The organism is Sinorhizobium prairiense (assembly GCF_029201645.2).
Lineage (GTDB): Bacteria > Pseudomonadota > Alphaproteobacteria > Rhizobiales > Rhizobiaceae > Sinorhizobium > Sinorhizobium meliloti_A.
Window position 1 is genome coordinate 630,837 of sequence record NZ_CP104132.1, and the last position, 55,605, is coordinate 686,441.

52 protein-coding genes and 9 pseudogenes (2 of these 61 running past the window's edge) are annotated in these 55,605 nt (G+C 61.1%); 36 read left to right on the top strand and 25 right to left on the bottom strand.

Annotated features, from left to right (window positions below; all coding sequences use genetic code 11):
- Positions 1 to 79, top strand: the 3' portion of a protein-coding gene (locus N0Q91_RS22640) for an SDR family NAD(P)-dependent oxidoreductase (protein ID WP_275598307.1). 680 nt of this gene lie to the left of the window's left edge; only the last 79 of its 759 coding nucleotides appear in the window; the start codon falls outside the window, past its left edge; it ends in the stop codon at positions 77 to 79.
- A 113-nt stretch (positions 80 to 192) separates the two neighbouring features.
- Here the strand turns inward: N0Q91_RS22640 and N0Q91_RS22645 are convergent, their stop codons facing one another.
- Entirely contained in the window at positions 193 to 1,125 is a 933-nt protein-coding gene (locus tag N0Q91_RS22645; RefSeq protein ID WP_275598308.1) for an arginase family protein, read from the bottom strand.
- A 327-nt stretch (positions 1,126 to 1,452) separates the two neighbouring features.
- Here N0Q91_RS22645 and N0Q91_RS22650 point away from each other — a divergent pair, with 327 nt between their 5' ends.
- On the top strand, positions 1,453 to 2,013 hold the full coding sequence (locus N0Q91_RS22650) for a GNAT family N-acetyltransferase (protein ID WP_275598309.1): 561 nt from the start codon (positions 1,453 to 1,455) through the stop codon (positions 2,011 to 2,013).
- 243 nt (positions 2,014 to 2,256) lie between these two features.
- Here the strand turns inward: N0Q91_RS22650 and N0Q91_RS22655 are convergent, their stop codons facing one another.
- Together N0Q91_RS22655 and N0Q91_RS22660 are read right to left on the bottom strand one after the other, a co-directional pair.
- Positions 2,257 to 3,042, bottom strand: coding sequence for an alpha/beta fold hydrolase (locus N0Q91_RS22655; RefSeq protein ID WP_275598310.1), 786 nt, complete (start codon positions 3,040 to 3,042; stop codon positions 2,257 to 2,259).
- Positions 3,043 to 3,365: 323 nt separating this feature from the next.
- Entirely contained in the window at positions 3,366 to 4,628 is a 1,263-nt protein-coding gene (locus N0Q91_RS22660; protein WP_375341893.1) for an epoxide hydrolase family protein, read from the bottom strand.
- Between the two features lie 674 nt (positions 4,629 to 5,302).
- On the opposite strand from N0Q91_RS22660, the pseudogene N0Q91_RS22665 reads away from it, so the two are divergent.
- The 5 genes and pseudogenes from N0Q91_RS22665 to N0Q91_RS22685 all read left to right on the top strand — a co-directional run.
- Positions 5,303 to 5,454 (top strand): annotated as a pseudogene (locus N0Q91_RS22665) (P-type conjugative transfer ATPase TrbB); the annotation flags it as partial.
- Between the two features lie 70 nt (positions 5,455 to 5,524).
- On the top strand, positions 5,525 to 6,397 hold the full coding sequence (locus N0Q91_RS22670) for a formate dehydrogenase accessory sulfurtransferase FdhD (RefSeq protein WP_275598312.1): 873 nt from the start codon (positions 5,525 to 5,527) through the stop codon (positions 6,395 to 6,397).
- A 40-nt stretch (positions 6,398 to 6,437) separates the two neighbouring features.
- Complete coding sequence (gene mobA, locus N0Q91_RS22675) at positions 6,438 to 7,013, top strand: molybdenum cofactor guanylyltransferase MobA (RefSeq protein ID WP_234841294.1); 576 nt, start codon at positions 6,438 to 6,440, stop codon at positions 7,011 to 7,013.
- A gap of 82 nt (positions 7,014 to 7,095) precedes the next feature.
- The gene (locus N0Q91_RS22680) at positions 7,096 to 8,373 is read left to right on the top strand and encodes a molybdopterin-binding protein (RefSeq protein ID WP_275598694.1); all 1,278 of its coding nucleotides are present in this window, start codon (positions 7,096 to 7,098) and stop codon (positions 8,371 to 8,373) included.
- 170 nt (positions 8,374 to 8,543) lie between these two features.
- A complete protein-coding gene (locus N0Q91_RS22685) occupies positions 8,544 to 9,233 on the top strand; it encodes a hypothetical protein (protein ID WP_275598313.1) in 690 nt (229 codons plus the stop codon).
- Positions 9,234 to 9,760: 527 nt separating this feature from the next.
- On the opposite strand, the pseudogene N0Q91_RS22690 reads toward N0Q91_RS22685, so the two are convergent.
- The 10 genes and pseudogenes from N0Q91_RS22690 to N0Q91_RS22735 all read right to left on the bottom strand — a co-directional run bounded on the left by N0Q91_RS22690 (position 9,761) and on the right by N0Q91_RS22735 (position 19,123).
- Positions 9,761 to 10,785, bottom strand: a pseudogene (locus N0Q91_RS22690) (formate dehydrogenase subunit gamma).
- Between the two features lie 222 nt (positions 10,786 to 11,007).
- Positions 11,008 to 11,604, bottom strand: a complete 597-nt coding sequence (fdh3B, locus tag N0Q91_RS22695; protein ID WP_018099290.1) for a formate dehydrogenase FDH3 subunit beta — start codon at positions 11,602 to 11,604, stop codon at positions 11,008 to 11,010.
- 13 nt (positions 11,605 to 11,617) lie between these two features.
- Positions 11,618 to 14,537, bottom strand: a pseudogene (locus N0Q91_RS22700) (formate dehydrogenase subunit alpha).
- Between the two features lie 7 nt (positions 14,538 to 14,544).
- Positions 14,545 to 14,754, bottom strand: a complete 210-nt coding sequence (locus tag N0Q91_RS22705) for a formate dehydrogenase (protein ID WP_018099292.1) — start codon at positions 14,752 to 14,754, stop codon at positions 14,545 to 14,547.
- Between the two features lie 44 nt (positions 14,755 to 14,798).
- Positions 14,799 to 15,557 (bottom strand): TorD/DmsD family molecular chaperone, encoded by a 759-nt coding sequence (locus N0Q91_RS22710; RefSeq protein WP_275598314.1) that lies wholly within the window; start codon positions 15,555 to 15,557, stop codon positions 14,799 to 14,801.
- 23 nt (positions 15,558 to 15,580) lie between these two features.
- Positions 15,581 to 16,309 carry a DUF3306 domain-containing protein gene (locus tag N0Q91_RS22715; RefSeq protein ID WP_275598315.1) on the bottom strand — a complete coding sequence of 243 codons (729 nt, stop codon included), beginning with the start codon at positions 16,307 to 16,309 and terminating at the stop codon, positions 15,581 to 15,583.
- Entirely contained in the window at positions 16,302 to 16,820 is a 519-nt protein-coding gene (locus tag N0Q91_RS22720) for a DUF3305 domain-containing protein (protein ID WP_275598316.1), read from the bottom strand. Before N0Q91_RS22720 ends, N0Q91_RS22715 begins: the two co-directional genes overlap by 8 nt.
- 10 nt (positions 16,821 to 16,830) lie before the next feature.
- Complete coding sequence (locus N0Q91_RS22725) at positions 16,831 to 17,847, bottom strand: DUF6352 family protein (protein WP_275598317.1); 1,017 nt, start codon at positions 17,845 to 17,847, stop codon at positions 16,831 to 16,833.
- Positions 17,844 to 18,386: a DUF6505 family protein gene (locus N0Q91_RS22730; protein WP_275598318.1), complete on the bottom strand. Its 543-nt coding sequence runs from the start codon at positions 18,384 to 18,386 to the stop codon at positions 17,844 to 17,846. Before N0Q91_RS22730 ends, N0Q91_RS22725 begins: the two co-directional genes overlap by 4 nt.
- On the bottom strand, positions 18,377 to 19,123 hold the full coding sequence (locus tag N0Q91_RS22735) for a biotin/lipoate--protein ligase family protein (protein ID WP_275598319.1): 747 nt from the start codon (positions 19,121 to 19,123) through the stop codon (positions 18,377 to 18,379). The genes N0Q91_RS22730 and N0Q91_RS22735 overlap by 10 nt, the downstream gene beginning before the upstream one ends.
- Positions 19,124 to 19,228: 105 nt before the next feature.
- Between N0Q91_RS22735 and N0Q91_RS22740 the strand changes: the two genes are divergently transcribed.
- A complete protein-coding gene (locus tag N0Q91_RS22740) occupies positions 19,229 to 21,334 on the top strand; it encodes a 4Fe-4S binding protein (RefSeq protein ID WP_275598320.1) in 2,106 nt (701 codons plus the stop codon).
- Here the strand turns inward: N0Q91_RS22740 and N0Q91_RS22745 are convergent.
- Positions 21,305 to 22,564 (bottom strand): WD40 repeat domain-containing c-type cytochrome, encoded by a 1,260-nt coding sequence (locus N0Q91_RS22745; protein ID WP_345774922.1) that lies wholly within the window; start codon positions 22,562 to 22,564, stop codon positions 21,305 to 21,307. The genes N0Q91_RS22740 and N0Q91_RS22745 overlap by 30 nt on opposite strands.
- A 100-nt stretch (positions 22,565 to 22,664) precedes the next feature.
- Between N0Q91_RS22745 and N0Q91_RS22750 the strand changes: the two genes are divergently transcribed.
- Entirely contained in the window at positions 22,665 to 22,871 is a 207-nt protein-coding gene (locus tag N0Q91_RS22750) for a DUF6494 family protein (RefSeq protein WP_018099301.1), read from the top strand.
- Between the two features lie 117 nt (positions 22,872 to 22,988).
- Here N0Q91_RS22750 and N0Q91_RS22755 read toward each other — a convergent pair whose 3' ends face one another.
- Positions 22,989 to 23,864, bottom strand: coding sequence for a substrate-binding domain-containing protein (locus tag N0Q91_RS22755; RefSeq protein WP_275598321.1), 876 nt, complete (start codon positions 23,862 to 23,864; stop codon positions 22,989 to 22,991).
- An 89-nt stretch (positions 23,865 to 23,953) separates the two neighbouring features.
- Here N0Q91_RS22755 and N0Q91_RS22760 point away from each other — a divergent pair, with 89 nt between their 5' ends.
- From N0Q91_RS22760 to N0Q91_RS22785, 6 genes are all read left to right on the top strand, one after another.
- Positions 23,954 to 24,646 carry a TupB family ABC transporter permease gene (locus N0Q91_RS22760; protein ID WP_275598322.1) on the top strand — a complete coding sequence of 231 codons (693 nt, stop codon included), beginning with the start codon at positions 23,954 to 23,956 and terminating at the stop codon, positions 24,644 to 24,646.
- Between the two features lies 1 nt (position 24,647).
- Complete coding sequence (locus N0Q91_RS22765; RefSeq protein ID WP_018099304.1) at positions 24,648 to 25,370, top strand: ATP-binding cassette domain-containing protein; 723 nt, start codon at positions 24,648 to 24,650, stop codon at positions 25,368 to 25,370.
- 21 nt (positions 25,371 to 25,391) lie between these two features.
- Positions 25,392 to 26,222, top strand: coding sequence for an ABC transporter substrate-binding protein (locus N0Q91_RS22770; RefSeq protein WP_275598323.1), 831 nt, complete (start codon positions 25,392 to 25,394; stop codon positions 26,220 to 26,222).
- Between the two features lie 117 nt (positions 26,223 to 26,339).
- On the top strand, positions 26,340 to 26,807 hold the full coding sequence (locus tag N0Q91_RS22775; RefSeq protein WP_345774929.1) for a hypothetical protein: 468 nt from the start codon (positions 26,340 to 26,342) through the stop codon (positions 26,805 to 26,807).
- A 34-nt stretch (positions 26,808 to 26,841) separates the two neighbouring features.
- Positions 26,842 to 27,396 (top strand): molybdopterin-binding protein, encoded by a 555-nt coding sequence (locus N0Q91_RS22780; RefSeq protein ID WP_345774975.1) that lies wholly within the window; start codon positions 26,842 to 26,844, stop codon positions 27,394 to 27,396.
- Between the two features lie 9 nt (positions 27,397 to 27,405).
- The gene (locus N0Q91_RS22785) at positions 27,406 to 29,355 is read left to right on the top strand and encodes a molybdopterin biosynthesis protein (protein WP_275598324.1); all 1,950 of its coding nucleotides are present in this window, start codon (positions 27,406 to 27,408) and stop codon (positions 29,353 to 29,355) included.
- A gap of 61 nt (positions 29,356 to 29,416) precedes the next feature.
- On the opposite strand, the gene N0Q91_RS22790 is transcribed toward N0Q91_RS22785, so the two are convergent.
- Positions 29,417 to 29,560, bottom strand: coding sequence for a hypothetical protein (locus N0Q91_RS22790; RefSeq protein ID WP_275598325.1), 144 nt, complete (start codon positions 29,558 to 29,560; stop codon positions 29,417 to 29,419).
- Between the two features lie 1,121 nt (positions 29,561 to 30,681).
- A complete protein-coding gene (locus N0Q91_RS22795; RefSeq protein ID WP_275598326.1) occupies positions 30,682 to 31,398 on the bottom strand; it encodes a Crp/Fnr family transcriptional regulator in 717 nt (238 codons plus the stop codon).
- 276 nt (positions 31,399 to 31,674) lie between these two features.
- Between N0Q91_RS22795 and N0Q91_RS22800 the strand changes: the two genes are divergently transcribed.
- From N0Q91_RS22800 to N0Q91_RS22810, 3 genes and pseudogenes are all read left to right on the top strand, one after another.
- A complete protein-coding gene (locus N0Q91_RS22800) occupies positions 31,675 to 31,881 on the top strand; it encodes a hypothetical protein (RefSeq protein WP_275598327.1) in 207 nt (68 codons plus the stop codon).
- A 174-nt stretch (positions 31,882 to 32,055) separates the two neighbouring features.
- A pseudogene (locus N0Q91_RS22805) lies at positions 32,056 to 32,443 on the top strand (VOC family protein).
- Positions 32,440 to 32,661, top strand: coding sequence for a nuclear transport factor 2 family protein (locus tag N0Q91_RS22810; RefSeq protein WP_275598328.1), 222 nt, complete (start codon positions 32,440 to 32,442; stop codon positions 32,659 to 32,661). The pseudogene N0Q91_RS22805 and the gene N0Q91_RS22810 overlap by 4 nt, the downstream one beginning before the upstream one ends.
- A gap of 237 nt (positions 32,662 to 32,898) precedes the next feature.
- On the opposite strand, the gene N0Q91_RS22815 is transcribed toward N0Q91_RS22810, so the two are convergent.
- The gene (locus N0Q91_RS22815; RefSeq protein ID WP_275598329.1) at positions 32,899 to 33,462 is read right to left on the bottom strand and encodes a DUF308 domain-containing protein; all 564 of its coding nucleotides are present in this window, start codon (positions 33,460 to 33,462) and stop codon (positions 32,899 to 32,901) included.
- A gap of 114 nt (positions 33,463 to 33,576) precedes the next feature.
- On the opposite strand from N0Q91_RS22815, the gene N0Q91_RS22820 reads away from it, so the two are divergent.
- The 12 genes and pseudogenes from N0Q91_RS22820 to N0Q91_RS22875 all read left to right on the top strand — a co-directional run.
- On the top strand, positions 33,577 to 34,149 hold the full coding sequence (locus N0Q91_RS22820) for a TetR/AcrR family transcriptional regulator (RefSeq protein WP_275598330.1): 573 nt from the start codon (positions 33,577 to 33,579) through the stop codon (positions 34,147 to 34,149).
- Positions 34,150 to 35,206: 1,057 nt separating this feature from the next.
- Positions 35,207 to 35,458: a type II toxin-antitoxin system VapB family antitoxin gene (locus tag N0Q91_RS22825; protein WP_275598331.1), complete on the top strand. Its 252-nt coding sequence runs from the start codon at positions 35,207 to 35,209 to the stop codon at positions 35,456 to 35,458.
- On the top strand, positions 35,455 to 35,850 hold the full coding sequence (locus N0Q91_RS22830) for a type II toxin-antitoxin system VapC family toxin (RefSeq protein ID WP_345774924.1): 396 nt from the start codon (positions 35,455 to 35,457) through the stop codon (positions 35,848 to 35,850). The genes N0Q91_RS22825 and N0Q91_RS22830 overlap by 4 nt, the downstream gene beginning before the upstream one ends.
- A complete protein-coding gene (locus N0Q91_RS22835; protein WP_275598333.1) occupies positions 35,841 to 36,419 on the top strand; it encodes a recombinase family protein in 579 nt (192 codons plus the stop codon). The genes N0Q91_RS22830 and N0Q91_RS22835 overlap by 10 nt, the downstream gene beginning before the upstream one ends.
- Before the next feature lie 336 nt (positions 36,420 to 36,755).
- Positions 36,756 to 37,021: pseudogene (locus N0Q91_RS22840) on the top strand (helix-turn-helix transcriptional regulator); the annotation flags it as partial.
- 531 nt (positions 37,022 to 37,552) lie between these two features.
- Positions 37,553 to 38,239 (top strand): ABC transporter substrate-binding protein, encoded by a 687-nt coding sequence (locus N0Q91_RS22845; RefSeq protein WP_275598334.1) that lies wholly within the window; start codon positions 37,553 to 37,555, stop codon positions 38,237 to 38,239.
- Positions 38,239 to 38,823, top strand: a complete 585-nt coding sequence (locus tag N0Q91_RS22850) for an ABC transporter substrate-binding protein (protein ID WP_275598335.1) — start codon at positions 38,239 to 38,241, stop codon at positions 38,821 to 38,823. Before N0Q91_RS22845 ends, N0Q91_RS22850 begins: the two co-directional genes overlap by 1 nt.
- A gap of 181 nt (positions 38,824 to 39,004) precedes the next feature.
- On the top strand, positions 39,005 to 39,877 hold the full coding sequence (locus N0Q91_RS22855; protein WP_275598336.1) for a branched-chain amino acid ABC transporter permease: 873 nt from the start codon (positions 39,005 to 39,007) through the stop codon (positions 39,875 to 39,877).
- A 13-nt stretch (positions 39,878 to 39,890) separates the two neighbouring features.
- Positions 39,891 to 40,877, top strand: a complete 987-nt coding sequence (locus N0Q91_RS22860) for a branched-chain amino acid ABC transporter permease (protein WP_275598337.1) — start codon at positions 39,891 to 39,893, stop codon at positions 40,875 to 40,877.
- A gap of 2 nt (positions 40,878 to 40,879) precedes the next feature.
- A complete protein-coding gene (locus tag N0Q91_RS22865; RefSeq protein ID WP_275598695.1) occupies positions 40,880 to 41,620 on the top strand; it encodes an ABC transporter ATP-binding protein in 741 nt (246 codons plus the stop codon).
- Positions 41,617 to 42,330 carry an ABC transporter ATP-binding protein gene (locus N0Q91_RS22870; RefSeq protein ID WP_275598338.1) on the top strand — a complete coding sequence of 238 codons (714 nt, stop codon included), beginning with the start codon at positions 41,617 to 41,619 and terminating at the stop codon, positions 42,328 to 42,330. The genes N0Q91_RS22865 and N0Q91_RS22870 overlap by 4 nt, the downstream gene beginning before the upstream one ends.
- A gap of 698 nt (positions 42,331 to 43,028) precedes the next feature.
- Positions 43,029 to 43,332: pseudogene (locus N0Q91_RS22875) on the top strand (TIGR02186 family protein); the annotation flags it as partial.
- A gap of 125 nt (positions 43,333 to 43,457) precedes the next feature.
- Here N0Q91_RS22875 and N0Q91_RS22880 read toward each other — a convergent pair.
- The 7 genes and pseudogenes from N0Q91_RS22880 to N0Q91_RS22910 all read right to left on the bottom strand — a co-directional run bounded on the left by N0Q91_RS22880 (position 43,458) and on the right by N0Q91_RS22910 (position 50,293).
- Positions 43,458 to 45,053, bottom strand: a complete 1,596-nt coding sequence (locus N0Q91_RS22880; RefSeq protein WP_275598339.1) for a BCCT family transporter — start codon at positions 45,051 to 45,053, stop codon at positions 43,458 to 43,460.
- A gap of 56 nt (positions 45,054 to 45,109) precedes the next feature.
- A pseudogene (locus tag N0Q91_RS22885) lies at positions 45,110 to 45,213 on the bottom strand (D-glycerate dehydrogenase); the annotation flags it as partial.
- A 12-nt stretch (positions 45,214 to 45,225) separates the two neighbouring features.
- The gene (gene sucD / locus N0Q91_RS22890) at positions 45,226 to 46,125 is read right to left on the bottom strand and encodes a succinate--CoA ligase subunit alpha (RefSeq protein WP_275598340.1); all 900 of its coding nucleotides are present in this window, start codon (positions 46,123 to 46,125) and stop codon (positions 45,226 to 45,228) included.
- Between the two features lie 11 nt (positions 46,126 to 46,136).
- Complete coding sequence (locus N0Q91_RS22895; RefSeq protein ID WP_275598341.1) at positions 46,137 to 47,321, bottom strand: malate--CoA ligase subunit beta; 1,185 nt, start codon at positions 47,319 to 47,321, stop codon at positions 46,137 to 46,139.
- Between the two features lie 11 nt (positions 47,322 to 47,332).
- Positions 47,333 to 48,274 (bottom strand): HpcH/HpaI aldolase/citrate lyase family protein, encoded by a 942-nt coding sequence (locus tag N0Q91_RS22900; RefSeq protein WP_102763158.1) that lies wholly within the window; start codon positions 48,272 to 48,274, stop codon positions 47,333 to 47,335.
- A gap of 22 nt (positions 48,275 to 48,296) precedes the next feature.
- A pseudogene (locus N0Q91_RS22905) lies at positions 48,297 to 49,486 on the bottom strand (aminotransferase class V-fold PLP-dependent enzyme).
- Positions 49,487 to 49,663: 177 nt separating this feature from the next.
- The gene (locus tag N0Q91_RS22910; RefSeq protein ID WP_275598342.1) at positions 49,664 to 50,293 is read right to left on the bottom strand and encodes a response regulator transcription factor; all 630 of its coding nucleotides are present in this window, start codon (positions 50,291 to 50,293) and stop codon (positions 49,664 to 49,666) included.
- Between the two features lie 903 nt (positions 50,294 to 51,196).
- Between N0Q91_RS22910 and napE the strand changes: the two genes are divergently transcribed.
- The 6 genes and pseudogenes from napE to N0Q91_RS22940 all read left to right on the top strand — a co-directional run.
- Positions 51,197 to 51,382, top strand: a complete 186-nt coding sequence (napE, locus tag N0Q91_RS22915; protein WP_275598343.1) for a periplasmic nitrate reductase, NapE protein — start codon at positions 51,197 to 51,199, stop codon at positions 51,380 to 51,382.
- Between the two features lie 7 nt (positions 51,383 to 51,389).
- A pseudogene (locus N0Q91_RS22920) lies at positions 51,390 to 51,889 on the top strand (ferredoxin-type protein NapF).
- Positions 51,882 to 52,169 (top strand): chaperone NapD, encoded by a 288-nt coding sequence (locus N0Q91_RS22925; protein WP_275598344.1) that lies wholly within the window; start codon positions 51,882 to 51,884, stop codon positions 52,167 to 52,169. The pseudogene N0Q91_RS22920 and the gene N0Q91_RS22925 overlap by 8 nt, the downstream one beginning before the upstream one ends.
- Entirely contained in the window at positions 52,144 to 54,648 is a 2,505-nt protein-coding gene (gene napA / locus N0Q91_RS22930; RefSeq protein WP_275598697.1) for a periplasmic nitrate reductase subunit alpha, read from the top strand. The genes N0Q91_RS22925 and napA overlap by 26 nt, the downstream gene beginning before the upstream one ends.
- Complete coding sequence (locus tag N0Q91_RS22935; protein ID WP_275598345.1) at positions 54,618 to 55,115, top strand: nitrate reductase cytochrome c-type subunit; 498 nt, start codon at positions 54,618 to 54,620, stop codon at positions 55,113 to 55,115. The genes napA and N0Q91_RS22935 overlap by 31 nt, the downstream gene beginning before the upstream one ends.
- 3 nt (positions 55,116 to 55,118) lie before the next feature.
- On the top strand, positions 55,119 to 55,605 hold the 5' portion of the coding sequence (locus tag N0Q91_RS22940; protein WP_275598346.1) for a cytochrome c3 family protein. The gene runs 215 nt beyond the window's last position; only the first 487 of its 702 coding nucleotides appear in the window; the start codon lies at positions 55,119 to 55,121; its stop codon lies off the right edge, out of view.

Below are 55,605 nucleotides of genomic sequence, written 5' to 3' on the forward strand. Positions count from 1 at the left end.
CGCCTTCCTTCTGTCACCCGGAGCACGCCATATCACAGGGCAGGTCATGCATGTGGACGGCGGACTGCTGCTGGCATAAGTTGCGTGGACAGCCGAAGTTCGACCCTCGGGGGCGGCCTGCTTCGGGCGACACCGAGCCACTCATCGTCCGGATGGCGCTGGTCTGCAACAGGGCCGGTTGCGGAAAGTCTCCTACAGGGTAAATTTATCGAAGTTCCGCCCCTGGGCAACCGAGGGTGCTGCTGTTCCGAGCGCTGCGGCTAGTACGTCGGCCAGGCCGCGTCCGGCGCTGCCGTCCTCATCAAGGCGCGGATTGTAGATGGTAATCTCGATGCCGACTGCCTTGCCGCTCGCCAAGGCAACCCGCAGCGCGGTCCCCAGCTCGTCCCACGACAACCCGCCGGGCATGCGGAAATCGACAGCCGGCATGACGACATCGTCGAGGCAATCGGCGTCGAGATGGATGAAGAAGCCATCCAGCTCCTCTCGCGTCAGGTGGTGAACCGCTTCGCGCGCGGCGGCCTCGACGCCCATCGCGCGCACGGCGGGAAGGTCAATCGCCTTGAGCTCTTTGGGGAGCGGTTGGCTTCCGTACTCCTCCTGGTCCTTATGATCGCGATACGCGAACGCGACAGCGTTTTCGGGAGGGACCAGAGGACCGCGACCTTCAATGTCAGCCAGTTTCGACGGGCCGTAGCCGGTGACCAGGGCAAGGTCCATTGAAGCGCCCTCACCATTGGGCTCCGCCTCGGGCTGGAAAAAATCGGCGTTGCCGTCGATGAAGAACAGGCCGTAGCTGCCGCGCCGTCGAAACGCGAGCATCGAGCCCAGCACGATCGTGCAATCGCCGCCGAGTACTACCGGAAATTCGCCCGCGTCAAGCACCGCTTCCACCGCGTCGGCGAGCTTGGGCGACCACGCCGCAATTGCACTGGCATTCAGGATGCCGGTCTCGGGATCAGGCGTAGGGTCCTTCGGAAGCACCGTCAGCCGCTCGGCGCGGCGCGCATGGATGCGCTCCGCGAGACCGAGGCTCAAGAGCTGGTCGGGCAAGTGCTCCACACCGTCGGTCGCGAGGCCCAGCGTAGAGGGGGCTTCGAGAATTGCGTAGGGCAGAGTCGGCATGGGCGCCTCCGTTGGCGGCTACTTTGCGGAGTAGGCATCGTAGAAGCGCTTCGAACGCCCGACATCATTCGTCCCTACCGAGACATAGTGGATCACAACTACCTCCGCTCCAGCTTTGTCCCCCTAACAGCCGCTTCTGGTCATTGTTCCGTCAAAGCCGACTGTCGTTTGTGGCCAGAATGGACCGAAGCGAATACGGAACCGCTGAGCCGGCAGCAACCGGTATCGCTTCCACGCCATCCGGGTTACGATGCGTAGCTGAGAACGGGCGTCTCGTCGGACCACCTGCGTCAGGAGGGCAGTGTGAAATCGCCAACGGTGAGAGTTATGGCCGCGGCCGAGGAAGATCTGGCGATCGAAACGGTCATGCTGGCGTTTGCAGCGGATCCCATGGCGCGATGGACCTGGCCGCATGCACACCAGTACCTTGCGGCCATGCCACGAATGATCCGGGCGTTCGGGAGCAGCGCATTCGCTAACGGAACCGCCTTTTGCACCGACGGCCACGCCGGGGCGGCGCTGTGGCTATCGCCCGGGGTGCATTCCGACGAGGAGGGGCTTGGTGCGGTGCTCGAGAGCACGGTTGCGCGCTCTCTTGCCCCCGAAACCACGGCCATATTCGAGCAGATGGCCACGTACCACCCGACCGAACCCCATTGGTACCTGCCCCTGATCGGCGTCGACCCGGCGCATCAAGGCGAAGGTCACGGCGACGCCTTGATGGCGTACGCACTCGCACGGTGCGATCGCGATCACGCGCCAGCCTATTTGGAATCCTCGAACCCGCGCAACATTCCGTTCTATCGACGCTACGGCTTCGAACCGCTCGGCGCGATCCAGGCCGGTTCGTCGCCGACGCTCGTCCCGATGCTGCGGCCGCCGCGTTGAGCTTCAATCGGTCGGAGAGTCGCCCGTCCCTTGCCAGAAGTGCCGTTTCCGGTGGTCTGCGGCACGATCCGCGACGACTTCGAAGCCACTGCTGCTTCGCAAGGGGCGTCTTTCCTGCCTGCGCCGCTGTCTTCCCTACTACCAGGGCGTAGGGCGGGCGCCGGCTGACCATTTTGATGAACCGTACTAAGATAGTGGGGTGTATTCTCCCGACGCGCGATAATGTCGTCGGGAGCTTTGCGACTACTTCTCGGCCGACGCTGCGGCCTTCTCGATAAGGTGGGAGACAGCTTCCGGATGGGAAACCATGAGGACGTGCGAAGCGCCCTTGACGACCACGGTCTCTTTGGATTTTGCGCGCTCAGCCATCCAAGACATCGCGGCAGGCGGAATGTTCTTGTCAGCGTCGCCATAAACAAACCAGGACGGGATTTTCTTCCAGGCAGGCGCGCCAGCCGGCTCCTTCAACGCGGCTTCGGCGACAGGGCGTTGTCCCGCTGCCATGAGCCTGGCTTCAACGAGCGGAACGTCTGCGGCGAACTGATCGGGAAACTTGTTCTGGTCGATGTACAGATCATGACCTCCATTCGGCAGGGTGACCGGCGGGGCGAGGGTAGGGCCCAGGGTACTGCCGGGGAACTTTCCGGTGAGATCGATGGCGGTTTCTCCCGCTTCCGGCGCAAACGCCGCGACGAAGACCAGAGCCTTGACGTTCTCATGACCGTTCGCGGCGCTGGAGATGACGCTGCCGCCGTAGGAATGGCCGACAAGAACAATCGGCCCCTTGATCCCGGAGAGAATGGCCGAAACATAATCAGCATCGCCCTTGACGCTTCTGAGCGGATTGGCGGCCCCTACGACAGGATAGCCGTCTTTTTCCAGCTCCCGCACGACACCGTTCCAGCTGTTCGATTCTGCGAACGCACCATGGACGAGTACGACAGTAGGCTTCTGACCGGCAAAAGCCGGCCCAGCAAGGGCCAGAGCACTCGCTGCCAGGGCCGCGAGGATATGCGTGTAGCGGGACATGTGATCTCCTTTCGCTTGAAGTGACCCGCGAATAAGAGCTTTCGGGTGTATCCGCGATATGTTCGAAACGCGAGGCGGTGTAACGAAGTTTGTCGTGAGAACGCAGCGTACATCTGCTTACAAATTTCATATGGAGAGCGTCGCCGCAGAAGGGGCGCGGACGCTGGCAAATCGATCCCCGCGGCGATGCCGGAGCCGGCGAGAAGCGCGGGGATGAGGCTATAGCATATATGCTATGGGCATCATCGCTGAAGGGCAGGACGAAGCCCGCAAAACGAAGATGCGGCTTCCGGAAGGAAGCCGCACTGATGTGGAATTGGAGTCTAACGCATCGACTTAAATGCGGCCCGCAGTTCCTCGGCAAACAGCTGCGGCTGTTCCCAGGCAGCGAAATGGCCACCCTTTTCGACCTGGTTGTAGTAGACCAGAGATGGGTATGCCTGCTTGCTCCAGCTTTCCGGTGCCTTGTAGATTTCCTTTGGGAACACCGTGATTGCCACGGGCACCTTGATGTCTTTGGTCTGCTGGGCGTCGGAGCTGAAGTTGTTGTTGTTGTTCTCCCAGTAGAAGCGCGACGACGACGCACCGACGTTCGTCAGCCAATAGAGGGTGATGTCGTTGAGCATCTCATCCCGGGAGAGGACATTTTCAGGCACGCCGTTGCTATCGCTCCATTGAACGAATTTCTCATAGATCCACGCCGCTAGACCGGATGGCGAGTCCGCTAGCGAGTAGCCGATGGTCTGCGGGCGGGTCACCATCATTGCGCCATAGGCGGCGTTCCTGCCGAAGAAGGTGCTAAGCGACCTATAGGCTTCCCTTTCGGGCTGCGATAAGTTCACCGGTGCCGGATCGCCTGCATTGATGCCCCTCATCAGCTCCCCTGGAACAGTCGCGGGCATGTTGAGGTGAATGCCGAGCAAGCCCTTCGGAGCTTGCCGCGCCAGCGCATCAGAGATCACCGAACCGTGGTCGCCACCTTGGGAAACATAGGTCGAATATCCCAGACGTTTCATGAGCACGTCCCAAGCTTTCGCGACCCGCTCCGGTCCCCATCCGAGTTCGGTAGGCTTGCCGGAGAATCCATGACCGGGAATCGACGGGATCACGACGTCGAACGCATCTTCCGCGCGACCACCGTAGGCGGTTGGATCGGTAAGTGGACCAATCGTCTTGATGAACTCGAACTGCGATCCCGGCCAGCCGTGCGTTAAAATGACGGGGAGGGCGTTTGGGTGACGCGACCGGACGTGGATGAACTGGATATCGACCCCGTCAATCGTGGTAATGAATTCCGGCAGGGCATTCAGTTCCTGCTCGGCCTTACGCCAATCATACTCGCTTCCCCAGTAGCGAATCAGTTCCTGAACACGTTGGAGCTGGATGCCCTGGGAGATATCGCCGACAGTCTCCTTATCCGGCCAACGCGTGTTCGCGATCCGCTTGCGAAGATCGTCGAGCTGAGACTGCGGGACATGAATTTCAAACGGGCGAATGCTTTCATCCGCCTGCTGGTTCTTGGAACTGACTAAGGTGGTGTCAGCGGCGCTTACCTCTCGCAGGGCTGTGACCGGCAGCAGCATCATGGACCCAATAGCAAGCGCGATGGCGCGGTCAGCAATATGATTCCGGCGGGACAATGTGTCGATAGCAGTCATGTGGCCTCTCCTTGTCTGTGTCGATTGACGACAATCAGTGCGGAGCGGGATCTACGAACCTGACGTATTTGCCCTGTTTCAGGATTTTATCCAGTTGTATCAAAGCGTTTACTGAGCGGCTTTGACACGATTCCATACGAAGAATTCCGGAGTTAAGGGGGCGCGTCGCCCGAATCGGGCTGTCGATAACCCCGAGCAAAGGTGTTGACCATCAACTAAGACCTGGCAGTTGAATACGCCGCATCCGGATCGGGCGTGTCCTGCTAGATGGCTTTTCGCATAATGCCGAACAGCGTTACCATCGAGATTTCTTTCAGCACCGTCCGGGCCGGAATCGGTTGACTAGGCCATTCTTTGTTGCGTTTGCGCCGCATTATTACTACGTAAAATCAATTACTTAGTCTACAGTTGTTAATGTACGCGTCTCACCGGCTGACAAGGAATATAGAGTCGCCCGCCTACTTCCTGCTCTTGGTCCTCGCCGACACCAGCACATTCAAGAAGCTCCGGCCCGCCAACTATCGCGCTCAAATCGCTGGCCACCGTAATGAAGCAGCTTAAAGGAGACGTCCGCGACAAAGCTTCGATCCCATCCTCGACTCGTGCGCAAGCTTCAAGAAGCGCTTGGCGATCAGCTCTGCGTTGCATTGGATGATCCGAGCGTCACCGAGATCATGCTGAACCCGGACGGAAAACTGTTCATTGAACGCTTGGCCACGGCGTCGCACCGGCAGGCGAGATGTCGTCGGCTGCTTGACGGACATCACCTGCTACTGCACTTTATTTACAGACCCATAACGGCAACCCTCTTTTGATGGTGACCAATGGCGGCTGACTACATCATAGGACCGAACACAGAGAATCCACGGCTGACGCGATCTGTCATGGGCGTGGACCATCTTGGCGAAAAGCTCGAACTTTCGGTTATCGAGGAGCGGCCCCTCACCATCTTCCTCAACTCGCAGGAGATCGTCACGGCTATGACGATCGGCGACTACCCGGAATACCTCGCGCTCGGGTTCCTGCGTAATCAGGGGATGCTAGATCCTGCAGAAACAGTTACCGATGTTGAATATGATGAGGAACTTGACGTGGTTGTCGTCCGGACCGAGAGCCGCACGACGTACGAAGAAAAGGTCAAGAAGAAGACCCGCACGAGTGGCTGTGCTGTAGGTACGGTGTTTGGCGATATGATGGAGGGCCTGGTGGGGCTGACCTTGCCGGCCGCGCCAATGCGGACGTCGTGGCTCTACACGCTGGCCCGCACGATCAACACTACGCCGAGCCTGTATCTTGAAGCTGGCGCGATCCATGGAACGGTGCTGTGCAAGGAGGACCGACCGCTGGTCTATATGGAAGATGTCGGTCGTCACAACGCGGTCGACAAGATCGCCGGCTGGATGCTCTTCGAGAAAGTGAGAGCTGAAGACAAGATTCTCTACACCACCGGACGGCTTACGTCCGAAATGGTTATCAAGACCGCCATGATGGGGATTCCGGTGCTCGCGTCGCGCTCAGGCTTCACAGCCTGGGGCGTGGAGATTGCGCGCCAGGTAGGGCTGACACTGATTGGACGCATGCGTGGTAAACGCTTCGTCTGTCTGACGGGAGAGGAGAGGCTGATCTGGGATGCTGATCCCGAAACCGTACCTGAGGATGAGAAACATCACCGCCGCAAAGGCGCACTAATTGACTAAAATTATGGGTGTCATACTGGCCGGAGGCCGTTCCACTCGTATGGGTGGCGGCGACAAGGGCTTGCTGCGGCTCGGCGATGTAACGCTGCTCGGTCATGTACATGCACGGCTTGCGCCGCAATGCGCGCAGCTTGCGATCAACGCCAATGGGGATCCAGCGCGCTTTTCAGACTTCGGGCTTCCTGTACTTGCCGATACGCTGCCGGATTATCTTGGGCCCCTGGCGGGTGTTCTCGCGGGCCTCGAGTGGGCGGCCGAAGAGGGCGCGGATGCGATCGTGACTGCGGCGGCCGATACGCCTTTCCTCCCCCGTGACCTAGTGGCCAGGCTCAGCGACGCGGCGGCACAGAAGAAGGTTCCAATAGCGCTGGCCGCCTCTCCGGACGAGGCGGGATCGCTGCGCCACCATCCCACCTTCGGTTTGTGGCCTGTCGGTTTGCGCGAGGACCTCCACGCCGAACTTTCAGGCGGGCTTCGCAAGATCATGCTTTGGGCCGAACGGCATGGCACCGCGACTGCGCTGTTTGCGTCGGCGCCGTTCGATCCGTTTTTCAATGTCAACACGCCGCAGGACATGGTGCGCGCCAATGCGATTCTGCACGGAGATTTGACATGACCTTCTACGACGCGGTCGACTGTGCCAGCACACGAAAGATCGGCGCCGTCGGTCTCGTTTTTCATTGGGCTTGCTGATGTCGATGACGCCTCCTCCGCTTACGCCACCACGCTTGAAGAACGATTGTTTCGCCCTGCCGCCGGGCGTCGATTGGACCCCTGTGGATACTGCGCTCGGCCTGCTACGGGCAAACCTGTCTCCTGTTGTGGATATCCAGGAACTCGACGTCGCTGATGCGCTCGGCCGCGTTTTGGCGCACCATGCAGTTGCACGTCGCTCCAATCCGCCCGCCGCCAACTCAGCCGTCGATGGATACGGTTTTGCTCATGCGGCTACCGGCGAGGGACTCCAGACGCTGCCGCTGATCGAAGGCCGTGCGGCGGCGGGTGTGCCATTTTCAGGCCCTGTGCCGGAGGGAATGGCGGTCCGCATCCTGACCGGAGCAATTCTTCCCGTAGGGGTCGACACGGTGGTTCTGGAGGAGGATACCGCCACCGATGGCCACCGCATAGCCTTCCACGGTCCGATCAAGATGCGAGCAAATACCCGTAAGGCCGGCGAGGACGTGATCGCCGGCGATGTCGCATTGCCGGCCGGGCATCGCCTGCGCCCGCCAGATCTGGCGCTGCTGTCTGCCGTTGGCGCGACAAGGGTTTCGGTTTTCCGTCCGCTGCGCTTGGGTGTGCTGTCCACCGGTGACGAGATCGCCGCGGATGCTGGCGGAGCCCTTCTGGAAGTCGGCCGCATCTATGACGCCAATCGGCCGATGCTTCTGGCAATGGCTCGGCGCTGGGACCATGTGCCTGTAGACCTTGGTCATGTCGGCGATGACCGAGCAGCACTGGCCGCCCGGCTTGACCGAGGGGCAACAGAGGCAGATGTAATCTTCACCTCCGGCGGGGCCTCGGCGGGAGACGAGGATCATGTCTCGGCGCTGTTACAGGAGGCCGGTGTGATGCAAAGCTGGCGTATCGCCGTCAAGCCGGGCCGGCCGTTGGCGCTTGGCTTGTGGAGGGGTGTTCCGGTGTTCGGCCTGCCGGGAAATCCGGTCGCGGCCTTCATCTGCGCTCTAATATTCGGCCGCCCGGCCGTCTCCGTGTTGGCCGGCGAGGGATGGGAGGAGCCAATGAGTTTCACGGTTCCGGCCGCTTTCGAAAAGAACAAGCACGCAGGCCGGCGCGAGTATCTGCGGGCGCGATTGACGCCGGAAGGTCACGCTGAGGTTTTCCGGTCGGAAGGTTCGGGGCGGGTCAGCGGGCTTTCCTGGGCCACCGGACTTGTCGAACTTGCCGATGGCGCCCGTCGGGTCGCACCGGGCGATCCCGTTCGGTTCCTTCCCTACTGCTCTTTTGGATTGTAGTCCATCAAAACGGACGAGGACAACGCTACCGCAAGGGCTCGGAGTGCCAACGATGGAACCTAAAATCGGTGCCAGCGGTTACCGTTGAACTTGCAAGTTAAGCGATGATCCCGCATGTTAAGCAGGAATTTCCATAGTCGCTGCCTGATCAACAAGACAAGGAGCTGGCGATGAGAGAAATCATTCTCGCGGGAGCGTTCGCACTCTCAACTTCGACTTGCCTGGCGCAGACTGCGACGCCACCGGCGCCCCTATCTCCCCAATCTGCCTCGCCAATAGAGGCGGCTGCCTCGCCGCCAGGCGGTCCGGCCAACCTGTGTCAGGAGATTCTTGGCTTCATGAAGGCTCCCCCTCCAGACGCGCCTCAAGCTGCCGATGCGAAGAAAACTGCCGTGACGGCCGCTCAGCAGGCAAAGCCTCCGCAGCCCGCCTCGAGCCAGCAAGGCTCGGCCGGTTTGGCTGGCACGACCACCACCGGCAAAGACGCCTCGGGGGGCGGCGGGAGTAATTCGGCGCAGGCCGTTACCGGACAGGACGGCGTCGCAACCGATGCGCCTGAGCCGGGCAAGGATCAGGCGAATGCCGGATCGGTTGCAAACGCACCGCAGAAAGAGTCACGGGCAGCGCCGCTCCCGCCCGCCGATGTGATGAGCACGCCAAAGGAATCTGTGCTGAGCATGGAAGCGGCCCAGCAACTCGCCGACGCGAACGATATCGCGGAATGCCAAAAGACGGCCCGGAAGATGAGAGTTGCCGGCGTTGCCATGCCACCGCCGCTGATTGCATTGGCAGCATTGGATATCCGGTATCAGCAGAATTCAGGCGCAGCTCAAAATCCCTCCGGGACTAGCGGCCCGTAGGAGAACGATTAGATGCCGGAATTGTGCCCAGACGAATAGCCCGTTGGCACCTGGTCGCGGCTGCATCGAGTGGCAACGGAAGCGAAGGAGTCCGCAATGGGGATAATCGTGACGGGAGTAGTCGTTGTAGGAGCGATCGCGTTTGGTACCGGCTATTATTTTACGAACGTACAGCCGGCAGAGCCTGCTTGGGAGGTTTACAGGACCGAGGGCGCCCGGGTAGGGGATCCAGGTCACAATCTCGTCGGAAAGAACTGGTCGGGTGAACCCGGCAGCGTTTCTGCGGACAACGAGGAGAAACCTTCGTAGGAGGCTCCGAGCGTCTTTTGCACAGGTGACATTCACACCCTCTGATCGAACATCCGAGCGGTCTCAAAATTTGGCTCTTTGTCCTCGGATGCCTCGCCTTTCAGCAATGCAGAACTGCTTTGCATTAGGTTCTGCCAGAGTATTTCGCGGCACAGGTGGCGCAACTCTGCAACGACGCGCGATACGCAGATCGCCGTTCGGGTGCGAATATGGCTGGTCTATTCCGCCGGCTCAGCGGCAGTATGCGGCGGTGTCCGGGCACCGGTCTTTACTTGCTGCTCTTCCACCCAGGCGCTGTGATGTTCCTTGGCCCAGTTCAGGTCCACCGAGCCAGAGCCCATTGCCTGATAGGCACCTTCCATACCGAGCGTGCCGATATAGATATGCCCAATGATCACCGCGATCATGATGAGGCCCGCGATGGCATGGACATATTGGGCCATCTGCATGCCGTTGACGTCAGTGAAGGAGAACGGAAACAGCATGAACACGCCTGAGACCGACAACGCAGCCCCCCCACCACGACAGACCAGAAGATGAGTTTCTGCCCGGTGTTGAAACGTCCCGCCGGTATATGCGTTTGGTTCGACCGGTCGAAGAATCCGCCGGCGGACTTAAGCCATCTTGCGTCATAGCGGTCCGGGAGATTGTGTCGGATCCACGTCAACAACATCAATACGACGCCGAGCATGAACGCCCAGGATACGAAATGATGCGCGTACTTGGCCCAGATCGACCAGGTCGAGAACGCCTCCGGCCCGATCAGCGGCATCAACAGGCGCTTTCCGAAGATCAAGTTCAAACCGGTGATCGCGAGGACGATGAAGGCCGTTGCGGTTGTCCAATGGAGCAGGCGTTCCAGCGCGTTGAACCGGAGAATTTTTTGACCTGATTCGCCTGCCTGTGTCCGAATACGGCCCCGGATGAGATAAAACAGCGCTATCGAGAGCAGCGTGCCGATAATGATGAACGCACCAACCCAGGGTAGAGCAGTCCGCTCGAAGGTTTGATAGTCCCGACCTTGAGGTTGTTGCAGCGTTGTGGCCTTGCGGTCGGGTATCGTGACCCGACCCTGGATCTTGCCGAGCTCATCAAGAAGCTGCTGCTCGCTCACCCCTTGCGCACCGGGGTTGTTGACCGGTGCGCGCTCCTGCGCCCCGGCGGGCGCCATCCATAGGACGAAAGCCAGTATGAATGCCGCAACCGCCGCCGAGACCAGTCGATAAAGGCTCCAGATACGCATTTGCTCCGTCCTCCCAACTTCGCTGCGACGCCAAGCAGCACCCGCTATCTCGATTTTCCCGGACCACCGTACCGAAACGGAACCCGTTTCCGGCTATCCCGATGTTCGACCGAAGCGCTGAAGCGTCCTTCCTGAGCGTGAAAGGATGATGCATGGCGCTCTATCCTTAGATTCCAGATCATCTTCTCTGCATTCAGATCACTTTATCGGCTGCAGGATGCCCTAGACGTCCACTGTCTCCCGATAGGCGGTATGCCAGCCCCATGCGCCCGAGCCATAGCCTCTCTGCGTCACACGCTCCTTGTAGATCGCGGCAATGATCACTCCGTCGCCAGCCAGCAACGATTTCGTCGAGCACATCTCCGCACAGAGTGGCAGCTTGCCTTCGGCCAGCCGGTTGGCTCCATATTTCGCATACTCGACCTCCGTCGAGTCGGCCTCCGGTCCTGCCGCACAAAACGTGCATTTGTCCATCTTGCCGCGTGAGCCGAAATTGCCGACGCGTGGATATTGCGGCGCGCCGAACGGACAGGCGTAGAAACAGTAGCCGCAGCCGATGCACAGGTCCTTGGAATGCAGCACCACGGCATCCGCAGTGGTGTAAAAACAGTCAACGGGACAAACTGCCGCGCAGGGTGCGTCCGTACAGTGCATGCAGGCCATCGAGACGGAGCGTTCGCCCGGCTTGCCGTCATTGATGGTGACGACACGCCGCCGATTGATACCCCACGGAACGTCGTGCTCGTTCTTGCAGGCGGTAACGCAGGCATTGCACTCGATACAACGTTCGGCGTCACAAAGGAATTTCATCCGTGCCATCTTCGTTCCTCCGTTACACCGCAACGATCTGGCAAAGCGTAACCTTCGGTTCCTGCATCCCCGTTACGGGATCGTAGCCGTAGGTGGTGATACTGTTGGCGCTTTCGCCGAGAACGTAAGGGTCGGTCCCTTCGGGATAATTGGCTCGCAAGTCCTCGCCCCGGAACCAGCCGCCGAAGTGGAAGGGCATGAATGCGACACCCTTGCCGACACGCTCGGTGACCAGAGCCTTTACCTTTGCCTTCACGTCGTTCTCCGCTCCGTTGACCCAGACCCAACCTCCGTCACTGATGCCGCGCTCGGCTGCATCGTCGACATTGATCTCGACAAACATGTCCTGCTGCAACTCGGCAAGCCACCGGTTCGAGCGGGTTTCCTCACCGCCACCCTCGTATTCGACGAGGCGTCCGGTCGTCAGAATGATCGGGAACGATTTCGCGGTGCCATTGTCCACAGCCGCCTTCTGCACACTGAAGCCGATATTGGGCAGGCGGAACTGCTTGGCGTCTGGATAGGTCGGATACTTGGCTACAAGATCCACCCTGGGCGTATAGATCGGCTCGCGGTGGATCGGCACCGGATCCGGCAAATTCCAGGCAAGCGCCCTGGCCTTGCCATTCCCGTAGGGGTGGCAGCCATGGCTGAGCGCCACGCGCTGGATGCCGCCAGACAGGTCGGTCGACCACGACACCTTGCCGATGTCGCCCATATCATCGCCGATCGTCTGGATGATGCCTAGTTCTTCCGGGGTGAGATCCCGATCCCAGCCGAGTTTCTGGAGCACGGCCATGGTGAACTCCGGATAGCCGTCGGTGAGTTCGGAACCTTCCGTGTAAGAACCCTCGGCAAGAAGCGTTTCGCCGTTGCGTTCCACGCCAAAGCGGGCGCGGAATGGGCTGCCCCCGTCCATGACATGCAGGCCGGTGCTGTAGAGGTTTGCAGTTCCCGGGTGACGGAGTTCCGGTTTTCCCCAGCATGGCCAGGGCAGACCGTAATAATCGCCGCCGACCTCCGGGTCGTCCTTCGGCGCGCGCAGGGTGAGCAGATCGAATTTGTGCTGGTTGCGCATATGCGCTTTGAGCCGCTCGGGCGACTGGCCACAATAGCCGGTCGACCAGCCGCCGCGGTTCATTTCACGCAGCACGTCCTCGGGTACCGGCCGATCGCCTTCGACGGCGATGTTCTTGAACATCCATTCGGCGAGGCCAAGCTTCTGTGAGAGCAGGTACAGGACCTGATAATCGTCCTTCTGCTCGAAGCTTGGGGGACGATCTGCTCGCCCCACTGGAGCGCGCGGTTGGAGGCGACCCGCGATCCCGAGGTTTCGAACTGCGTGCAAACCGGCAGGAGATAGGTGTTGTCCTTGCGCCCCGCCTGCACCGCGAGCGAGGCCCAGGTCGTAGGGTGAGGATCGGCCACGACAAGCAGCTCAAGTCCGGCAAGCCCCTTCATCGACTCGGGGATGCGCGTGATGCTGTTGCTGGCGTGGCCCTGTACGAACATCGACCGCATGATGTCGGGTTGCTCGACGTCTTCCTTTGGCAGTGAAACCGAATCGAACCATCGGGTCAACGGAATGCCGGGTGTTTCCATCAGTTCCTTGGAAGAGAACTGGCCCAACAGGTCGTCATAGGGGATCTCCCACACCCGCCCCCAATGCTTCCAGGCCCCTTCCGTCAGACCGTAGTAGAAGGGCAGGGTGACCACGTCGAGCCCGATGTCCGTCGCGCCTTGAACGTTGTCGTGGCCGCGGAAGATATTGGCGCCGGTGCCCGGCTTGCCGATGTTGCCGGTAGCGAGACACAGGATGCAGCTCGCCCGCGTATTCGCGGTCCCAACAGTGTGGTGCGTCTGGCCCATGCACCAGATGATCGTCGATGGCTTCTGGGTCGCGAACGTCTCGGCGATGCGCTTCAACTGCTCGCCGGGCACGCCGGTGATCGTTTCCACCTCGTCCGGGGTGTACTTGGCGACCTCCTTTCGAACCTCATCCATTCCGTAGACGCGTTGCGCGATAAATTCCTTGTCCTCCCAGCCATTCTCGAAAATATGCCAAAGCATGCCCCAGATCAGCGCAATGTCGGTGCCGGACCTGAAGCGGACGTATTCGGTGGCGTGGGCAGCCGTGCGCGTGAAGCGCGGGTCCATGACGATGAAATTGGCGTTGTTGAGTTCCTTTCCCTCAAGCAGATGTTGCATCGCGACCGGATGCGCCTCGGCCGGATTGCCGCCAAGAACGAGCATCGTCTTGGAATTTCTGATGTCGTTGTACGAGTTGGTCATCGCGCCGTAGCCCCAGGTGTTGGCTACGCCGGCAACCGTCGTCGAATGACAGATACGGGCCTGGTGATCCTGATTGTTGGTTCCCCACAGAGCGGCGAGCTTGCGGAAGAGATAGGTGCCCTCGTTGGAGAATTTCGCCGACCCCATCCAGTAGGTGGATTCCGGCCCCGACTTCTCGCGGATCTCGAGAAGCTTGTCGCCGATGCCGTTGATCGCATCCTCCCAGGTGGTACGCTCCCATTGGCCGTCGACGAGCTTCATCGGGTACTTCAGACGACGGTCGCTGTGCACGAGTTCACGTACGCTGGCGCCTTTGGCGCAATGCGAGCCGCGATTGAAGGGGCTGTCCCAGGAGGGTTCCTGCCCCGTCCACACGCCGTTCTGGACCTCCGCAGTTACGGTGCACCCGACAGAACAGTGGGTACAGATGCTCTTTTTGAGTTCAATCGGCACGCCCGGTTGGGGGGGCTGATCGCGGCGGCCTTTTTGACTGTGCCGAGTTGGAACGAACCGAGTGCCGCCAGGCCGCCGGCGACAAGGCCGGAGCGCCGGAGGAATGTCCGCCGGTCCAAGGGGGCCGCTGCCATGCCGCCGGTCAGGGTTTGCAGATGCGTGCGGCTTGCCTGCCGATCCTTGCGCTTCGTAAGCATGGCACCCTCACTTCTGCTCAGGATAGCGATTGACGCGATAGTAGGCCTTGACGTGGTCCGTTTCGCGGTAGCGGCCCCGCATCTCCTCTTCGCCCGGGTCGTAGGCCTCAGCATCGGTGGGACAGAGCGCCGCGGCCGCGACGACGGTCGTCGTTGCGCCGCCGAATGCCTTAAGGAAGTAGCGCCGGCCCAATGCCGTTTGTCGCTCGTCTTGCATCTTGGCATCCTCCTCCTTAGTGGGCTTGGCGCCCGGGCATGCGCCTATGCGTTTTGCCGTGCCGCCATGGCGAAGGCTTCGCTGTCGATCTCGATGAAAAGCCGACCGACCGTGCCGACCGACCGGTAGAATTTGGCGGCTTTAGCGTGTTCCAGGTCGCTGAAGAAACGCCCGGCCCACGGCTCGACGTGGCGTTTGAAGAAATCCTGCTCCTCGTCGTGGGAGACGGCAAAGTGATTGCCGGCAAAGCCGCTCATCATCTCGCATATGCTGGCCAGATGATCCTCGGGTTCGCAATTGCCCTCGGCGCGCTCGATACCGAAACGGGCCATGTCTGCCCGCAGGCGCGCAAGCGGGCGCTCGTTGAGGAAGCCGGTGAGATAATAGGATGCGTAGGGAAGGAGTTCGCCGCGTCCCACGCCAATGAACAGCTCGGAATATTCGCGACAGATCGCGTCGTGCGAATACGACGCTGCCGCTTGAGCAAGTGCGATGTGAGCACGGCCGAGCGGTGCATCGCTGTTGTCCTGCAAGCATGAAAGCCTGGCGAGCGATTCCCTGTCCGGCGGGGTGATCAATAGTGAGGCGAGGAGTGCGTATTCGTCCGCCCGGGCCTGGTCGATGTCATCGAGAACAGCTGTTCCTGCACCGAAGATTGAAGCATCCGCTCCATCTGGCTGTTCCCAGGCCTGATCTGAAAGCAAGTCGGGGTTCATCATACCATGACCGTCCTGCCTGAATGGGTTGCTCATAGTAACCCGATACCGAACGAATGCAACAGCCTGACCTTGACGCGTTACCACATAAGGTTCCGGCAATTACCGGATCAGCGTGGCATCGCTCCCCCATGACGGGGCCCGGAGTAAGCCCCGGAAAGCTGAGAAGGACGCATCTTGTCCGGCGAATGCGTGTGAGAGTTGAATTCGACCGATGCGCTCACATTGGTTGACGCCTCGAGAGCTGGTGGCTCTGTCGCGGGCGGCTCGTCGGTGGCTGGCTTTTCCGTCGCTAAATTCTCTAGATCCTCGACAGGAAGGGCCGCATCCGGCACGGCATCGGCCCGTTGTTCCTGTGGCGGAACGGCCTCCGGTTTCGTAAGGGTGTCAACGGCACGCGCCGCTTTCGACAGGAAGCCGACGACGGTTTCCTTTGCGTCGAGCGGACCAAACCCCCCCATCGAGCCTGGTTTGTTGAAGTCCCAGGCATATTCCGAAGGGCCGACGAAGTCGCGGATTCCGGGGTCCAGTGACCATGCCTTGCGTAACGCCGCATGCTTCAGCGCCAACGGAACGCCTTTCTTCAAGAAAGCCGCAACGTCACTTTCGGCAGTCAGGTCTTCGAGGTGCGGGAGGGGCTCGACCACGCCAACACCCTCAAGCTCCGCTGCTTCCGCCGCTGGCTGGTTGCGCTCAGGACAGGAGGCCACCGGATCGTTATTCTCGGCGACCTCGCCCGATGCCTGGTCCAATTCAGGGGCCGCCGGCTTTTGCTCTCGCCGCGAGGCCAGCTTGCGGCGCGACCAGCGGGCAAGATGATTGTCGCTGCCGTCACTCATCCCTTGCCGTCCTGCTTTGTGAGCCACCATGAATCCGACTTGCCATGGCTTCGGGATCTGTCCGATCACGCTTGCGTTTGACGAACGCACGCTCGACATGATGAGCTTCCACGAATGCGGCAAGGCGCTCCTGTATTTCAATCGGCATCGAAACGGCTTCGATGATGTCTGTGTTGGTTTCCGTCAGAGATTCGGCCTCAGCCGGATCCGCTGTAACCAGATGGACTACGATTCCCGGAGCTGAATCCGTGAGTCGGAGGGCGATCCAAAGGCTAGGCCGCTGTGAACGCAGGTTCTCCCGGTACATCGCCGTATCCGTTCCGAAAAATTCAATGTCGGATGTCCCTGCATAATAGCGCGTAAGCCTCGTCGTCTGTTCGAGCACCGTCCATGGTGTCGCGACCGGTGCGCCCGCCAGCGCGGCGACCGGCACCCAGGAATGATCCGCCCATGGACTATCCAGGTCTCGCCTCTCCACGATCACACCGACTTTTTCCGTTTCCCGCACCATGACTGCGCTCCTAGGTCGCTTGCGCCGTAGCGCACAACGGCAGACCGGCAATAAGATTTTGCGGCTTCATGCGGATCATTCGATCGGGCGTCATCGCCATGATCAGCCAGATCGGTTGAGCACCCACTTGGGGCCTGACCTCGCCAATGTCGGAAAAGCGGAGCCGGAACAACGCAACGATACGCTCCGCCGTTTCGGGGTCGAGGTCCTCGCCTCGCCACAGTGCATTACCGATGCGTGTCGCCTCGGCGTCAAGGCCGACGAACCATGCCCAGTTGTCGTCTTCGATCCGCTCGACCGGTTCGATCGTTACCGTGACGGCGACCAGATGGCGGATCCAGGCTTCCATTGCGTCGGCAAGGCCGCGACGCCCGGGGCTGTGGGCGCCACCCAGACGGAGCACCATGTCAAAGGCATCGCTCCTGTCAAAATAGCTATCGGCGTTCGTCTCGTCCAGGATTTCGAGTTCGGTGACGGCTGGCCCGCCGAGCATGCTCAAGAGCGGTGAAGTGTGGCGGTTCTGCTCGTGAACTTCTATTGTTTCCGCGTCGGCAAGCAGCAGCGCTCCTTCATGGAAGCTTACCCGCTGTGGGCGATAGAACAGCTCGGCGGCGCGCAACACCGCGGGCTCGGTCTCGCCGTCGAGTGCATTGCGCAGCACGACCTGCGCGAGCTGGTTCATGAACAGCGGAGGCGTGTCGGCTGCCGAACCGAGCGCCAGTTGCAGATAAGCGGCCTCAAGCGAGGGCGTGGCAAGAAGCCGGTCGCGGAAGGAGATCATGAACGCCCAGTTTTCGCGAGCATCCGGGTCGCCCATGACGGCGATCTCGTCCTGAGTGACCGGACGGCGCGGATGATGCATCAGAAGCTCATGGTGCAGACGCAATTCTACCTCACACGCCCCTTCCGGCGGAAGCAGTTCGGGGCGAGCGAGATAAGCCTTGAGGAACGCGTCGGTCACTATAAGCCGGTCTGCCTCGTCCCGATCGAGGAGATGGTGACCCGAAGATACCCAGAAATCCTTCACGTGTGCCTTCCCGCCAACGTCCGGATATCGAACTCTTCCATCCGGTCGTTTTCCTCGTCAATCTCTATAGCGTTGAAGGCCGTTGCCATATCCAGTCGACCCACCTTCGGGTGAAGGGTACGGAACGCCTCCCGGATCCCAGTCTGCTCGCTGGCGCGGTGGAGGGCAAGTATGGTGTTTGGCGGGTGATCGCAAAGCGATTGCGCAAACGCGATTTCTTCTTCGGCGGCCGGCCGCGCTGTTTCAAGATCGGGGGCGCCGCAATGCGCGACCAACTGTTCGGCCAGGCGTTCAACGGCCGCAGCGCGTTCTTCCGCCTTCACCTCCGTCACGACAACGAGGGTGGACCAGCCAAAACTTTCGATGCCCAGGAAGCCGGCTCGAAAAGCCTGGCGTTTCTTGCCGGCGAGGGTTTCGGGGTCGATGCCGAAGAAAAGGAATGTACCCGGTACCGCCCATTCGCCGGCCTCGGCGGCGCGCGAATAGACGAACGTATCGGACGGATCGAGGCGAATGGTGCGCGGCAGGTTCAAAGCCATGGCATTCCCGTTGCGGGATCGAGCCAGGAACAGGATGCAAGCGCCTGCGCCAGGCTCCGCCTCGTGAGGGAAGTCTGGCCGGGTTCGGCCTGAACCAGCAGATCCCCGTTGTCGGCGATCCGTCCATTGTGGCCTCCGGGCGACACGCGGTCCAGCCATCGCCTTGCCAACCGCGCAAAGCCGGTGTCGTGCCATTCGTCCAAGCCGACCATCAGGTGACGTGAAAAGCTGGCGATGATCTCGCCGGTATTGACGGCTTCGAAACCCACTTCGTCCAGTGCGCCGAACAGCGGCTGCAGACCCGGTTCGTGGACGCGCACGATCGTGGTGCGGATCATTGTCGAGAAGATAAGCCAGGTCGGCGTCTCGGTCTCGCCCGTTTCCGCCGGCCAGCTCAGTTGTCCGCCGCCGACCAAGACCCCGTCGACACGGATCGCGTCTGGCCAGTCGAAGGTGATGGGTCGTGACGGGGGCGCATGTGTGGCAAGCGCATCGGCCAGTGCATTCATCCCAGCATAGATGGCCAGGCGTGCATGCACGAGCGGCATTTCCGGTTCCAGCACGACGGCGAACTCTGCCAGATCGTCACGTCGTGCCCAGACCAGCGTCCCTGCTCCCCATTCGGCGGCAATGGCGCGAGCGTGTGCAAAAGCGTCGCCGGTCTCGCGCATCATGACGAGGTTGTAGGGCGGGGGCAGTTCGATGGCGTGGTCCATCACCGAAGCGTGCTGAAACATGATGCCGGTCCCATTTCTGATGACGGCGAGCCTAATGTCTTTATAATGCATCCGAAGTGGAGGCGCCACCATTGTTGGGCGGTGCCGTGATGCGGGGAGAAGAGCATGATCCCAGACAGACCACGCACCGTCTTTGTTTGTTCCTGTGAACGCAGCATGCCGGACTTTGGCCAGAGTGTCGCCCGTGGATGCTCAAGCGACCAAATCCAATCTGGAAATCAACTCTGCGGCGCCGAACTCGACCGCGTCCGCAACGCATTGAATGGAGGCGACGACATCACGATAGCCTGCACACAGCAGGAACGGCTTTTCCGTGAAGTCGCGCAGGAACGTGGCTTTGCGGGCGAACTCGCTTTCGTCAACATCCGCGAGACGTCAGGCTGGTCGGCACAAGGGGCATCCGCCGGGCCGAAAGCCGCGGCACTCGTGGCGATGGCGGCGGAAACGGTCACTTCGCCGACCAGCGTTACGCTCGCGAGCAACGGCGTGGTGCTCGTCTATGGCCGGAACGAAGCGGCGATCGAGACTGGACGGCAGCTTGCCGACGAGATCAACGTCACGGTTCTTTTGACGCGGCCGGACGATGTCACGCCCCATCGCGTCTGGGATTTCCCCGTTGTGCAGGGCACGATCCGCAACGCGCGCGGTCATCTCGGCGCGTTTGAACTGACGATCGACGATTTCGCGATGCCATCGCCATCGTCGCGCAAGCGTCTGCGTTTTAGTGCGCCGCGGGATGGCGCACTATCGAATGCCGATATAGTTCTTGACCTTTCCGGCGGCGCTCCCCTGTTTCCTGCCCATGAATTGCGGGCAGGTTATCTGAGAGCGGATCCAGCCGACCGCGCGGGCCTTGCTGCCCCGATCGCCAAGGCAGCCGGCCTTGTGGGGGAATTCGAAAAGCCTCGCTACATCAATTTTTCCGCCGATCTTTGCGCCCATTCGCGTTCGCGCATCACCGGATGCACGCGCTGCATCAACCTTTGTCCTACGGGTGCGATTGCACCCGCTGGCGACCATGTCGCGATCGACGCTGATGTCTGCGCCGGCTGCGGCAGTTGCGCGGCCGCCTGTCCGACCGGTGCCGCCGCCTATGCTTTCCCGGATGCGGCGGCCCTACTTCGACGCCTGCGCACGCTCCTGCTCACCTATCACAGGGTAGGCGGCAGCGATCCGATCGTGCTGTTTCACGATGAAGGTCATGGAGAGCCGCTTATCGATGCGCTGGCGCGTTTCGGGCAGGGACTGCCCGCGAATGTGCTGCCGGTCGGTGTGAATGAGATAACGCAGCTGGGGGTCGAGGCGTGGACTGCACCGGCCGCCTGGGGAGCGGTGGCGATCAGGGCCCTTTCTTCGGCGAGGGGGAAACATGACCTGACCGGCCTAGCCAGAAACGTCACCATCGCCAATCTTCTTGGACAATCGCTGGGTTATGGAGCCGATCTCTGCGGCGTGATCGAAGCGGACGACCCCGATGATCTGCAAACGGTTCTCGGGCGGATGGTGCCGCAAGCGGATGCGCGAAAGCCGGTGACATTCCTGCCGGTCGGAGGCAAGCGCAGCTTGCTGAAAAGCTCGGTGATCGGCTTGTATGAGGCCGCTCCGACGCCGGTAGAGCGCACGGCATTGCCAGCGGCCGCGCCATTTGGCGGGCTCGACGTCAATGTCGATGCCTGTACGCTGTGCCTGTCATGCGTATCGGCCTGTCCGACGGGCGCGCTCTCCGACAGTGAAGAGCGGCCAGCTTTGTATTTTGCCGAGAGCGCCTGCGTGCAGTGCGGGCTCTGTGCCGCGACTTGTCCAGAAAAGGCAATCGCGTTGGTACCGCAACTGGATTTCCAGGCCTGGAATGGGCCCCGCCGGGTGATCAAACAGGAAGAGCCGTTCCATTGCATTCGATGCGACACGCCATTCGGAACGAAAAGTACCGTCGAGCGCATCGTTGACAAGCTGGAGGGCAAGCACTGGATGTTTTCCGGCGAGAATGCCCGACGCCTCGATGTCGTGCGGATGTGCGATAACTGTCGTGTCGAATCCGTCATGAATGAAGGGTTCGATCCTTACGAAGCGTCGGGCCGTCCCGCTCCACGGACGACGGAGGATTACTTGCGGGAGCGCGACGCAACGACAGACAAATCGGTTGAGTTTAGTCGCGGCGGGTCTCAGCCTGCAAAAAGCGGATCAGCGCTGCACGATCCTCGGGATCGTTGATCGTCTGCTCCGGCATCTTGGTCCCTGGCGTATATATGCTTGGCCCCAGTTCGAAGAGCTTCGACACCGTTTCCGGCGTCCAGACGATATCCATCCGCCGGAAAGCGGGGAGTAGGGATAGCCGGCAAGCGACGCGATCCTGCGGCCGAAGATGCCGTGCAGCGTCGGTCCGGCGCGATTGCCGTCCTCCGGGCCGAGCGTATGGCAGGCGATGCAGGCACGGAAGACTTCGGCGTCCGGATTGCCGGCATATTCGCTCATCAGATCGGCCTGGATCGCGGCTGAGGTTCCAAGCCGCCTGCCGGTTTCAACATCCCATTCGCTTATTATGTTGTCCGCACCGCCGGCCAGCAGCGTCCGGGCACGGCGTGGAAAGGCAAGGGCCCACACCGGCGCAACGCCGGCACTGCCGAGGGTGTGAACCGGCTTCAGGGTGCGGGAGTCGAGCAACACGATGCCCTCCCTGATGGCCGAGGCGGCGATGTATTTCTCATCAGCCGTAGCCGCTAGTGCGACCAGGGGGCCGGAGGACACCCTGACCTCGGCCACAATCGCGCCGCTTCGGTCGAGCTGGCGCAATGTCCCGTCTGCGCCTGCTGCAAGCAGGCGGTCGCCCGGCATCGTCACGAGGGCGTTGAGTGGCCCCGGCATGGATATTCGCATCGGCGCAGCGTCATGTCCCGGCGGCCATAGTATGATGGCTGCGTCATAGCCCGCACTTGCAAGCGTTCCGTCGGACAGAAATGTGACCGCGTTAACACTGCCATGGTGGCCTTTGAGGATGCGCGGCGCAGCGCCGGAAAGCGGCCACAGACGCACGCTCGTATCCCAGGAGGCAGAAGCGAGCGTCGAGCCGTCGGGCGCGACTGCCAGTGCGACAACCGGCCCGTCATGGCCATGCAACACGGATACCGGCGTGCTGCGTCCGGCCTCCCAGATTGCGATACGGCCGTCGGCCCCGGCGCTGGCGTAACGCCCCCGCGGCAAAGCAGCGACGGCATCGACCTGACTTTCGTGAAACAGCAGCACCTGCTGCGCCTCGCCCGTTTCAAGCGACCAGATAATCGCCTTGGTATCGAAACTGCCGGTGATTGCTGTCTGTCCGTCAGGGGCTATGGCGATTGAACGCACCGGGCCTCCATGGCCGCGCAGTTCCGCCCCATGCGCAGTCGCGCCGAAGAGGAAGGAAGCGGCTGCCACCAGGCAGCGTATAGCGAGCATCGCCTTCATTGCACCTCAAACGGATTCATGCTCGATTGGCGATGGTCTCCGTTGCAGGAACGGAAAGTGCCGGATCGACCTTACTGTTCACTCTGTTCGAGGCAATCATATGATCACGAATATGGAAACCGACCCCTTCAACGTCTCCATGCGCAAGTTCCTCAAGCAGGTCGGGGTGACCTCGCAACAGGCGATAGAGAAGGCAGTGGAGCAAAAAGGTCTGAAAGGACAAGGGAAGCTGATCGTCAAGGCCGTCATCACGTCGGAGGCTGCCGGCCTGAATCATGTCGTGGAAGGCGAGATCGATCTGGGATGAGCCAGCGGATGCTGCTTTGCCCTTTCGACCGAAAGTTGCACGCATTTTAACGGTTCCGATGCTCAGTCAAGGTGTTCGAGCATCCTTTGTCCATTCTCTCAAGAACGCGTAAGCGCTCTACTTGAAGAACCGGATCCGGCCGGCCGGGCTTGTATCATACCCGGTAAGCTCGACGGCGCGGTCGGTAAAAACCTTTTGCGGCAAGAAACCTAACAGCGCCTGGAAGGAGGGCTGAAAATAGGTTCGCTGACGCATGAGCAGGTCGAAATTTTCCCACAGCAGCGGCAGGAATTCCAGGCCAGCGGTGCGAGCGGCGGCGCGTGTGGCAATGCCGCAATCCGCCTGGCCGCTCCGCACGGCGGATGCAAGATCGGGACCGGTCAGGCAGGGCGGCTCCAGTCGATTGAGGTCGCTGTGTTTCGCACCTAAATCCGCCAGCAACTGAGCAAGCAGCATATCCGCTCCGGCACCGCGTTGACGAACGGCCATCCTCGCACCACTCGTCAGGACGTCATTGAGACCGTTCAGCGATTTGGGATTGCCCGGCTCCAGCAATAGGCCTTGCTCGCGGCGGACGAAGCCGACCAGCACCGCATCGCTTAGCCGTGGCATGGCGGCTACCGCATCGACATTTGCATCGGCCACCGTACTATGGAAATGGATCGCAGCGGCCGCGACCTCTCCGCGCAGCAGCCGCGCGACACCGTCTTCAGTGCCTTCCGCCAATGTGGCAAGCCCCGAGCCTGACTGACGCAGGCTCCATTCCAGCAGGTCATCCTGGCTCCCCCCCACGATAGGTGGCAGTTCGAGCGATATCATTCCCGCCGGCTGCACGAGCCCCGAAAGGACCCAGCGGTCGAGTTCGTGCTGTGGAAATAGCCATTTGCCTGCCACCTTGCTGCACGGGATTCGCTCCTTCGAAATCAACTCGTAAATCTTACGCTCTCCCAAGCGAAGATAGTCAGCAGCCTCGGATGTGGTCAGCAGGATCATCCTGCATTTTTATGCATATTTGCGCGATTGTTCAATAATTTGACATACAGGAAAAAAAAGCCGGAAATTACGACAAGGGAAGATGCCTCATGTCGGAAACACTCACTGCATGGCAGCTTATCGCATCCGGAGATGCCACCCTATTTGCGATCGTCGGCCTGTCGCTGGCCGTCAGCCTGACGGCTGTCGTGGCTGCGGGGGTTATCGGTTTTCCGCTTGGTGCCATTCTCGCGCTGACCCGCTTCCCCGGCCGCACGGCAATGGTCGTGGTGTTGAACGGTTTCATGGGCTTGCCGCCGGTTGTCGTAGGTTTGAGCGTCTACCTGCTGCTATCGCGGTCAGGGCCGCTGGGAGAACTCGGTCTCCTCTTTACGCCGATCGCCATGGTTATCGCACAGGCATTTCTGGTGCTGCCCATCATTGCCGCGCTGACGCGCCAGACAGTTGAGGATCTTTGGCTCGAATATCGCGAGGAGTTGGGCGCCATGGGGGTCGGCTGGTCCAGCAGGGTTGCGACACTTTTGTGGGACAGCCGCTTCAGCCTCGTTACCGTCTTGCTTGCAGGCTTCGGCAGGGCCGCGGCCGAAGTCGGCACGGTGATGATCGTCGGCGGCAATATCGATGGCTTCACCCGGACTATGACCACCACGATTGCTCTGGAAACCTCAAAGGGAAATATTGCCCTTGCGATCGGGCTTGGCATCATCCTTATTCTCCTCATTTTGCTGGTAAATGCCACTGCCTGGGGCGTGCGGGTATGGGCCGTGGAAAGGGCCGGTTAGAATGCGCGCTGCTGCAAGCAATCTTCCCCTTATCTTCGATGACGTATCGCTGAGCGCCGGTGCGACGACCATACTCGACCGAATAAGCCTGACGATCGGGCTGGGAGCGCCGACGTTTGTTCTTGGCCCCAATGGGGCGGGCAAGACCTCGCTGTTGCGGCTGTGCATGGGCTTGCTTGGCCCGTCGCGGGGGGTCGTGAGCTGGGGTGGCCGGATCGATGCCGGCCCCGAACGCCGAGCGATCCTGTTTCAGAAGCCCGTGATGTTGCGGCGCTCGGTTGCCGCGAATGTTGCGTATGGACTTGCTCACGCCGGTTGCCCGCGCGGCCTGCGCGCCCAGCGCACCGAGGAATTGCTCGACAGTGTTGACCTGAGTGCGCTGGCTTCGAGGCCTGCGCGCCGTTTGTCGGGCGGTGAGCAGCAAAGACTGGCGCTCGCGCGTGCTCTGGCGCGCCAGCCGGAAATTCTCCTGCTCGATGAACCGACCGCAAGCCTTGATCCGGCGGCAACGCGCTTCGTGGAGGAAATCATCCTTGCGACGGCCCATTCGGGCACCAAGATCATCATGGCTTCACACGATCTGGGCCAGGTGCGCAGACTTGCCGGAGATGTCGTGTTCCTGGCCCATGGCCGTCTCTTCGAGCATGCCAATGCTAGGGATTTTTTCGATCGTCCAGCCACGCCGCAGGCTGCGGCCTTTATACGCGGCGATCTCGTCCTTTGATAGACAGAACGGAGATTGAAAATGCCGACCCGCCGATTGTTCTCTGTGGGAATGCTTCTGATCCTTGCCGGCGTGACGCCGGCCCAGGCCCAAACCCAGTCGATCGTCGTTGCATCGACGACTTCTACCCAGGACACGGGCTTGTTCGATTATATTCTTCCGCTGTTCGAGAGAGAGACTGGGATCGATGTCAAGGTCGTGGCGCAGGGCACCGGCCAGGCACTCGACACCGGACGCCGTGGCGATGCCGACGTGGTCTTCGTTCATGCCGAGGCACTGGAAGAGAAGTTCATTCAGGAGGGCTTCGGAGTGAAGCGTTCCGACGTGATGTACAATGATTATGTGTTGATTGGCCCGAAAAGTGATCCCGCCAGCGTCAGTGGAATGACGGATATCGCGGCGGCCCTAGTTTCGATCGAAGTAAGCAAAGCGCCATTTGTCTCACGCGGTGACCGGTCAGGCACCCATTTTATGGAACTCAGGCTATGGAAGGACGCGGGCGTCGATATGGAGGTTGCAAAGGGCCGGTGGTACAAGGACATCGGACAGGGAATGGGAGCGGCGCTCAACACCGCATCTGCCATGAATGCCTACGTCCTTTCCGATCGCGGCACTTGGCTGTCGTTCAGGAACCGCGGTGATCTTGCCATTTCCGTCGAGGGCGACAAGCGGCTGTTCAACCAGTATGGCGTCATGCTGGTGAACCCGGAAAAACACCCCGATGTCAAGGCCGAGCTGGGCCAGATATTCATCGACTGGTTGCTTGCGCCTGAGGGCCAGAAGGCGATCGGTGAGTACAAGATCGATGGCCAGCAACTCTTCTTTCCAAATGCGAGCGGACAGCGCATCTGAGGTCTGTTGCCAAGGTGCCCGCATCTGTCCCATTATCGGGCGATGATGACAGTGCATCCTCCGACGAGCGCCCTGATAAGCCTGGAAGTGGCGCTTGCGGCGCTTCTCAGTGGTTTGATGCCTATCGCTCCCCGGTCGGAGCCGCTTGACCGGGCGCTTGGTCGTGTCGCCGCGGCGATGCCGGCTGCCTTGCCGGCACTGCCGTTGCGAGACATTGCGACAATTGATGGCTGGGCGTGTTGTTCACTCGACCTCGTGGGAGCGTCCGCCTACTCACCTCTGGCGCTTTCGACGGCCCCGGTCCGGGTGGAAGTGGGCGACGTCATGCCGACTGGATCGGACTGTGTGTTGCAAGCCGATCTGATCGATTGCAGCAGCCCAATCGTTTTTGCCGTCGGCGAGGCTGCTCCCGGTCAGGGCGTGCGCCGGGTGGGGGAGGACATGACCGCACATCGACCCCCGGTTCTCGAAGGCGGGATAGTCGGCGCCGCGGACCTGCTGATCGCTCGCAAAGCAGGGTTGAGCCGAGATTCCCGTACGCAGCCCGCGCGTGCGTGTGATCGATGTCGCTTCCGTAAACCATGAGACGTTCTCGACGCGCCTCGTTGCCGAATGTGTGATGACCTCGAATGCGACGATCGCCGCGATAGAGACCGCGCACCGTGATGCAGCTTCGATCGCAGCCGCTCTTGCCGGCGAGGTTTGCGATTTGCTTCTCCTGGTCGGAGGCACTGGTGCTGGCCGCCTTGATGCGACTGCCGAGGCCCTGACGCTTTCCAACGCGTTGATTGCGCATCGTATCGCCATGCGGCCTGGCGATACTACGGCGATCGGCCGGCTTGGCAGTACGCCGCTGGTCGCTTTGGCCGGGGCGCCTGACCATGTCTTTGCCGGCTTTCTTGCATTGGTCCAGCCGATCCTGGACCGTTTATCAGGCCGCTCGAAGCGGATTGGTACAACCTTGCCGCTCTCGCGAAAGATTGCGTCGAAGGTCGGGCTCAGTGAGATTGTCCTGCTCGGCAGAGAGCAGGCCATGTGGACGCCGCTTGCCGTTGGCGATTTTTCACTGGAGGCCATGCGTATTGCCGATGCCTGGCTGGCAGTGCCGGGTGATAGCGAGGGATATGACGTCGGCACGTCCGTCACAGCGATGCCTCTTCGCAATTTGAACTGAGCAGCCATCATGATGAAGTCTCCTTCTTCGATCCCGCAAAACACCGACCAGAAGCAATTTCTGACGATATTGTCACGTGAGGAGGCCCTGGCCCGTTTCGAAGCAGCGCTGTTCCCCTGGCCGGTGCCGACTGAAAAATGGAGTTTAGCCGAGGCGCTCGGGCTGGCTCTGGCAGAAGACGTCGCGGCGCAGGTCGACATTCCACCTTTCGACCGTTCCAATGTCGATGGGTTTGCGGTACGGGCAGCAGATCTGGTTGCCGCCTCTGACCTACAGCCTGTTCGATTGATGCTGAACAGGGAAACGATTGCCTGCGGCAGCGTCCCGCAACTTGCGGTATTGCCCGGGACCGCCACAGCCATCGCCACGGGGGGGCCTCTGCCACGCGGTGCGGACGCGATCGTCATGGTGGAATATACTCAGCCAGCCGAGGGTGGGGCCATCGAAGTGCGGCGTGCTGTCTCGCCGGGGCAGTTCGTCTCCACCGCCGGATCGGACATGGCGCGAGGAGAGGTCGTGTTGCGGGCTGGATCGGTGATCGGCGCGCGTGAGATCGGGATACTCGCAGCCTGCGGAACCCCGCAGGTAACGGTGGCCCGCAAACTCCGCGTTGCTGTTCTGTCCACGGGTGATGAGCTCGTGCAACCGGGCGAACCGCTGCAGCCGGCCGGCATTTACGACGCCAATGGGCCGATCGTTAGTGCGGCGGTCACCGAAAACGGGGGCGAGGCCCATTTTTTGGGCGCGTTTCCAGACGACGAAGCCAGGCTCGAGACCGCGATGCGTGAGGCGCTCGCCTCCCATGACGTTCTAATTTTGTCCGGGGGTACTTCCAAGGGTGCGGGAGATGTCAGCTACCGTATTATTGGCCGCCTCGGAAAACCGGGCATCATTGCTCACGGTGTTGCGCTTAAGCCTGGAAAGCCGCTCTGTTTGGCGGTATGCGGCGGCAAGCCGGTTATCATCTTGCCAGGGTTCCCGACCTCGGCCATGTTCACCTTCCACGATATGGTGGTGCCCATCCTGCGGCGCATGGCGGGGCTGCCGCCGCGCGTTGATGCGCAGACGAGTGCGCAGCTTCCGTTCCGCGTTCCGTCCGAACTGGGGCGCACCGAGTTTGTCATGGTCTCGCTGGTGCAGGGGCGGGACGGACTGATGGCCTATGCGACCGGCAAGGGCTCGGGAGCGATTACCGCCTTCGCCCAGGCTGATGGCTTTATCCGCATTGACGCCTTCGCCGACCATCTGCCAGCGGGCGCACAAGTGCCGGTGACGCTGTTCACGCCGCAGGTCAGGGTGCCCGACCTCGTTGTGATCGGCAGTCACTGCACAGGCCTTGATCTTGTCGTGGGCAAGATCGCGCGCCAAGGGATTTCGGTGCGATCGTTGGCCGTCGGAAGCCTGGGCGGTCTTGCAGCCGCTAAACGCTGTGAGTGCGACCTTGCGCCGATCCATCTTTTCGACCCTCAGACACAAGTCTACAACACGCCGTTCCTTAGCGAGGGTATCGAGCTCGTGCCGGGCTGGCGGCGCATACAAGGCATCGTGTTCCGCCGCGGTGACGCGCGCTTCGAAGGTCGCAATGCGCCGGAGGCGGTGGAGGCTGCTCTGGCTGATCCCGAATGCATGATGGTCAATCGAAACCAGGGTGCCGGTACGCGCATCCTGATCGACCAATTGCTCGGCCAGACGCGCCCTGATGGCTACTGGAACCAGCCTCGCTCACACAATGCAGTCGCCGCCGCCGTCGTACAGAAACGCGCCGACTGGGGCGTCACGATCGGGCCGGTCGCGCGCGCCGCTGGCTTGGGTTTCATACCGCTGACGCAAGAGCACTTTGATTTCGCGCTAGTTACGGACCGGAAGGAGCGGGTGGCAGTTCAGGCATTCCTTGCCGCCCTGCTGTCGCCTGATATGCAGGACGCGCTGGAGCGGGTGGGGTTCAGTCGAGCTCGCTGATGGACCAGTGGCCTAGGAACGAACGTGACGGGGGCACCATGGAAGCGGTCGCGATTTACTGCTAGAGGGCGAGGGGCTGCTTCTGCTCGATTTCGAACAGACGCTTGTCGAGGCGGATTTGCTGTCTTGCTGTAGAGAGTGGCAAGAAGGCATTGAAAATCTTGAGCAATGCATCGACCACCACACAAGGGGTCATCACCGACATGCAGTGTCAGCAGGCTCCCCATGGCTGGGATGTCGCGCGTTTCAGCCGAGAGGTCGATCCCGAATGCCGGTCGTCTACGCGAGTGGAGACAGCGCTCCCGATTGGGCGTCGAAAGGCGTTCCCAATAGCATCATCTCGGGAAGCCGTTCTAAGTTGCTCAACGACAGGCATCTAGGACGGCCGTGGCGAAACCTCCGTCTGGCAGCTAGGTGCTCTCCCGCGCTGCTCTTGTAGCTCTCCAGGTCTCGTGTCTTTGCGCCCCCGGACGCGTGCCTCGCGCAATTTCGGCTGCGCCATCAGCGGCTCGTCGATGTGTGAGACGGCCGGCCGCATACCCAGCATCAAATGCTTCGCGTGTCCGTGCCATGTCGCGGTTGCATCGGGCAACATGTCCAAGCCCTCGCCACCACTCTTCCCAAGCATCCGTCACTTGCATCTGAACCTCCCTGGCGCAGCTCAAAGGACGCCTTCTGTTGGCAGTTGAGCCGACGGGTTCGTCAGCCGAATAGCTGGCGAGATCCCTGATTCGTCGAGTTGTCCGTAAAACGAATGTAGGTCGTCTCTGGTTGCCGTACGCTACCGGACGAAGTTCAGCTTAGTGGGGCCCATCATGCGTCGGTGTTCTAGTATTGGTTGTCTTTAGGCGGCGCCGGTGAAATCTTAAATGGCAGAAGGGTTTTTGATAATGACGACGCGGAGCCCAGATGATTGGTCATGTATGGTCTCCGCCCGCTCGCTTAACCAGCTTAAGGCGCATGGTTAAAGGAAATCGATCGAAACAAGCCAGCCGTGCGCAGAAGCTCTTTGGTGATGGTGTGAGCGCCAAGTGATAAAGGCGCGGAATTGCGGAAACCGCGGCTGCCTGGGCCAAAGTTCGCCTAATGGCACCGGACCACTTGTCGCGCCCGTGGCTCCCACACCATTCATGCAGGTCGCCCGCCCGGACGCATCGCGGGCGACCTTGGCAAACGCCGCCGCCGGGTCACCACCGTTCGCGACGTAGGCGGGCCGGCGTTCGGCCTCAAGCGGGCCATAGACCGGGGCATCATCCCCGGACCGCGCATGGCCCGCACGGCAGCATTGTTTGTACCAGGGCGGGCTGGATGCGTATTTTCGCGGGTTCAGAAGAGCGCAGTCATAAGTCGATGGTATTCCGCCTCCGGCTTGCCATAGGCGTCCCGGGCGAACTCTTCGAGAGCCTGCCTGTTCCGGATAATGATGTTGCCCCTGTTCGAGCGAATAAAACCGTAGCCTTCAAGGACGTGGAGCGACGTTGTGACACTTGGACGGCGAACCGCAAGCATCAGCGAAATGAACTCGTGCGTCAGCGGAATCTCGTCGCCTGGTACACGGTCGTGACACATCAGGAGCCATCTGGCCAATCTCTCGTCCACCCCGTGCAACGCGTTCGAAACCGCAGTGTAGGTAAGCTGAATCGAGAAGGCCTCAATGCATCGGATCATCACCCGGGCGAAATTCCGGTTAAGATCCATCCACTTCCGGAATGCGCTGAACTCCATCCGGTAGCCGTCTCCTTCGATCTGCATGATGATGTCGTGGACGCTGAGCTCTACACCCATCGCAGCTGAAGTCGGAATGTAACCTTCACTCCCGAAGATACCCGCCTCTGCTTTGTTACCCTCAGGCGTCGAGGCGACCAGGGAGCCAATCCCGGACGTGAGATAATAAACATGGTCTATGGGGGCGCCGGCTGTAGCGATCAGAGCGCCTCTAGCCACTTTGACATAGTCGAGGTCAGGCGCAACCTGGTTATAGTCAAGCTCCGGAAGCAGGTCCAGCAACTGGTTGTTAACCGAAGCTTGGGGTGGAATCGCCATTGCCTTCCCCTCATTGGGAGCCGGAGCACCGCGGCTCTGTCGGCCGCTTTCTGCCAAGGATTGCGGATCGGTGTTACATGACTCTAGCATGCCGGCTGCCCATCGACTATGTGCAAGCCAGCAGGGTTCGGAAGGACAGTCTTCTCCAATTCCGCGGTGATTGTACGGTTCCAGACCCTTTGTCCTTGAGGCGCAGTATTGACTCGCCATGTACACCAAGACGCGTAGACTTTCCCCCGGCACCGAGGCGATCGCGAGGCCCGGGAGGAAGAGCTAATGAGACACCAACGAGTATGCACCCTTGATCCACTAGGGCCTGACGAGCTCGAGTTGATCGAGGGCATTTTCCGTCGCGAACTGCAATTGCGGGCATTGCCACTGAATTCCGAAGAGGCTGCAATACTCGCAGCGAGGCTGATCGGTGCCTATCAGTCCGGAATACGCGACGCTGCAGGCCTGACCGCGGCGGCGGAACGTATGTGATGGGCAGCACCTCCCGATCACCTTGGAGCGCACCTGCGCGCCTGCGTATTCACAAGCGTTGCAGGTTACCTGTCCTTCGTTAAATCTGTGCAAGTGCTTTTTACGTCCGTTTTCAACGCCAGCACAGGACATTCCGGTCACTGATGGCCGGATGCCTGCAAGGACTCAAGGGAGCTGTTCTTCACGAGCCAGTGCCTCGACTGCGACGGCAGGGACGGACGCCAGGGCACCCCGACCTCAACGGCTTCGGCGCGGACGGCTGGATGTTCTTGTGGCTGCAAGACGGCGCCGCGTCGCCCGCGCCGTGCATGTAGGATTCGTTGCCAATTCCGAGGCGATGGTGGCGCTATAAAGCGATAATCTGGATGAGATCACATCTCACCCTGTTTGTCGCGCTGCAGGGCGCCGCCCATTCTGCTGCGATGGCAGCGGGAGTGCATGAGCTTCACCCTCCGGACTCTCAGCTCCAGATCCTCGCTACTACGCGGCCCCGGTCACCGACCCCGACCGATACGCGCTTGAGTTCGTCTACAGGAGCTGGCAGCACGGAGGTAAGGCATGACCACCAACCAGCCTTATAGACATGTGGTCGAGCCGCTAATCCGCGCTGCCAATTCTTTCGACGCCCAGGCGGCACTGCACCTGTTCGCTCACGACGCCGCCATCGACGATCCGTCGACCCGGGAGCGGTTCGAGGGCCACGCAGGCGTTCGTGACTACATGGACCGGTTCTTCGTCGGTCCCGCACCGCCACTAAGGCTCTTTTGCTTGAAGAATTGAAGGCGGCCGGGATCCGTGCCCGCGTCGATTTCACCGGAGATTTCCGCCACGAGATCGGTCGGCTCAATGTTCCACCGGCCCCGACGGCCTCATCGCATGCATCAACGCTGATCCCGAGTAATCGGTGGATCCTCAAGACACTGGAACAACATTACGACGAAACTGATGATCTATGCGCCGCCGACTACACGGGCGAGGCGGGGAGGGACGCCGTTCCTCCGCAGCCTCATCACCTTCTCAGGCTGGGTTCCTCCGCCCACGATAGGCCGCAACAGTCAGCGCTATTGCCGAGACCAGGAAGTAGAAGGCGCCGAAAGCGGCATAAGGAGCGACGTCAAGAATGGTCGGCGGCATGGAACCGAGCGACTGCTTGATCATGAAGCCGCCTGCCAGCATTGACTGCGCGCCGCTCAGGATCATCGCCCACTGCGCTCCAACTGACCGCCAGCGCCGGATGCCGGTGTAGAGCTGAAGAAGTCCGGACAGGATCGCCCAGATGCCGAAGGCTGCCAGAACAGCGTGCGTGTCTTTCATCACGGCAAAGAGAACGACGATCGTCATGACTGAACTGGCAAAGACGTTCAGCATCTGTGGCCTGTTGGCGGCGAGGCCGCCGTGGGCTCTGGCGTCGACGAGGTTCGCGAGCGCGTCCCATGCGGGGTAGATGACGAGAAGCAAGGAGGCGACAGGGGACAAGCTTGCTGCCGAAGTGGCCGCGATCACCCAGCAGATCGAGAAGCCAGCACGGGCATAGTAGTAGGAGCGCAGCCACGTCGACTGCGGTTTAGTTTGGTGATGCATTGGATGCTCCTTGAGATCGAACGATCTACCTACTACTTGGTAGGTACGCGGACGGTCAATTCACGAAGTCGCGATGTATTTGACGATCATCCTACCAGAAGGTAGATTCCGAACATGGAGCTCAGTACCTCGGAAAAAATCCTCGATGTCGCGCAGTCTCTTGTCGTCGTCGGGGGATACAACGGATTCAGCTATGCGGACATTTCCGACGCGATCGGGATTCGGAAGGCCAGCATCCACCACCATTTCCCAACCAAGGCGGCGCTCGTCGCCGTCCTAGTCGAACGCTATGTAGGTCGTGCCAAAGACGGGCTGAACTCGCTTCGAAACAATGTCGCGGACCCCGCCAACCAGCTCGAAGCCTATCTCGATTACTGGCAGAAGTGCGTCCTCGACGCCTCGCAGCCCATCTGTGTCTGCGCAATGTTGGCGAGCGAGATGCAGATGCTCCCGGACGAGGTTGCCGGGCTGGTTCGGCGTCACTTTCAGAACCTGATGGAGTGGCTGGCATCGGTCCTAAGAGATGGGGAAAAGCAAGGCTCGTTTCGACTAGACGCTTCGCCGGAGCAGGAGGCCCAAATCATGATGGCCATTGTGCATGGAGCCCTGCTATCGGCCCGCGCCGCCGGGCAGCCTCGAATTTTCTCGTCAATCGTGGGTCCTCATGTGGCTCGCCTCCGCAGCTAGTCGTTCATGGCGAAGGGCGGTGTGCAGGATCGCGTTGTGATACCTGCTCAAGTCTTGGTAGAGCCGGCGCCGCACCGGCGGAAGAAATCGGCGCGGTGTCCCGGCGGATGAGGCCCGTCTTATGCGACCGCTTTGCGCCCCACATAGCAGTCGTTCAGCAGAGCTAAGCCATTCCCCAAAAGCTGTTATCCTGCGGAGCAAACCAGGGTGCGACGCGCGAGAAGGGGACGTTCAGCGGCATCCCGCTGAAGACCAGAGATTCTCGAACACCACGCACTCACGTACGGGTCCACCGGCGCAGGCGCTGTCGCATTGCTTCGCAAACGCCTCAGGGCTCGCCTCGTCCGCGTCACTCGCCGAATGCCGGCGAACTTCGGCGCAAAATACCGAAAAGAAGCTGCAGTCGGTTCATTCTGCGGCACCAGTCGAAGATACTGCCAGCTCTCATTGGTTGCCGAGGCCCCCCTAGTATCCACCACATCAGCAGTGATGAAACGCTACCCAAGTCTGCGGACTTGTGGTGATCGGCGGCGGGATTGTAGGCGCCAGCGCGGCCTATTTTCTGCGCGGCGCGGCCTGTCGGTGGCCCTTACGAAAAAGGGATATGTCGGTTGCGAACAGTCGAGCCGGAACTGGGGCTGGTGCCGTCGGCAGAACCGCGAGGCAAGCCATTGTTTTCATCGCTTGCAAATAGAACATACAACTATAAATTGTAAAATCAGATAAGGCATATTATGGAACTGGTCGATTTAATTAGATAAAAGTCTCACATCAAACGCACGTCAATAAACTAATCGACACGGCCGTAGGAGAATGCCTGTCAGCCTCGATCATCGCGCGCGCAAAGCGACCGTCGATCCTCCACAGTCCAAAGAGTGTTGTTTCGACCTCTTCCGGAAACTCACCCCAGGCTCAAGGCTCTAAAAAACGACCGTTTATGAGAGCCGATCGGCCGGCAGGCCTCGATCCGCGAGGCCAGACCATCGTCTCTCAAAACAGTCGCTTGTTTTGATCTCTCAAAATATGATACATAACGACGACTTATGAGAGAAATACCATGTTGCACCTCACCCACGATACCGAACAGCTCGCCCGCAGAGTTGCCGCCCGCGTCGGCCGCAAACCCGAAGATCTGATCCGAGCCGCGCTCGAGCGCGAGGCGAAGGCCCTCGGCGTCTCCGACGAACTGCCAGCGACGCGCAGGATGACGGCGGCCGAAATGCTCGCCTTCGGCAAGAAGGTAGCCGCTCGGCCAGTCCTCGATCCGCGCACCCCACAGGAAATCGCTGACGATCTGAACGCCCTATGATGGTCGTGGATTCGTCGGCCATCATCGCAATCTTCCAGGAAGAGGACGATGCGCAACAGCTCGCCGCCGGCATGGCGACGGCCGATCAACTCGTTATGTCAGCAGTCAACGCGCATGAAACCGCGATGATCCTGCGAGCGCGCGGTGGTCCAGAGAGCGCCGAAGATTTCTGGCGCTTCCTGAGCATCAACAGCATCGAGGTAGCGCCCTTCGATGAGGACCAGGCGCGCGGGGCTTCGGAAGCCTTCGGGCGGTTCGGCAAAGGGGTTCACTCGAAAGCTCGGCTCAACCTTGCGGACTGCGCGGCCTACGCTCTTGCCAAGAGCTTATCGGCTCCCCTGCTCTTCAAGGGCGACGACTTCATACACACGGACATCGAACAATGGCGCTGATTGGCTATGCTCGCGTATCGACGCGTGACCAGACCGTAGCAGCGCAGCACGACGCGCTTAGCAAGGTCGAGTGCGCCTGTATTTTCGAGGACACCGCCTCGGGTGCGAGCCGCGATCGGCCGCAACTCGCCGCCGCGCTCGATTACATGCGCGAGGGCGATACGCTCGTCGTGTGGAAGCTCGATCGGCTCGCCTGCTCGCTCAAGCAGCTCATCGAGACCGTTGAATCCTTGGAGGATCGCGGGATCGGATTCCGATCGCTGACGGAGTCGATCGACACGACGACGGCCGGCGGCCGTCTCGTATTTCAGATTTTCGCGGCACTAGCGGAATTCGAACGCGGCGTGATCCGCGAGCGTACCCGCGCCGGCCTCGATGCGGCCCGCTCACGCGGACGCAAGGGCGGCCGGCCGTCGAAATTGAAGCCAGCCGATCTGAAAGCCGCCAAGGCGCTTCTGGCTAATCCGGAGATCAACGTCGAGGATGTCGCCCGCCGCCTTGGCGTTTCCCCGGCTACGCTCTACCGACACATTCCGGCAGCTCGGTCCAGCGTTGGCCTAGTCGGGTAGGCCGATTGGAAAGACTGCGAACGCGCTCCCCATAGCGCCGTAGTGAAGAGGTTCTTTCCGGTCGGCCGGCAGAGTACGCACTGTCGGCGCTCCAAACGCTCGCCTTGCCCGCCAAGGGCGCTATGTGGAGCGCGCTTGCGGACAAGGCCTGCCGTGGCATCACATCAGACCATTATGAGGGGCAGATGGGGTCGGTTCCGGCTGGGGGCGAAATGACACTCTAAACGGCCCTTGACAATACCTTCCCGCTGACCACGCCTTACCCGCCGCGCGCTCGTCTTCGTATTCCAGCACAGGTGCTGCTTCAGGATCAAAGGTAGCCGCTTAGACCGACGCGTCGATATCGCCGCCGCAGCCGGTTTGCATCCGAAATGCCCCATGAACCTCTTTCGCAAGTCGACGGGCATGACGCTCATCAAATACGTGAGCCTGCTGCGTCTTTCGCGGGCGCAAGCCTTGCTGATGAATGGCAACGACAGCATTCTGCAGGTGGCGATGGATAGCGGCTTCGGTTCGGCGAGCGCCTTCAACAGGCTTTCCGGCAGATCGCCGGCATGCCGCTTTCGGATCTCCGGCGCGACGTTCGCGCCGCGGTTAGGTGAGCGTCACGAACGTCAGCATGCCTTGCCTGCGCCTCTCCTGTCCCGCAGTCGACCGTATTCCAGGCGTTGGTTGCCTTCCCCTCCACAACCGGTACCGCCCTGATCCTCGGTATAGCGCTTTTACAAAGGCGAGGGAAATGCGGGTCTCCGCGACGAGGAATTTCGGCGCATCGCAGCCGTCGCACCCCGCTTCCGGGCGGTCGTTCCATACGACGGGATTTGGCGCTTCCGCGGAGAGCATTGTCTCAAATTCGCAGGCGCGATCTCAGAAAAGAGAATGCCGAATTCTTGGTCGCTTGGTGCATGAGCGTAATGTTACGCCAAGGTCAACGGAATGCGATTCGACGGCATTGGAAAGAGAGGATCAACAAGGCTTCTGTCGCGCGGGTCGCCATATGGGACGACCAGCACTAAGTGCTGTGGTGCGCTACAAATATGGATTTTCAGAAGGCTGCAGCGAGCGTTTCCAGTAGATTTGTGTGGTGTGCGGACATATCCTGCAACTTGAGGAGCGAATGCAGGGAGACCATCATGCCAAAGAAGAACGCAAGCTTTTCTCGACGCACATTTCTCGGCGGCAGCGCCCTGGTGCTTGCCAGCGGCACGATTTCCATGCCGTTCGTGCGGACCGCGCGCGCCCAGGCAGCGACTTTCAAGGCCGGCGTCATCACGTCTCTGTCGGGCGAGAATATATCGGGCGGCAATTTGACCAAGAACGGTTACGAGCTCTGGGCCGAAGCCGCCAACGAGAAGGGCGGCGTCGAGGTCGGCGGCGAGCGTTTCATGGTCGAGATGTTCTATGGCGACGACCAGAGCAATCCAGCAACCGGCGCCGACGCCGCCGAACGGCTGATCGTGCAGAACGAGGTCGATTTCCTGCTCGGCCCCTACACCAGTGGCTCGACAATCGCCGTTCAGCCGATCTGCCAGAAATACCAGGTACCGATGATTTCCGGTTCGGCCGAGTCGCCCAATGTCTGGTTGGCCAAGCCCGAATTCAATTTCGGCATCATCCCTTCCGTCGACACGACATCCGGCCAGTCGCTGGGCGTGCTGGTGGCGCTGTCAAACCCGAAGGCGAAGACGATCGCGGTGATCGGAGTCAACGAACCCTTTTCGAAGGAGACCGGCGAAGGCTTCCAGCGCGGCGCCAAGGAAGCGGGTCTCGAAGTCGTCGCCTACGAGCTCGTTCCGGCTTCCGGTGATCTCACCCCGTAATGTCCAAGATCGCCGCCCTCAACCCTGACATCGTGGCGGTGGGCGGGCATGAAGAGCCGCTAATAAATGTGATCAAGACGTCGAAATCGCTGAATTATCGGCCGAAGGCCTTGATCATGCATTACGGCGTGACCAATCCGGCCTTCGCCAAAGCGCTCGGCGCCGATGCGAACGGCACCTCCGGTGTCGCCGTATGGCTGCCTACGGTGCCCTACAAGGACGACCTGTTCGGCACCGCACAGGACTATGTCGCGCGGGCCCAGGCAAAGTTCGGCCATGAGCCCGACTACACGGAAGCCGCCTGCTCGGCCAGCGGCCTCGTCTTCGCCGACGCCGCCAAGCGACTGGGCAAGAAGCCTTCGCTCACCCCCAAGGACCGCGTCGCCCTCAAGGACGCCATCGCCGACACCGACATCACGACTTTCTACGGACCGATCAAGTTCGAGAAGGAAGGTGACCACTACCACGACAACATCCAGCCGGTGCCAGTCGTGATCCAGATCCAGGATGGAAAGACCGTCGCTGTCGGCCCGAAGGAAGCGGCCGCGGCCGAGTTCATCTACCCGTTGCCAGGCTGGAAATAATCGCGATTTGAGGCGGGCGGAGGCGCTATCCGCCGTCGCCCCCTCACATGCTATGCCAGCGGGCAGCATGATAACGGCCGGCTCTTCCAAAGGCCAGATTGGGCTTTATACTGCAGGCGTCAATTCGCACTCGCGCCCAAAGCATGTTGCCGACTTCTTGGACTGACGGACAGGTTTGCCATTGGATCTTTTTCTTCAAACCCTGCTCAACGGCCTGCTGATAGGCGGCGTCATCGCCACGTTCTCGATCGCCTTCCAACTGACCTTCGGCGTGCTCCATGTCATCGACTTTGCGGTCGGCGCGTGGGTCGTGCTCGGCGGCTACTTCGCCTACTACATGGCGGCCTTTCTCGGCATAGACGGGTTCCTCGCCATGCCGATGGCCTTCGTCCTGTTCGGCGCGATCGGCTATCTCATGGGACCGATGATCTACAATGTTCGAAACAGCCGCACGGCGCGTCCCGAACTGATGGCGCTCGCGCTGACCTTCGGCATCTTCACCTTGCTGCGCGGCGGAATGCTGACCGTCTGGGGTTTCAATACACATAGCGTACCGACGGCGCTCAGCGGTCACAGCATCATGATCGGCCCGGTCACGGTGCCTCTGATCCGGGTGGCGGCGGCGGCGTTCGCGGTGCTCATCGCCGGCGGGCTGTTTTTCTTTCTCTTTCGCACGCGCTACGGGCTGGCGATCCGGGCGACGGCCGAAAACCGCCAGAACGCCGCCTTGATGGGCGTCAACATCCGGCGTCTCAGCGCCAATGTTTACGGGCTCTACGCGGGGATCACGGCGACATCGGGCGTTCTGATGGGAGCCATCTATTCGGTCAATCCGGAGATCGGCCTGCGCTATACGCTGTTCGCCTTCTTCGTCGCCGTGCTGGCAGGGCTGGGCTCCCTGGGCGGCGCGCTTGTGGCGGCCCTGCTTCTGGGCGTCATCGAAGCCTTTGTCGCGACTTATGGCGGATCCAGCTACTCGCATCTCGCGATCTTCGCAACGCTCTTCCTTGTCCTGTTGGTTTCCCCGCGCGGCATCCTTCGGCGCGGACTGTGAGATGGCCCAGACCATGAAAAATCGTTGGGCCGGCCTGCTTCTCCTCGTCGTCATCCTCGTCTTGCTGGCGTTGCTGCCTGTGCTGGTCAACAATTACTGGCTGCGCATCGCCACCGGCGCGCTGATGTGGGCGGGGCTCGCCTGTTCCTGGAACACGCTAGGCGGCTATGCCGGCTACATCAATTTCGGCCATTCGGCCTTCTTCGGCATTGGCGCCTACGCAACCGCCATCCTGATGGGGGCGGATTTCCCTGTGCCGTTCCTCCCCACCATTCCCATCGGCATGATCGTCACAGCCCTGTTCGCGGTCGTCATCGGCGCACCGACATTGCGGCTGCGCGGCGCTTATTTCGCCATCGCCACCTGGGCCTTCGCCGAAGTGCTCATGCAGTTCGCCACCGTCGTCGATTTCACCGGCGGAACCGGCGGTATCGGCCTGCCTCCCTTCCTCAACGAGCGCTTCTTCTATTTCGCTATGTTCGCGGCCGCCGTCCTAACCTATTTCCTCACCTGGTTGCTGTTTGAGCGCTCCCGCTTCGGCTTGAAGGTCAAGGCCTTACGGGATAACGAACCGGCGGCCGAAGCCATGGGCATCAACACCTCGCGGGTCAAGTTGCAGACCTTCGTGCTCAGCGCCGTCGTCGCCTCCGTCTTCGGCAGTATTTTCGCCTACTGGGTGACCTTCATCAATCCAAAGAGCGTGTTCGGCGGCGACATCACCGACCAGATGGTCGTCATGGTCCTGCTCGGCGGGCTTGGCAGCTTGTGGGGGCCGGCCATCGGCGGCGTCGCGCTGTTCTTCGTCAACCGGCTTGTCTGGATGTACTATGGCGATACCGCCTTCTATATCGCTATTCTCGGTGCCGCCATCATCCTGGTCGTGCTGTTCCTGCCCAACGGCATCGCCGGCCTGTTTGCGCGGGGAAGTGGAAAATCAGGTAGCGTGCTCGAAACGGTGCTCGGACGCCTGCTCGGCTCCCGCCAGGGAGGACGCTCGTGAGCATGACCGCGCAAGCGCAAGCGCCAAGCGACCAGCCCATCCTCTTCGTGCGCGGCGTGCACAAGCATTTCGGCGGCATCCTGGCAGCCGCCGGCGTCGACCTGGAGGTCGGACGCGGTGAGATCGCCGGCCTCATCGGCCCCAACGGCTCGGGCAAATCGACCCTGTTCAACCTCGTGGCCGGCATGGAGACGCCCGATCGGGGGCAGATCCTGTTCGACGGCCATGAGATCGGCGGCAAAAAGGCCTATACGATCGCCCGCCTCGGCCTCGCGCGCACCTTTCAGATCCCGGCGTTGTTCGAGAACATGACAGTCATCGAGAACCTTCTGGCAGCGGCTGCCGAGGGTCACTGGCATGGCGCGCAACAGCGGGCGGACGAGACGCTGGAGCTGCTGCATCTCGAACAGGTCGCCAACAACCGCGCGTCCGACTTGTCCGGCGGCCAGCAGAAGCTGCTCGAATTCGGCCGCGTGACCATGCGCCAGGCGTCCCTCATCCTGCTCGACGAGGTGACGGCCGGCGTCCACCCCAACATCCGCAAGATCATCTTGGAAGCGATCGCCAGGCTGCGCGAGCAGGGAACAAGCTTCTTCGTCATCGAGCATGACATGGAAATGGTGCGCAATGTCTGCGACCGCATCATCGTCATGGATTCCGGGCGGGTGGTGACTAGCGGCGCATTCGAGGACGTCGTGCAAAATTCCGAAGTCATGCAGACCTATCTAGGGCGTCCGCCATGAACACGTTGGTCGCAGACAGCGTCGTTGCGGGCTACGGCAAGCAGGAGATCGTCCATGGCGTCTCCCTTGTCGCGGAAGCCGGCAAGATCACCTGCATCTTCGGCCCCAATGGCTGCGGCAAGTCGACCTTGCTGAAAGCGATCGCCGGCGCGCTGCCGGTATGGGGCGGCACAATCGGGCTTGGCGGCGAAACGATCAGCAATTTGCCGGTCCATGAAGTCGTGCGCCAGGGCCTGGTGCTGATGCCGCAGGGCGGCGGCGTGTTTCCACGGCTGACGGTGATGGAAAATCTGCGCATGGGCGGCTACGCCATTGCCGACCGGAAGCTCGTGGACAGGCGCATCGAGGCTCTGGTCGACCAATATCCATCGCTGGCGCGGCGGCGCAAGACCACGGCCGGAGCCCTTTCGGGCGGCGAACAGGCGATGCTGGCGCTGGCGCGCGCGCTGGTGTCGGAACCGCGTTTCATCCTGCTCGACGAACCGTCCGCCGGCCTTTCGCCGGCCATGGTGAGCGAGACGCTGGAGCGCATCAAGGTGCTCACCGCGCGCGGCATCGGAATTCTCATGGTCGAGCAGAACATTCGCGAGGCCATGCCGATTGCCGACCGGCTCTATATCCTGGCCGCCGGAGAAAAGCGCTTCGAAGGCACGCCCGGAGATGTCCGCAACGACCGACAGATCATGGACATCTATATGGGCGGCGCCTGATGCCGCTTGGCATTTTATAGGTACTGCAAACTGTGTCGTGAATTGTCACCGAGCCGCTGTCACAGTCTCGCGATAGCCTACCGGGGCTGTGGCCAGGCCGTGGTGGCGCACGCGAGTTTGACGGCGGCGCCCTACCGTGGCGGATGTCCAGGAAAGCCGAGCATGGCAAGCGAGCGCAGCGCCTCTCGAAGTAGCGGTCGCGACTAGCGCGGGCGCAAGTAGAAGACCCTGTCGAGCGGTTTGCGAGGAACCTTCGACAACGGCTGTGAGGTCGCGACCGAGCGCTCCGGCCAGACCTGTCGCAATGGAAGCGGAAATATTGCCGCTTAACCACCTCGGTTGACTGAGGCCAAAGCCAGGGCACAAGGGGCATCCATGGTCGCTCGCGCTGGGAAAACAGGTGGAATTTTAAGGCTATTTCGACGGGCTTTGAATTTAAGTGCAAATTCAGGTCTCCCAGGAAGGCACGATTTCCGCCTGTAACGCCCTTTCTGATCTGACGATCGCCCCAAAAAATTCCGCAGGTTTTAAGCAATCGGGCGGTTTACCCTAGTGACCCTGACAACTTTCCCGCGGCAGGGATTTTTGGCGGGTTTCGCGACACAACAGCCGTTGGATAGTCTCCCTGCAGACGCAACCCGTTGCGGCCGTTGGAGTTACCTGATGAATGGCTCCATTGAGCGCGAAACGGTCCTTCCATGACGCGCCAAAACCTCACCGCAGCGCGGCAGTACCCGGTTGCAAATGGTCTTGCTCTGGCGGTCGCCGGACCGGCAGCGGCACAGCCTCTGAAATGGGAGACCTTCGACTTCACCGAAAAAAGAGATAGCATTTCTACGGACGAGATCTCCATCACCTTCGAATTTCGCGGCACCGACCTGACGATCTTCGGCGCCATCGACGGCTTCGACGCTCTTCTCGCCCAAGGGCAAGTACAACATCATCGTCACGCTCGAAGGGCCGAAGGACAATGCGACAATGCGCAGGAAGCAGCGCGTCTTCGTAGCAACGGCCCGACAAAAAACTGGGCGGCGACAGGCACTGCCACCGGCGATCCTTTGGCGCAACAGTTGGAGTCCACAACTGCACAGCCGGTCTCGTGGGACCGGCCGTGCAGTTGCAAGATCTCAGGTCGACACTGCGTCAGGCACAAGCCCGGAAGCTTCGACATTTTCCGCTTCCGGCGCAGCGGATGCTGCCACCGGTCGACGCTCCCTTCTTTCTTCGAGCTCATCGAGAAGGGCATGCCATAGCGAAACGCAAAGTCCGACCATCACCAGCAGGAACGGTGCAGCCGCGATTATCGACGCGGTCTGGAGGCCCTGAAGCCCGCCCATGACGAGGAGTACCGCGGCCGAAGCACCGGCAAGCACGCCCCAAAGGACGACCACGCCGGGCTTGGGGTCCAGTGCCCCGCGTGATGAAAGCATTCCCATCACGACCGCGCCTGCATCCGCGCCAGAGATGAAGAAGATCGCGACCAGAAAAATGGCGATCAACGATGTCAGCCAGGCGAATGGATGCTGCGCCAGAAGCGCAAAGAGCGAGACTGCCGCGCCCTGGTTGTTGACAGCATCGACGATGCCGCCGGCGCCGAAGAGTTCGGAATGGAGCGCAGTGCCACCTATGATCGTGAACCAGATGAAGGTGACGCCGCTCGGGATCAGCAGCACGCCGATGATGAATTCGCGGATCGTGCGACCGCGCGAGATGCGGGCGATGAACACGCCGACGAAGGGCGCCCAGGAGACCCACCAGGCCCAGTAGAAGATGGTCCAGCTGCCGAGCCACTTGCCGTCACTGAAGGCAGCCGTGCGGAACGACATGGTCACCAGGTCGCTCAAATAGAAGCCCAGCGATTCCGTGAAGGTGTTGAAGATGAAAATTGTCGGTCCGATGCACACCAGGAAGACCAATAGCACCATCGCGAGGATCATGTTCATGTTGGAGAGGAACTGGATCCCCTTGCCCACGCCGGATACCGCCGAAAGAATGAACAGCACGGTCATGACGCCGATGATGGTCAGCGCGATGCCGTTGGAAACGCCCGTGCCCCAGAGGAAGTTCATGCCGCTGTTGATCTGCTGCGCGCCGAGGCCGAGCGAGGTAGCGGTTCCGAACAGTGTCGCGATGAGCGCAAGCACGTCGATTGCCTTGCCGATCGGCCCGCTTGCGTCCTCGCCGAGGATCGGCGTGAAGGCAGCGGAAATCAGGTTCGACTTTCCCTTGCGGAAGGTGAAATAGGCGATGGCGAGGCCAACCACCGCGTAGATGGCCCAGGGGTGAAGCGCCCAGTGGAAGTAGGAATACTTCATCGCGACGAGGGCCGCTTCGAGACTCCTCGGGGCGGCCTGCCCATGCGGCGGGCTGTCGAAATGATAGATGGGTTCGGCGACGCCCCAGAACATTAGGCCGATGCCCATGCCGACGCTGAACATCATGCAGATCCACGAGGCGGTACGGAATTCCGGCCGCTCGTCATCCTGTCCGAGCCGGATCTTGCCGAAGCGGCTCACGGCCAGGAAGAGTGCGAAGATCAGGAAGCCGGCCGAAGAAACGACGAAGCCCCAGCCGAAGCCGTCGATGATGCTGTTGAGAACTACCTTGGAGATAGTGGACAGGCTTTCAGGAAACACCGTCCCCCAGCCGACGAATCCCAGGATGATGAACATGGCCGGCCAGAATACGGCCGGATCGATCCGACTAGGTCGTGATTGCTGCATTTTTTCCTCCTCCTAGTTAGTCCCTCGGCGGCCCGGTGCTACCGCGCGGCCCATCCTCATGCGACCCTATCCGGCGGATCGCGGCCGTCGACAAAGGCGTGGTATTCTCGACCACCTTCATCCCCATCGCCGTCCGCGTCTGTTTTGTCGCGCTCCCGACGGGCTTTCCCAATCAGGCAGCCTTGCCCATGGCGGACAGCACGTCCGCCACCGTGTCGCCGAAGGACGACGGGGTCGGAACGATCGCGACACCCGCACTCTTCAGGATTTCGACCTTTTCCTGCGCCGATTCGCCGAAGGCGGAGATGATCGCGCCAGCATGGCCCATGCGGCGGCCCTTCGGCGCCGAAAGGCCTGCGATATAGGCGATCAGCGGCTTCTTCATGTGGTCGCGCGCCCATAGTGCGGCTTCAGCCTCCTGCGGGCCGCCGATCTCGCCGATCATCAAGACCGCATCGGTGTTTGGATCTTGCTCGAAGAGCTCCAGGATGTCCTTGAAGGACGAGCCGTTGACTGGGTCGCCGCCGATACCAACCGAGGTCGACACGCCGATGCCGAGTGCCTTCATTTGGCTTGCGGCCTCATAGCCGAGCGTGCCCGAGCGGCCGACGATGCCGATGCGGCCGGACAGATAGATCGATCCGGGCATAATCCCCATCAGCGCCTCGCCGGGCGTGATCATGCCGGCGCAATTCGGCCCGATCAGCGTCATGCGGTCCTCATAGCGGTAGCGCCGCATGTATCGCTTGACCCTGATCATGTCCTGGGACGGGATCCCGTCTGTGATGCAGACGCAGAGCCGGATGCCGGCGTCGGCCGCTTCCATGATCGAGTCGGCCGCAAAGGGCGGCGGTACGAAGACGATTGTGGCATCCGCGCCGGTTTCCTGCACGGCGCCCTTCACCGTGTTGAAGACCGGCATGCCGAGATGGGTCTGGCCACCCTTGCCCGGGGTGACGCCGCCGACCACGTTGGTGCCGTAGCGCTTCATATCTTCGGCGTGGAAGCTGCCGATCTTGCCGGTGAAGCCCTGGACGATGACGCGGGTATTCTTGTCGAGCAGAATGGACATGTCTGGGCTCCTCAAGCAGCCTTGCCGGCAGTGAACGAACGCCATGCGGCGACTGCCTTGTCGGCAGCTTCGGCCAGCGTTTCCGCGATGATGATATTTTCGCCGGATTCGGCGAGGATGCGCCGACCCTCTTCCATGTTGGTGCCGGAGAGGCGGACGACGAGTGGAACCGGCACGCCGACTTCGCGCAAAGCCTTGATCACGCCTTCGGCCACCCAGTCGCAGCGGTTGATGCCGGCGAAGATGTTGACGAGGACCGTCTCGACTTGTCTGTCGTGCAACACGGCGCGGAAGGATTTCGCCACGCGATCGGGCGAGGCGCCGCCGCCGATGTCGAGAAAATTCGCGGGTTCGCCGCCGGCGATCTTGATCATGTCCATGGTCGCCATCGCCAGGCCCGCACCGTTGATGATGCAGCCGATATTGCCGTCGAGACCGACATAGGAGAGCCCACGGTCGGACGCGTAGGTTTCGCGCGGATCCTCTTGGCTCTTGTCGCGCATCTCGGAGATATGCGGCCGGCGAAAGAGCGCGTTCTCGTCGAAGCTCATTTTCGCGTCGAGCGCCACGAGGTCACCCCGACGGGTCACGACCAGCGGATTGATCTCCAGCATCGAGGCGTCATAGTCGACGAAGGCGCGATAGCAGCCGAGCAGGGTCTGCGTGGCGCGGCCGATCAGGGCATTGTCGATGCCGAGCCCGAATGCGATCTCGCGGGCCTGGAAGTCCTGCATGCCGACACCGGGATCGACGGTCGCGCGGATGATCGAGTCCGGCTCGGCCTCGGCGATCTCCTCGATCTCCATGCCGCCCGAAGACGAGGCGACGATCATGATGCGCTCGGATTTTCGGTCGAGCACGAAGCCGATATAGATCTCGCGTGCGATATCCATCGCCTCCTCGACATAGAGGCGGCTGACCAGTTTTCCCTGCGGGCCGGTCTGGTGCGTCACAAGCGTGCGGCCGAGCATGGAATCGGCGGCCTCGACGATCTCGTGGTCGGACGAGCAGAGCTTAACACCGCCCGCCTTGCCGCGCGCACCGGAGTGGACCTGCGCCTTCACCACCCATCGGTCACCGCCGATCTCCCTGGCACGATAAGCCGCCTGCTCGGGACTATAGGCAAGGCCGCCGCGCGGGATATGGATCTGGTAGCGGGCGAGAAGTTCCTTGGCCTGATATTCGTGAATGTCCATCTCTGTCTCCCTCAGCGGCTGGCGATGATTGCTTCGTGGGTGGCGAGCACGTTGCGGGCCATGCGCTCGGATGCCGCGTCGATCATTTTGCCCTCGAGCGATGCGGCACCCTTGCCTTGGCTCTCGGCGAGCTTCAGCGCCTCAATGATGCGGCGGGCGCGGTCGACCTCGTTTTCCGGTGGAGAGAAGATATCGTTGGCGAGTGCGATCTGGCTCGGATGGATCGCCCACTTGCCTTCGATGCCGAGGGCTGCGGCACGGCGCGCAGCCGCCTTGTAGCCGTCGGGATCGGAGAAATCTCCGAAGGGGCCATCGATGGCGCGCAAACCATAGGCTCGGCAGGCGACCGTCATGCGCGAAAGGCCGAAATGCCACTGGTCGCCGGGATAATCCGGGTTGAGCCCGCCGATATTAACTGTACGGGCCTTCAGGCTCGCGGCGTAGTCGGCGACACCGAAATGCAGCGCTTCGAGGCGTCCGCCGAAGGATGCGATGGATTCGACATTGGCCATGCCGAGTGCAGTCTCGATCAGCGCCTCAAGGCCGACGCGGGTCTTGTAGCCCTTGGCGATCTCGATCTGGTTGACCATGGCTTCGACCATGTAGAGGTCGGCGGGCACGCCGACCTTCGGCACCAGCAGGGTGTCGATCCGGTCGCCGGCCTGCTCCATCAGGTCGACGACGTCGCGGTACATGTAATGCGTGTCCAGCCCGTTGATGCGTACCGAAATGGTCTTGCCGCGGCCGCGCCAGTCGATCTCGTTCAGCGCTGCGATGATGTTGGCGCGGGCCCGCTCCTTGTCCGGCGGCGCCACCGCATCCTCGATGTCGAGGAAGATGTAGTCGGCGTCGGAATTGACGGCCTTCCCGATCATTTCAGGGTTCGAGCCCGGTACTGCGAGTTCGCTGCGCTGCAGCCGCAGGCGGCGGAGATGGTTTATCGTATGGCTCATGATTTCCTCTCCTTCCCGGTTTTCAGGCTGCCTTGGCGGACGACGCGGCGGCGGCAGAACGGAACTGGCTGATCGCCGCACCCACGCCCGCGCCCGCTTCGATCTTCACGCCGCAATCGAGCAGCGTCAGTTCGGCGGCGGAAAGCGCGCCCAGGACCATGACCTCGTTCAGCGAGCCGAGATGGCCAATGCGGAAGACCTTGCCGGCTACCTTGCTGAGCCCACTGCCAAGCGAGGTGTTGTAGGCTTGGTAGGCGTGGCGGATGACCTCAACCCCATCGATGCCTTCCGGCAGACGGATCGCCGAGACGGTGTCGGAATGCCACTTCGGTTCGGTCGCGCAGAGCTTGAGCCCCCAGGCGGAAACCGCGGCGCGGACGCCGTTGGCGAGGTGATGATGGCGGACGAAGATAGTCTCCAGGCCTTCTTCGAAAATCAGGTCCAGCGCGGCCCTGAGGCCGCGCAGCAGCTGCGTCGGCGGCGTGTAGGGGAAGTAGCCGGTGTCGTTGGTCTTGATCATGTCCTCGAAGGAGAAGTAGCAGCGCATGTGGCGCGCGGTCTTGGCCGCCTCGAGCGCCTTCTGGCTGACAGACAGGAAGCCGAGGCCAGCGGGCATCATGAAGCCTTTCTGCGAACCGGAGACAGCACAGTCGACGCCCCATTCGTCCTGGCGGAAATCGATCGAGCCGATCGAGGAGACGCCATCGACGAAGAGCAGTGCCGGATGACCGCAGGCGTCGAGCGCGGCGCGCACCGCGGCGACATCCGAGGTGACGCCGGTCGCGGTTTCGTTATGCGTTACGAAGACGGCCTTGATCCGGTGCGCCTTGTCGGCGGCGAGCCGCTCGGCATAGAGCTCAACCGGCACGCCTGTTCCCCACTCCCGGTCGAGGCAATCGACCTCGAAACCGAAGCGTTCGGCCATGTCGACCCAGAGATGCGAGAACTGGCCGAAGCGGCTCATCAGTACCCTGTCGCCGGGGAGAGCACATTGGTCATTGCCGCTTCCCAGGCGCCGGTGCCGGACGACGGATAGATGAAAACGCGACCGGTCTGGTTCTTGAAGACCTTCTTGATGTCGGCAAAGAGCGGCAGCGTGAGCTCCGGAAAGCGTGGAGAGCGCATGTCCTCCATCGGCAGGTTCATCGCCTGGCGCACCTGCTCGGGAATGTTGGTGGGGCCCGGAATGAAGAGATGATTGTAGCCTGACATCGTTCCTCCAATGGCTGCGTCCGCGGACGGCGTTTCCTCGGCACCAAAGCTGCCTTTCAGGGCATGCCCGCACAACACTCGCTCAGGCAGAAAAGAATGCCGGACGGGCAGCGCGAGCGCGGCCCTGACGGGTGGTCGCCTGGAGGAGATGGGTAGGAGAAGACTACCCGCGGGTAGTCACTCCTGATTGCGCCGGCGCTCCTTGGCGTAAAGGGCGACCGCCATGGCGCGATTGCGCACCTCGAGCTTGTCGTACAGATTTTTGAGGTGGTATTTCACGGTATTCTCGGAAATGCCTGTTCTGGCGGCGATTTGAATATTGGTCCAACCATTGGCCAGCATGCCGAGCAGCTCGCTTTCCCGAGAGGTGAGCTGTTGGAACGGCGTGTTCGAGATTTTCGAGAGCACCGTATAGGGAATGCAGATCCGACCCTGCATTACGGCGGTGAGCGTCGCGAACAGGATTTCAGGATCTTCGAACTGGTAGCAGAGACCATTGACACCAAGCCGGATCGTCTCGTTGACGACCGAAGGATTGCTGGTGTCGGCGAAGAGAACGATCCGGGGGTCGAACCCGAGCCGGCCGAGATCGGCGAGCACTTCGGGCGCCTCGGCATCGTCGAGCTGCCAACTGAGCAGCACGCAGTCCGTCTCGACGGAGGCAAGCTTCTCGCAAAGTTCGAGCGATGTCCGCGCCGTGTCAACCATGGAAAACCTGGCGTTTTCGGAAAAAAGTCCACGAAGAGCGGCAATCACCAACGGGTTGCGCTCCGCGACCAAAACTCGGCCTCCACCGTCCTGCGACATGTGCCTCCCTGCGTCTTATGCCGTGACATGCGCCCATGAGCGATGGCCTGGACACTACCATCAGACGTCGCGCACATTTCACCGTCGAGCGACGAAACGTGTCCTAAAACGCCTTCTTCCGAGGGTAATGTGCACAGGGTTCCGCACATTTCTGCTTCGGAGTGGCCAGCAGAGCACGAGTAGATCGATCACGCGAGCACGCCGCGACCGGAAGCCCACCCGGTCATCCCACTCCGTTCCACCTCTCGCTCCCATCTCCTCAATGCCGACAATGGTACCCGCATCGGGGTACCCTTGCGCCTCTTCCGTCCGATGTACGGAGTCAGAACGACCAGCAGATTGCGGCCGTTTTCCTCGGAGGCCATTCATATAGGTCCTCTGAATGGTTTCGATATTCGAGCTCGTTTCAGACCCACTTCATTTCGCCGGTGGCGACCTTGGAGCCGATATCGAGAGCAGACTTCGAAAGCGACGAGATAGCTTAGGCGAACGGCGGCTTTGAAAGCAACGGTAACGACGGCTCATCGGGCAACCTGCCCGTTCCGAGGAGCGAGACGAAGGACCGCCTTCCACCCATTGTTGTCTTTGGCTTCCCTCACAGCGAATGGCCCGGTTGATTCCGGATAGCAGACCTTTCGGACTGCTCGCTTCGAGGGAGTGTTTCTGTTCATACCTTATACGATCGTGTTATGTATGGCAGAGCAGGCCCGAAGCTCCTCAGAGCACGCATGCTGCCGTTCAATAATGTTCATCACACACAAAGTGAGTAAGACTCAGTATCTGCCAAAAACGCGTCCGGGGGCGGTTGAATTTCAAGCGTACAAATATCTAGGTTCTCCCTTTATTTTTCTGCTTGAGGCACTAGACTTCCTTTGGCGCATGCGTTTGGAAGGAGACGCTTGAATGCCAGATGCAGACCAGCCAGGGGCGAGCCTGCCACGCACGCGGCGGCTGAACGAACTCATCACCTTTCTCGTGTTGGCTTTCGGCATTTGGCCGATCGTCGCGGTGGGCGTGGTCGGTTCCTACGGATTTATCGTCTGGATGTTCCAAATCATCTTCGGCCCACCCGGTCCGCCAGCGCATTGAGGGCGAGATGGGTGAGTCTGTCGACACATCGAGGCGGAACTTTCTATTTGGTTGCGTTGACGGGCGAAACCACCGTGTCCTTCCCCCGGCGTCACCGCCGCGGCTCTTGCGGCTTGCACAGGGTGCGGGAAGTGCGTTGAGGCCTGTCCGACGCACATCATCCGGCTGAATTCAGATCGTCCCGTGATCGATTTCTCCGTAGCCGAGTGTACCTTCTGCGGCCAGTGCGCGGAACTCTGTCCGGAGCCGGTCTTCATCGGCTGGCCAAGTCACTTTACCCACGTCGCAATGATCGGCGAGAGCTGTCTTGCCAAGAACCGCACCGATTGCCAGGCCTGTCGCGATGTCTGTCCGACAGAGGCGATCCGCTTCCGTCCGCGTGCCGGCGGACCCTTTTCACCCGAGCTTAGCGATGAGGCCTGCACCGGCTGCGGCGCCTGTCTTTCCGTCTGTCCGGTGGCGTCGATAGGCATTCGCGAGGTCGCGACGGAGGATGCGCATGTCTGATCCAAGCGCGACCTATCACATCTCCAGCGCGATCATCGTGACGATGCCGGATATGCAAGAGCGCGTCGTCGACAGTCTCGCTAAGATGCCGAACGTTGAGGTTTACGCCCGTGAGGCGGGAAAGATCGTCGTCGTGATCGAGGGCACGAGCACCGGAATGCTCGGCGAAAGTCTTTCGCGCATCTCTCTGCTCGAGGGCGTGGTGGCAGCCAACATGGTGTTTGAGCATGTCGAAACTCAAGGAGGGATCGGCCATGACCGGCGAACTGACGCGGCGTGATATGTTGAAGGCGCATGCGGCCGGCATCGCCGCAGCTACGGCAGGGATCGCGCTTCCGGCGGCGGCGCAGCCCGTGCCGGGCGGCGTCGAAGCCCTTCAGATAAAGTGGTCGAAGGCGCCCTGCCGTTTCTGCGGTACCGGCTGCGGCGTCATGGTCGGGGTCAAGGAGGGACAGGTCGTCGCCACACATGGCGACATGCAGGCCGAGGTGAACCGCGGCCTCAACTGCATCAAGGGCTACTTCCTGTCCAAAATCATGTACGGCGCCGACCGTCTGAAGACGCCGCTTCTGCGCAAGCGCAACGGCGCCTTTGCCAAGGACGGCGAGTTCGAGCCGGTGAGCTGGGACGAGGCCTTCGACGTCATGGCCGAGCAGGCGAAGCGGGTGCTGAAGGAGAAGGGGCCGACCGCCGTCGGCATGTTCGGCTCGGGACAGTGGACCATCTTCGAGGGCTATGTGGCCACAAAGCTGATGCGCGCCGGTTTCCGCTCCAACAATCTCGATCCGAATGCCCGCCACTGCATGGCCTCGGCGGCCTATGCCTTCATGCGCACTTTCGGCATGGACGAGCCGATGGGCTGTTATGACGACTTCGAGCACGCGGACGCCTTCGTGCTCTGGGGATCGAACATGGCCGAGATGCACCCGATCCTGTGGACGCGCCTCGCCGATCGAAGGCTCGGGCACGAGCATGTCAAAGTCGCGGTGCTCTCGACCTTCACCCATCGCAGCATGGATCTTGCGGATATTCCGATCGTCTTCAAACCGGGGACCGATCTGGCGATCCTCAACTACATCGCCAATCACATCATTCAGACCGGCCGTGTGAACGAGGATTTCGTCAAGAAGCACACAACCTTCATGGTCGGCGCGACTGACATTGGATATGGCCTGAGACCCGACAATCCGCTCGAGGTTAAGGCTGTGAACGCCAAGGATGCGGCGAAAATGACGCCGAGCGACTTCGAGAGTTTCAAATCCTTCGTCTCGGAGTACACGCTCGACAAGGTGGTCGAACTCACGGGGGTCGAGGCCGGGTTCCTCGAACAATTGGCAGATCTCTACGCCGATCCCAACCGCAAGGTGATGTCGCTCTGGACCATGGGCTTCAACCAGCATGTGCGCGGCGTCTGGGTCAACCACATGGTCTACAACCTCCATCTGTTGACCGGGAAGATCTCCGAACCCGGCAATAGCCCGTTCTCGCTCACTGGCCAACCCTCGGCCTGCGGGACGGCGCGCGAGGTCGGCACCTTTGCCCATCGGTTGCCGGCCGACATGACCGTTGCAAACCCGGAGCACCGCAAGCATGCCGAGGAGATCTGGCGCGTGCCTCACGGGATCATTCCCGAGAAACCGGGCTACCACGCCGTCGAGCAGGACCGGATGCTGAAGGACGGAAAGCTCAATTTCTATTGGGTGCAGGTCAACAACAACGTCCAGGCGGCTCCCAATACGCAGAACGAGACCTATCAGGGGTATCGCAACCCGGAGAACTTCATCGTCGTCTCCGACGTCTATCCGACGATCACCGCTATGAGCGCGGACCTGATCCTTCCGGCTGCCATGTGGGTGGAGAAGGAAGGCGCCTACGGCAATGCGGAGCGCCGAACCCATGTCTGGCACCAACTGGTGAATGCCCCCGGTGAAGCACGTTCCGATCTCTGGCAAATGGTGGAGTTCTCCAAGCGCTTTACCACCGACGAAGTGTGGCCGGCCGAGACCCTCGACGCCAATCCGGGCTATCGGGGCAAGACCCTCTACGATGTGCTCTTCAAGAACGGCAATGTCGACCGTTTCCCCGCAAGCGAAATCAACAATGAATATGCCAACCGAGAAGCGGAAGCCTTCGGCTTCTACATCCAGAAAGGCCTTTTCGAGGAATATGCCTCCTTCGGGCGCGGACACGGCCATGACCTGGCGCCCTATGACCGCTACCATGAGGAACGGGGCCTGCGCTGGCCGGTCGTCGATGGCAAGGAGACGCTCTGGCGCTACCGGGAAGGGTACGATCCCTACGTGAAGCCGGGGGAGGGCGTGAAGTTCTATGGTCGCCCGGACGGCAAGGCGGTGATCCTCGCCGTTCCCTACGAGCCGCCGGCGGAATCTCCCGACGACGAATACAATGTCTGGCTGGTGACGGGCCGCGTCCTCGAGCATTGGCACTCCGGCTCGATGACGATGCGGGTGCCGGAACTCTACAAGGCGTTCCCCGGTGCCGTCTGCTTCATGAATGCCGGTGACGCCCGCGATCGCGGTATCAACCAGGGCGCGGAGGTCAGGATCGTTTCCCGCCGCGGGGAGATACGCGCGCGCGTGGAGACGCGCGGCCGCAACCGCATGCCGCCAGGCGTCATCTTCGTACCCTGGTTCGACGCCAGCAGGCTCATCAACAAGGTGACGCTCGACGCAACCGATCCCATCTCCAAACAGACGGATTTCAAAAAATGCGCGGTCAAAATCGTTTCAGTCGCATGATGAGAACTCCTGGACCGATGCTGGCGGCGCTGTTGGCAATCCTGTTCGTCGCAACGGGAGCAATCGCGCAAATGGCCGACAAACGGGTGCCGGAGCTTTCCGGCCCGCCGCAGGAAATGGGCGAGGTGGAGGCGCACCAGATCCCCAAATGGGTCGTTGACGACGCCCGCAAGGAGCGCGCCTATCCCGACCAGCCGCCGGTCATCCCGCATTCAATCGAGGGCTACCAGCTTTCGGTCAACACCAACCGATGCCTTTCCTGCCACAAGCGCGAACTCACGCAGGAATCCGGCGCGCCGATGATCAGCGTCACCCATTACATGACGCGGGAGGGGCAGATGCTCGCGGACGTTTCGCCGCGGCGCTATTTCTGCACAGCCTGTCATGTGCCGCAGGCCGACGTGCGACCGCTCGTCGGCAACACCTTCCGGGACATGAGCGAGATGGGCATTAATGGGAGCGAGTAGGCCATGGCTCGGATAAAGCGCCTCCTGCTCTGGGTGTGGAAGATTCTGACCACGCCGGCCGCAACGCTCAGCCTCGCCTTTTTGACACTCGGCGGCTTCGTCGGCGGTGTGATCTTCTGGGGCGCCTTCAACACCGCCTTGGAGCTTACCAACACGGAGGAGTTTTGCGTCTCATGTCACGAGATGCGGGCCAACGTATATGAGGAGCTTACGCGCACTGTTCATTTCTCCAATCGCTCCGGCGTCCGGGCGTCCTGCCCCGACTGCCATGTGCCGCATGAATGGACGGACAAGATCGCCCGCAAGATGCAGGCCTCCAAGGAAGTCTGGGGCAAGATTTTCGGGACCATTAACACGCGCGAGAAATTCCTCGACCACCGGCTGGAGCTCGCCAAGCATGAATGGGCACGGCTCAAGGCGAACGACAGCCTTGAGTGCCGCAACTGCCATTCGTCGGCGGCAATGGACCTTTCCAAGCAGACGCAGCGTG

Bases quoted from the DNA above. Each gene is read 5' to 3' on its own strand.
- N0Q91_RS22645 (WP_275598308.1), bottom strand. From the start codon at position 1,125: ATGCCGACTCTGCCCTACGCAATTCTCGAAGCCCCCTCTACGCTGGGC.
- N0Q91_RS22650 (WP_275598309.1), top strand. From the start codon at position 1,453: ATGGCCGCGGCCGAGGAAGATCTGGCGATCGAAACGGTCATGCTGGCG.
- N0Q91_RS22655 (WP_275598310.1), bottom strand. From the start codon at position 3,042: ATGTCCCGCTACACGCATATCCTCGCGGCCCTGGCAGCGAGTGCTCTG.
- N0Q91_RS22660 (WP_375341893.1), bottom strand. From the start codon at position 4,628: ATGATGCTGCTGCCGGTCACAGCCCTGCGAGAGGTAAGCGCCGCTGAC.
- N0Q91_RS22670 (WP_275598312.1), top strand. From the start codon at position 5,525: ATGGCGGCTGACTACATCATAGGACCGAACACAGAGAATCCACGGCTG.
- mobA (WP_234841294.1), top strand. From the start codon at position 6,438: ATGGGTGGCGGCGACAAGGGCTTGCTGCGGCTCGGCGATGTAACGCTG.
- N0Q91_RS22680 (WP_275598694.1), top strand. From the start codon at position 7,096: ATGACGCCTCCTCCGCTTACGCCACCACGCTTGAAGAACGATTGTTTC.
- N0Q91_RS22685 (WP_275598313.1), top strand. From the start codon at position 8,544: ATGAGAGAAATCATTCTCGCGGGAGCGTTCGCACTCTCAACTTCGACT.
- fdh3B (WP_018099290.1), bottom strand. From the start codon at position 11,604: ATGGCACGGATGAAATTCCTTTGTGACGCCGAACGTTGTATCGAGTGC.
- N0Q91_RS22705 (WP_018099292.1), bottom strand. From the start codon at position 14,754: ATGCAAGACGAGCGACAAACGGCATTGGGCCGGCGCTACTTCCTTAAG.
- N0Q91_RS22715 (WP_275598315.1), bottom strand. From the start codon at position 16,309: ATGAGTGACGGCAGCGACAATCATCTTGCCCGCTGGTCGCGCCGCAAG.
- N0Q91_RS22720 (WP_275598316.1), bottom strand. From the start codon at position 16,820: ATGGTGCGGGAAACGGAAAAAGTCGGTGTGATCGTGGAGAGGCGAGAC.
- N0Q91_RS22730 (WP_275598318.1), bottom strand. From the start codon at position 18,386: ATGGCTTTGAACCTGCCGCGCACCATTCGCCTCGATCCGTCCGATACG.
- N0Q91_RS22735 (WP_275598319.1), bottom strand. From the start codon at position 19,123: ATGTTTCAGCACGCTTCGGTGATGGACCACGCCATCGAACTGCCCCCG.
- N0Q91_RS22740 (WP_275598320.1), top strand. From the start codon at position 19,229: ATGATCCCAGACAGACCACGCACCGTCTTTGTTTGTTCCTGTGAACGC.
- N0Q91_RS22745 (WP_345774922.1), bottom strand. From the start codon at position 22,564: ATGAAGGCGATGCTCGCTATACGCTGCCTGGTGGCAGCCGCTTCCTTC.
- N0Q91_RS22750 (WP_018099301.1), top strand. From the start codon at position 22,665: ATGATCACGAATATGGAAACCGACCCCTTCAACGTCTCCATGCGCAAG.
- N0Q91_RS22755 (WP_275598321.1), bottom strand. From the start codon at position 23,864: ATGATCCTGCTGACCACATCCGAGGCTGCTGACTATCTTCGCTTGGGA.
- N0Q91_RS22760 (WP_275598322.1), top strand. From the start codon at position 23,954: ATGTCGGAAACACTCACTGCATGGCAGCTTATCGCATCCGGAGATGCC.
- N0Q91_RS22765 (WP_018099304.1), top strand. From the start codon at position 24,648: ATGCGCGCTGCTGCAAGCAATCTTCCCCTTATCTTCGATGACGTATCG.
- N0Q91_RS22770 (WP_275598323.1), top strand. From the start codon at position 25,392: ATGCCGACCCGCCGATTGTTCTCTGTGGGAATGCTTCTGATCCTTGCC.
- N0Q91_RS22775 (WP_345774929.1), top strand. From the start codon at position 26,340: ATGCCTATCGCTCCCCGGTCGGAGCCGCTTGACCGGGCGCTTGGTCGT.
- N0Q91_RS22780 (WP_345774975.1), top strand. From the start codon at position 26,842: ATGACCTCGAATGCGACGATCGCCGCGATAGAGACCGCGCACCGTGAT.
- N0Q91_RS22785 (WP_275598324.1), top strand. From the start codon at position 27,406: ATGATGAAGTCTCCTTCTTCGATCCCGCAAAACACCGACCAGAAGCAA.
- N0Q91_RS22790 (WP_275598325.1), bottom strand. From the start codon at position 29,560: ATGTCGGTGATGACCCCTTGTGTGGTGGTCGATGCATTGCTCAAGATT.
- N0Q91_RS22795 (WP_275598326.1), bottom strand. From the start codon at position 31,398: ATGGCGATTCCACCCCAAGCTTCGGTTAACAACCAGTTGCTGGACCTG.
- N0Q91_RS22800 (WP_275598327.1), top strand. From the start codon at position 31,675: ATGAGACACCAACGAGTATGCACCCTTGATCCACTAGGGCCTGACGAG.
- N0Q91_RS22810 (WP_275598328.1), top strand. From the start codon at position 32,440: ATGACCACCAACCAGCCTTATAGACATGTGGTCGAGCCGCTAATCCGC.
- N0Q91_RS22815 (WP_275598329.1), bottom strand. From the start codon at position 33,462: ATGCATCACCAAACTAAACCGCAGTCGACGTGGCTGCGCTCCTACTAC.
- N0Q91_RS22820 (WP_275598330.1), top strand. From the start codon at position 33,577: ATGGAGCTCAGTACCTCGGAAAAAATCCTCGATGTCGCGCAGTCTCTT.
- N0Q91_RS22825 (WP_275598331.1), top strand. From the start codon at position 35,207: ATGTTGCACCTCACCCACGATACCGAACAGCTCGCCCGCAGAGTTGCC.
- N0Q91_RS22830 (WP_345774924.1), top strand. From the start codon at position 35,455: ATGATGGTCGTGGATTCGTCGGCCATCATCGCAATCTTCCAGGAAGAG.
- N0Q91_RS22835 (WP_275598333.1), top strand. From the start codon at position 35,841: ATGGCGCTGATTGGCTATGCTCGCGTATCGACGCGTGACCAGACCGTA.
- N0Q91_RS22845 (WP_275598334.1), top strand. From the start codon at position 37,553: ATGCCAAAGAAGAACGCAAGCTTTTCTCGACGCACATTTCTCGGCGGC.
- N0Q91_RS22850 (WP_275598335.1), top strand. From the start codon at position 38,239: ATGTCCAAGATCGCCGCCCTCAACCCTGACATCGTGGCGGTGGGCGGG.
- N0Q91_RS22860 (WP_275598337.1), top strand. From the start codon at position 39,891: ATGAAAAATCGTTGGGCCGGCCTGCTTCTCCTCGTCGTCATCCTCGTC.
- N0Q91_RS22865 (WP_275598695.1), top strand. From the start codon at position 40,880: ATGACCGCGCAAGCGCAAGCGCCAAGCGACCAGCCCATCCTCTTCGTG.
- N0Q91_RS22870 (WP_275598338.1), top strand. From the start codon at position 41,617: ATGAACACGTTGGTCGCAGACAGCGTCGTTGCGGGCTACGGCAAGCAG.
- N0Q91_RS22880 (WP_275598339.1), bottom strand. From the start codon at position 45,053: ATGCAGCAATCACGACCTAGTCGGATCGATCCGGCCGTATTCTGGCCG.
- sucD (WP_275598340.1), bottom strand. From the start codon at position 46,125: ATGTCCATTCTGCTCGACAAGAATACCCGCGTCATCGTCCAGGGCTTC.
- N0Q91_RS22895 (WP_275598341.1), bottom strand. From the start codon at position 47,321: ATGGACATTCACGAATATCAGGCCAAGGAACTTCTCGCCCGCTACCAG.
- N0Q91_RS22900 (WP_102763158.1), bottom strand. From the start codon at position 48,274: ATGAGCCATACGATAAACCATCTCCGCCGCCTGCGGCTGCAGCGCAGC.
- N0Q91_RS22910 (WP_275598342.1), bottom strand. From the start codon at position 50,293: ATGTCGCAGGACGGTGGAGGCCGAGTTTTGGTCGCGGAGCGCAACCCG.
- napE (WP_275598343.1), top strand. From the start codon at position 51,197: ATGCCAGATGCAGACCAGCCAGGGGCGAGCCTGCCACGCACGCGGCGG.
- N0Q91_RS22925 (WP_275598344.1), top strand. From the start codon at position 51,882: ATGTCTGATCCAAGCGCGACCTATCACATCTCCAGCGCGATCATCGTG.
- napA (WP_275598697.1), top strand. From the start codon at position 52,144: ATGACCGGCGAACTGACGCGGCGTGATATGTTGAAGGCGCATGCGGCC.
- N0Q91_RS22935 (WP_275598345.1), top strand. From the start codon at position 54,618: ATGCGCGGTCAAAATCGTTTCAGTCGCATGATGAGAACTCCTGGACCG.